Source organism: Bradyrhizobium sp. UFLA05-108 (assembly GCF_059803455.1).
In genome coordinates this window covers 56,976-114,416 of the sequence record NZ_JBANAZ010000024.1, presented here as the reverse complement: position 1 = coordinate 114,416, position 57,441 = coordinate 56,976, and the positions used below count along the sequence as shown (strand labels likewise).

Here is a 57,441-nt window from a genome sequence, read left to right as displayed (position 1 = left end):
CGTCATCACCTATTGGGCCGCAAAGCGGACCGCGTCGGCAGCAGATTTCTACTCGGCCGGCGGCGGCATTACGGGCTTCCAGAACGGGCTTGCGATCGCCGGCGACTACATGTCGGCGGCTTCCTTCCTCGGCATTTCCGGCCTCGTCTACACATCCGGCTACGACGGCTTGATCTACTCCGTCGGATGGCTCGTGGGTTGGCCGATCGTCACGTTTCTGATTGCCGAGCAGCTGCGCAATCTCGGCAAGTTCACTTTTGCCGACGTCACGTCGTTTCGGCTCGGGCAGACCGACATCCGGATCCTGGCGGCCTGCGGCTCGCTGGTGACCGTTGCGTTCTACCTGATCGCGCAGATGGTCGGGGCAGGCAAGCTGATCCAGCTGCTGTTCGGTCTCGACTACTGGATCGCGGTCGTCCTGGTCGGCGGCTTGATGATGATCTACGTGACCTTTGGTGGAATGAAGGCAACGACCTGGGTGCAGATCATCAAGGCGGTGCTGCTGCTCTCGGGCGCAACCTTCATGGCCGGAGCCGTCCTCTACAAGTTCGGGTTCAGTCCGGAAGCTCTGTTCGCCAAGGCAACCGAGGTGCATCCCAAGAAGCTCGCGATCATGGAGCCCGGCAGCCTGATTTCCAACCCGCTGTCGGCAATCTCGCTCGGCCTTGCGCTGATGTTCGGAACGGCGGGTCTACCGCATATCCTGATGCGCTTCTTCACGGTGAAGGATGCCCAGGCCGCGCGCAAATCGGTGTTCTATGCGACGGGCTTTATCGGCTACTTCTACATCCTGACCTTCATCATCGGCTTTGGCGCGATCACGCTGGTTTCGACCGATGCGATGTTCCTGGACGGGGCCATTCTTGAACGGACCAAGAGCGGAATCGCGGCGATCAAGGGCGGCTCCAACATGGCCGCGATCCATCTTGCGAACGCCGTCGGCGGCAACCTGTTCCTTGGGTTCATTTCGGCCGTCGCCTTTGCCACGATCCTGGCGGTGGTGTCGGGGTTAGCCCTGGCCGGGGCGTCATCCATCAGCCACGATCTCTACAGCATGGTCATCAAGGGCGGAAATGCCAACGAGCAGGACGAGATCCGCGTCTCGAAGATCGCGACATTGGTCCTCGGCGTGCTCGCGATCTTCCTCGGCATCGTGTTCGAGAACCAGAACGTCGCCTTCATGGTGGGCCTTGCCTTCGCCATCGCGGCCTCCTGCAACTTTCCCGTGCTCGTGATGTCGATCTTCTGGAGAGGCCTGACGACGCGGGGCGCGCTGATCGGCGGTTTCCTCGGTCTCATCAGCGCGGTCGTCGGCGTCGTTCTGTCGCCGGCCGTCTGGGAGGTGACGCTGGGCTTCGCCAAGGGATCTGCGCCGATCAAACTGGACAATCCGGCTCTGTTCTCGATGGCCATCGCATTTGCAGGCATCTGGCTTTTCTCCACTCTGGACCGCAGCAAGCGTGCCGCTATCGACCGTGACGGCTTTGATGCACAATATGTTCGGTCCCAGACTGGCATCGGAGCTGCCGCTGCCACGACGCACTGAACGAGGCCACAGGGCGGGCTCTTCGGCATCGGCCGGGTCACTGCACCGGCCGGTGCCGCGCTTCGAGGGTCAGTCGCCAGCGCCGGGATCGTCCGTGGCTTCGAGAGGCCGAAATGCCCAAGGCATTCGACATCAACAATCCACCGTTCGATCGTCTGACGCCGAACGAGGCCGAGACGTTACGAGGGGCGCTCGACATAGCGTACTTCCGTCCGGGCGAAGCAATCATCGCCGGGGACGCTCCCGCGGATGCCATCTATGTCGTCATCAAGGGCACGGTCGAGGAGCGGAGTGAAGCCGATCTGCTCGCGCTGCTTGGTCCAAAGGACACCTTCGATAGCCGCGCACTCGTTCACGACCAGAACGGTCACAAGTTTCTCGCCCGCGATGAAACGCTTTGCTACGTGATCCCCAGGAAAGTCGCCCTCAACCTGATCAAGGCCAATCCGCGATTTGCGGCATTCTTCTACCGCGAAATCTCGCAAAAGCTGGATGAGCTTGCCAACGACGAAGAGGCCAGGCGTTACGGCTCGCTGATGCATGCCAGGGTTGGCGAGCTATTCCTGCATCCTCCATCATTCGTGGCTGCGACCGACACGATTGAAGCCGCTGGTCACCTGATGCGCGAGATCAACAGCAACGCTCTGTTCGTACGCAATGGCGAGCGGATCGGCATTATCACGGGCATGAACCTGTCCAAAGCGGTGGTGTTGCGGCGTCTGCCTATCCAGACACCGGTGGGCGAGCTCGCGAACTTCGACATCGTGTCGATCCGCCCCGACGATTTCGTCTCCTCGGCTCTCCTGCTCATGACGAAGCACAACAAGCGGCGGCTCGCCGTGCACGACGGCGAACGGTTCGTCGGTATTCTCGAGGAAATCGATCTCCTGGGTTTCCTGGCAGGCAGTGCTCAGGTCGTCGCCGGTCGCATCGATCGAGGCTCCAGCCTGCAGGATCTCGCGGTTGCTGCAGGCGAGATCGAAGCACAAACGCGGGTGCTGCGGCGGCAAGGCGTCAAGGTCGAGGTCATCGCGGAGATCGTCTCGGACCTCAACCGGCGCCTGCTGTCTAGACTGTTCGAAATGGTCGCGCCGGCAGAGCTGCGGACCAGCGGTTGCCTGATCGTGATGGGTAGCGAGGGGCGTGGCGAGCAGACCATGCGCACTGACCAGGACAACGGTCTTATCCTCGATGGTCCAGTCGAGAGCAAATCCCTGGAGCATTTCCGCAACGAATTCTCCGGCGCGCTAGGAGGTTTCGGGTTTCCGCCTTGCCCCGGCAACATCATGGTGAGCAATCCGGCATGGTCGAAGCCGCTCACCGACTACCTGACGGATTTCCGTCGCTGGGTCGCGCTCCCCGACGAGGCCGCGCACATGAATGTAGCCATCGTGTATGATGCCCAGGCGATCGCCGGCAACGCGTCACTGCTGGATAGCGCCAAGTCGACGCTGATCGAGCTGATCCGGGGTGAACAGGCGTTCCTGGCCCACTTTGCGCGCGCAGTTGATGCCTTCGAAACGCCAATCGGTCTTTTCAACAACCTGATCACATCCGAGGGTAGCGGAGACGCGCTTGACCTGAAGAAAGGCGGAATCTTTCCCATCGTGCACGGCGTTCGCAGCCTGGCGCTCGAACAGGGCTTGCGCGAGACTTCCACCGACAAGCGAATCTCCCGGCTGTGTGACTTGGGAGTGTTGCGAGCAGATTTTGGACGCGACCTGAAACAGGCCTTCCGATTCTTGCTGATGCTCCGGCTCGACGGGCAGCTGGCCGCATCCGCCGGGACGTCGGGTACTCTGGTGAGACCTGCGCATTTGTCCAGCATGGAACGTCATCTGCTGCGGGACACGCTTCAGGTCGTGAAGCAGTTTCGAGAAATTGTTCGTCATCGTTTCAAGCTCGGTATGTTCTAAAGATGTTGCCACGCGCGATCAAACGGTTGCTTCACCAGGCGACCCTGAGCGATCAGTCGTATCGATTCATGTTCGATCGAGCTCCGGACGACGACTTTGTCGTCTTAGATTGCGAGACCACGGGTCTCAACGTGCGGACGGACGACATCGTCACCATTGCGGCCATCAGGATTCGCGGCAATCGGATTCTGACCAGCGAGCATTTCGAAGCCGTCGTCCACCCCGACAGGGAGATGGGAGCGGAAGCAATCAAGATCCACCGCTTGCGTCACTCCGATGTCGCGGCCGCGCCGATCGTCTGGAAGGTGCTGCCGAGCTTTCTCCGGTTCATCGGGGCGCGCCCCCTCATCGGCTACTACGTCGACTTCGACATCGCCATGCTGGACAAGTACATCCTTCCGTTGGTCGGGATCGAGCTGCCGAACGAGCGGATTGAAGTTTCACGGCTCTACTACGATCGCAAATACGGTGATGCGCCGCCCAACACGTCGATCGATCTCTCGTTCGCCGCGATCCTCCGCGACCTCCGTATTCCTCCTCTTGCACAGCACGATGCTTTCGACGACGCCTTGATGACTGCAATGATGTTCTTGCAGTTGCGCGACCTCGCCGAGCGCGGCGTACGGATCGAGCGCCAACGCACAAGCGCCGTTTTCAATCCGATCGGAGCGTAGCCAAGGCCCAGTGAGGCTTCCCGCTCGACCACCAGAAGCCGACGGCTTCCACTCCGCAGCGGTGACGTTCAAGACCGCTGAAAGCTCCCGTAGCTGCCCTTGTGAAACACGAGGGGGCTACACGCAGATTCGTCGCCCGACAGCACCTCACCGAGGATGATGTCGTGGTCGCCGGCCTTGTGGATGGTGGCCACGCGGCAGCAGAGCCGGGCTGCGGCGCCCTGCAGCAGCGGCAGTCCGTCGGCGCTGAATGCCACTGCCAGATCCTCGAACCTGTTCTTCGATTGCCCTGTGAAGCGGTGGGACAGGTCGGATTGATGCTGGCCCAGAATATTCACCGAAAACAGGCCGCGCTGCCGGATTGCCGCTCCGGTCGCGCTGCCCTCATTGGTGCAGAACAACAGCATGCAGGGATCGAGCGACACCGACGTCAGCGAGTTGATCGTCGCGCCGAACAGCTCGCCGTTCCATTCGGTCGCAATGACGGCGACGCCGGTCGGAAACGTTCCCATCACCGACCGGAAACGTTTGGAATCGATGGCGGTTCTGCTCAGCATCGATCTCACTTTCGCAGCATGTGGTAGCTGAGCTCGCCGGGATCTGTGAGGTCCGGGACCTTCCAGCCGTCGAGGTCGTACTCGGCCATGCAGTCCTCGGCAAAGCCCTTGAAGCGGTCGGCATTGCCCGAAGCCTGCGCGCCGAACAGGCAGTAGCGACGGATCTCCTCGGTCGAGCCGCCGTAGTTGATCTCGTAGAGCTCGTGGCGTCCGCCGAACTCGCTGCCGAGGCAATCCCACAACAGCTTAAGCAGCTTGACGCGCTCCTCCGCCTTGTAGCCGTTGGAGCCGCGCAAATAGCGATCGAGATAGGGGCGGATCTCGTCGTTCTTGAAATCGCTGGCGTGGCTGTTGAGATAGATCAGGCCCGAGGCGACCGTCTGCTCGATCAAATATTTCACCTTGGTGTAGGCCATGGTGGCGATGATCTGATAGGCGTTGCCGGGGTCCATGTTGGGCAGCACGTAATCGCCGATCCATGGTTTTGGATCGCGCACCATTGCATCCGACAGGCTCCAGAACAGATTGCGCCAGGCGATGACTTCGCCGACATTGGCCTGCACGCCGCGATAGTCCTTGGTGCCGGCGGCCTCCGTCGCCTTCAACAACAGTCCGCTGATGAAGTCGAGCTTGACCGCAAGCCGCGTGCAGCCATGCACGACGAAGCGCGGCAGGAATCCGGTGCGCGGGAAGAAATTGTTCGCCTTGTCGATGTCGCCGTAGACGAAGACGTTCTCCCAGGGCACCAGCACCTTGTCCATGATGAACACGGCGTCGTTCTCGTCGAGCCGGCTCGAGATCGGATAGTCGAACGGGCTGCCCATCACGCTCGCACTCATCTCGTAGGAGGTGCGGCAGATGAACTTCACGCCGGGCGCGTTGGTCGGCACCATGAACACGACGGCGAACTTCTTGTCTTGCAGCGGAATGAGCCCGTGATGCGCGACGAAGGTATAGTTCGTCAGCACGGATCCGGTCGCGACCACCTTGGCGCCGGAGACGATGATGCCGGCATCGGTCTCCTTCTCGACATGGCAGCAGACGTCGGCGACTTCGTTCGGCGGACGGTCGCGGTCGACCGGCGGATGGATGATGGCGTGGTTGATGAAGGGCACGCGCTCCTGGCTGAACTTGTACCAGCGCTTGGCATTGTCCTGGTACGGCTCGTAGAAATCCGCGTTGGCACCCAGCGTCGCGAGAAACGCGGCCTTGTAGTCCGGCGCCCGGCCCATCCAGCCATAGGTGATCTTCGCCCATTCGGCGATCGCGTTACGGCCGGCGAGAAGATCGTCCATCGTCTTCGGCGCCTTGAAGAACGCGTGCGTCACGCCGCCATTGCCGGTCTCGGTCGGCAGCAGGAGCCTGTCCTTGCGCTTGTCGTCGTGGAGCGCGTCGTAGAGACGCGCGACCATGCGTGCGGTGTTGCGGAAGGCCGGGTGCCTGGTGACGTCCTTCACCCGCTCGCCATAGATGTAGACGGTGCGATCGTCGCGCAGCGAGTCTAGATATTCCGCGCCTGTTTGCGGACGCGTGACTTTGACGTTGCCGGTGTGCTCCGGCGGAATTGCCACCGCTGCCTGCGCCTTGCCTGCCATCGCGCGATCTCCCCTTTAGGAATCGTTCGATAATCGAACTAGTGTCCGTATTTCGAACTTATCGCGACGATACGGCCGGCCCGCCTCGATGGCAAGAGCCGGACACGTCCCTCAGACGGTCATTGAGGAGACCTGCTCGCTGATGCGATTGAGCTCGGGCAGGAAATGCTCGCGCATTTCATTGCGCGTCGTTCGCGTCGAATGCGTCGACAGGTTGATGGCGCCGACGACCTGGCCGGCGCGATCGAACACCGGCACGGCGATCGCACGCAGGCCGCGCTCTAGCTCCTCGTCGACGATGGAGAATTTTTGGGCGCGGTCGGCGCGAATGCGGTCGAACAGCGCCTGAAGATCGGTGATGGTCTGCGGCGTGTAGGCCTCGATCCGCTGCGACTTCAGCCGCCGCCAGATCTCGGCCTCGTCGAGATAGCCGAACAGCACGCGGCCGAGCGCCGTGTGCAGCGCCGGCAGCCGGCTCCCGACCGACAACGCAGCCGACATGATGCGCCTTGCGGGCACGCGGGCGACATAGACGATGTCGTTGCCTTGCAAGATAGCGGCCGAGCAGGATTCGGCGAGACGCTCGCTGAGCTCGCGCATCAGGGGCAGGGCGCGATCGATCCAGCTCTGCGTCGACAGGTAAGCGAAGCCGAGATCCAGGATCTGCGGCGACAGCGCGAAGGTCCGGCCGTCCTGCACGACATAACCAAGCTGGGTGAGCGTACGCAGCACCCGCCGCGCGGTGGCACGCGAGAGATCGGCAACCACGGCTGCTTCCGACAGCGTCATGGTCGGCCGCTGACGACCGAACGCGCCGAGCACCGCCAGGCCCTTGGCGAGTGTCGTCATAAACTCCTTGTCGTCGGGCTCGCCCTTGCGATGCCCGGGGTCGGCCTTGTGGCGCTCGGATGCTTGCGTCATGACGCGGCCTGTTGACTCCATCTGGGCGCTGGCGGAAACTGGTCGAATTACGAACTACTGTTCGAATATCGAACGCCGGCCCGTGTGTCAATCGATCCACGATGAGAATCCGGCGCATCCAGAGGGGAGGACGCGCAGATGACCTGCCGCAAGATCAGCTCGACTCATCGTCATTCCGTCGATCGCCGCACGCTCCTGAAATACTCCGCTGCAACGGGCGCGGCCCTCTCGGTCGGATTGAAGTCGCCGGCGATCGCGCAAACGCGCGCGATCAAGCTCGGCTATGTCTCCCCGCTCACAGGCCCCCTCGCCGCCTTTGCCGAGGCCGACAATTTCATCCTCGCCAATTTCAAGGAGGCGACCAAGGCGGGCATCAAGGTCGGCAATGCCACCGTGCCGGTCGAAGTGGTGGTCAAGGACAGCCAGTCCAATCCGAACCGCGCCGCCGAGGTCGCCAAGGATCTCATCGTCCAGGACAAGATCGATCTGATGCTGGTGGCATCGACACCGGAGACCACCAATCCGGTCTCGACCCAATGCGAGATCGAGGAGGTGCCGTGCATCTCCACGGTTGCGCCGTGGCAGCCCTGGTTCATTGGCCGCCAGGCCAATCCCGGCGGCGGACCGCCGGCGTGGAAGGGCTTCAACTACACCTATCATTTCTTCTGGGGGCTCGAAGACGTCATCGCCGTCTTCACCAACATGTGGAGCCAGGTCGCGACCAACAAATCGGTCGGCGGTCTCTTTCCCAATGACGGCGACGGCAACGCATGGGGCGACAAGGTCGTCGGCTTCCCGCCAGTGCTCGAGAAGGACGGCTACAAGCTCACCGATCCGGGCCGCTACCAGAATCTCACCGACAATTTCTCGGCACAGATCGGCGCGTTCAAAGCGGCGAATTGCGAGATCATCACCGGCGTGGTGCTGCCGCCGGACTTCACCACCTTCTGGAAACAAGCGCTCCAGCAAGGTTTCAAGCCCAAGGTCGCCTCGGTCGGCAAGGCGATCCTGTTCCCCGTCGCGGTCGAGGCGCTCGGCAAGGACGGTCACAACTTGTCCTCGGAGGTGTGGTGGACGCCAAACCATCCGTTCAAATCTTCGCTCACGGGCATGAGCGCGAAGGATCTCGCCACGGCCTATGAGGGCGCGACCAAGAGGCAATGGACGCAGCCGATCGGCTTCGTCCACGCGCTGTTCGAGGTCGCGGTCGATGTCTTGAAGCGCGCGCCCGATCGCGACGGCAAGGCGATCGCCACGACGATCGCCGCGACCGATCTCGACACCGTCGTCGGCAAGGTGCAGTGGGGATCTGCGAACCTGCCGCCGTTTGCCGCCAAGAACGTCGCCAAGACGCCGCTCGTCGGCGGACAGTGGCGGTTCAAGGACGGCAAATACGACATCGTCGTCACCGACAACCGGACGGCGCCGGCCATTCCGGTCGGCGGCAAGATGGAGCCGATTGCCTGATCGGGCGGCGCGTTGAAAAACCATGCTGCTGGAAGTCGCCGGCCTTAAGAAGAGCTTCGGGTCGATCGTCGTCGCCGACGATCTCGACCTGACGATCGCGCCTTCCGAGGCCGTCGGCATCATCGGTCCGAACGGCGCGGGCAAGACCACATTGTTCAACCTGATCGCCGGCGGCCTGTCGCCGAGCGCAGGCCACATCCGCTTCGACGGCAGCGACCTCGCCGGGTTGCCGCCGCAGGGCCGTTGCCACGCCGGCATCGGCCGCACCCACCAGATCCCGCAGCCGTTCGAAAATCTCACGGTATTCGAAAACCTGCTCGTCGGCGCGGTCCATGGCCAGCGCAAGACCGAACGTGAGGTCGCGCAATCCTGCGGCGAGATTCTCGACCAGCTTGGGCTGCTCAAGCGTGCCAACACGCTCGCGGGTTCTCTCACATTGCTCGAGCGCAAGCGTCTGGAAATGGCTCGCGCGCTTGCGACGGCGCCAAAGCTTCTGCTGCTCGACGAGATTGCCGGCGGCTTGACCGAGGGCGAATGCGCCGAGCTCGTCGCGACCATCGGTGAAATCCGCAAGACCGGCGTCGCGATCCTGTGGATCGAGCACGTCGTCCATGCTTTGTTTGCCGTGATCGACCGACTGGTCGTGCTCAATTTCGGACGCAAGATCGCGGAAGGCGCGCCGAAGGAGGTGATGCAACGGCCCGACGTGCATCAGATCTATATCGGCATCGAGGCGTGAGGCATGCCGCTGCTCAGGACACAGAAGCTCACGGCCTTCTATGGCGACTTCCAGGCGCTGTATGGCGTCGATACAAGCCTCGAGGCGAGCGAGACCATCGCGATCATCGGCGCAAACGGCGCAGGCAAGTCGACCTTCCTGAAAGCAATCGCGGGCCTGATTCCCGGTGCGGCCGACAGCGTGTTGCTCGACGGCCTGCGGATCGGCGCAAAGCGTGCTGCCGACATCGTCAAGCTTGGCGTCGCGCTGGTGCCGGAAGGACGACGGCTATTTCCCTCGCTCACCGTGGAGGAGAATCTCCTGATCGGCGGCTACGGCCGCAAGCTCGCTGGCCCCTGGACGCTCGATCGCGTCTACGCCCTCTTCCCTATGCTGAAGGAGCGGCGGACGTCGCCCGCGCCCATCCTGTCGGGCGGCCAGCAGCAGATGGCCGCGATCGGCCGCGCCCTGATGTCCAATCCCCGCGTGCTCTTGTGCGACGAGATCAGCCTCGGGCTTGCGCCGATCGTCATTGCCGACATCTACGCGGCCCTGCCGCGGATCAAGGCCGAAGGCACCAGCGTCGTGCTGGTCGAACAGGACATCGTGCAGGCGATGAAGGCCGCCGATCGCGTCTACTGCTTCCAGGAAGGTCGCGTCTCCCTGGAGGGCCGTCCCGGCGCGCTCTCGCGCGACCAGATCCACCGCGCTTATTTTGGTTGAATGCGATGACCGGCTTTCTCGACGCGATCATCCAGGGCATCCTGCTCGGCGGCCTCTATGCCCTGTTCGCCACCGGGCTCTCGCTGATGTTCGGCGTGATGCGGCTCGTCAATCTCGCCCATGGCGACTTCATCGTGCTCGCAGCCTTTGCCATTTTCGTGGTGACGGAGAAGCTTGGGCTCGATCCCTTCGTTGCGGTCGCTGTCGCAGCTCCGATCCTGTTTGTGCTCGGCTTTGCGCTTCAGCACGTATTGTTGAACCGTACGCTCGGACGCGACCTCCTGCCACCGCTGCTCGTTACCTTCGGCCTCTCGATCATCATCCAGAACGGGCTGTTGCAGACATTCTCCGCCGACAGCCGTCGCCTGCGCTCCGGCGCGATCGAGACGGCCTCGGTGTCGCTCGGTGGCGATATCGCGGTGGGCGTTGTGCCGCTGCTGACGCTCGCGTCTGCCATCGCGGTGATCGTGCTCCTCAACATCATCTTCTATCGCACCGCGATCGGCCGAGTGTTCCGCGCTACTTCTGACGATCTCGACGTCGCGCAGCTCATGGGGATCGACGTCAACCGCACCTTTGCGATTGCGATGGGCCTTGCCTTCGTCGTAATCGCGATCGCGGCGCTCTATTTGGGCCTGCGGGCCAATTTCGATCCCACCATCGGTCCGGCGCGACTGCTCTATGCCTTCGAGGCCGTGATCATCGGCGGGCTCGGCAGCTTCTGGGGCACGCTGGCGGGCGGCATCGTGCTCGGCCTCGCCCAGACCATCGGCGCGCGAATCGACCCGGAATGGCAGATCCTGTCCGGCCATCTCGCCTTCCTCGTGGTGCTGGCGATCAGGCCGCGCGGCCTGTTTCCGCGCGCGGTCGATTGAGGAGCCGCGATGATGGATACGGGCGCAGCGAGGCCGACGCGGGTGTTTCACATCGAGACCGCCGATCGACTTTCGCGCTCCTCGGCAATTGTCGCCTGTATCGTCCTGCTCATGCTGGTAATGCTCCCGGTCTTCGCCGGCCGCAATCTCATCCAGGATCTGATCTTCCTGTTCTACATGCTGGCCCTGGCGCAATGCTGGAACCTGCTTGCGGGCTACGCCGGCCTGATCTCGGTCGGCCAGCAGGCTTTCGTCGGACTGGGTGGTTATGTGCTCTTCACGCTGACGCTCATCGGCGGCGTCAATCCGTTACTCGCAATCCCCGTTGCGGGCATCGTGTCGGCGACACTGGCTTTGCCGACCGCGCTGATCGTCTTCCGCCTGCGCGGCGCCTATTTCGCGATCGGCACCTGGGTCGTGGCCGAAGTCTACCGTCTGGCTTTCGCGCAGGTGAAGGCGGTCGGCGGCGGCACGGGAACCTCGCTCTCCCCATCCGTCACCTCCTCCGTGCCCGGCATCGAGTGGATCAAGGCGCTGCTCGATGTGCGCACGCCGGCGGCGCGCGACATCGCCTCCTACTGGCTTGCGCTGGCCTTGATGGCCGGCACGCTCGCCTTCGTCTATCTCGTGCTGCGCTCACGCCGCGGCCTTGCCTTGGGCGCGATCCACGACCGCGAGGCCGCGGCTGCGAGCCTCGGCGTCGACATCGAGCGCATCAAGCTCACCGTCTATGTCGCGACCGCCGCGATGACCGGCATGGTCGGCGCGCTGATCTACCTTCAGAAGGCGCGCATCTCGCCGGACGCCGCCTTCTCGGTGCTCGACTGGACCGCCTACGTCGTCTTCATCGTCGTCATCGGCGGCATCGGCACGATGGAAGGCCCTGTCATCGGCGCGATCATCTTCTATCTGATGCAGCGCTATCTCGCCGATTTCGGCGCCTGGTATCTCATCCTGCTGGGCACGCTTGGCATCCTCGTCATGCTGTTCGCGCCGCGCGGCCTCTGGGGCCTCGTCTCCGAACATTACGACCTGACGCTATTCCCGACGCGGCGCCGGCTGGTGGTGGACGAGGATAACGGTCGGGGATGAGGCCGGCACCGTGAATGCCCCTCCCCACTCCCGGGCTCCCATCTTGTTCGCTGCGTCTTCGGCAGCGTGATCCGGACCCGAAAGGCCGCGTTAGCGCAAGGTGTGAGGCGGTTTTCCCTCGCGACAAACGCGGAACGCGTTTGCGCGGAGATCATGCCCAAACAGCAACCTAAAGCGCGATGACGATTCATCCTAATCCCATCACGCTTTGGGGGAAGCCGCAGCCTGGTCGCCTTGGCTATTTCTGCCGGAGATCAGTCGTCAGTGGGCGTGTCAGACCCTCAGGTTTTCCGCGCTGCTTTTGCCACGCTTGGGGTCGACTTTGACTTCGTAAGAGATCTTTTGGCCTTCTGCCAAGCCAGAAAGACCCGCGCGTTGGACCGCGCTGATGTGAACGAAGATATCGTTGCCGCCATCGTCCGGAGCGATGAATCCAAACCCTTTTTGACCATTAAACCACTTCACCGTACCCGTCGCCATACTATCACTTCCTTCTGCTTCACTGCTGCATCTGCTCACTGTCCGAGAAAGGACCGCGATTTCTTGCTTACCCTGCCAAAGCTCAACGTCATGAGCGCCAACCCCGTAGCTTCAACCAGGGCCGAGCCGACTTCATTGGAGATGTTATGGCGAGAGATGAATTTGCCGCCGGTGCTTAAAATGTTACGCCTCGATCATCGCCGCGCTTTCCGTGAGAGCGCTTTCCGTTTTGGGTACGTCTTTCGGCTGCTCCAACGCCAGAAATCCGAGTGGGCATCCGCCGCTGTTCGTCCGTGATGGTCGGATCGGCAAGCCGTCCCGATCCGCACCAACGGTCCCGCAACGGGCGGCCGCTACGGGACCATTGGTGCGACGCGTATCGGGTTGCCGATACGCCCCCCAATAAAATGCGACGGAAATGAAGCATGCAATTGTCCCTAAAGACAATTGTCCGTCGGAGGCGGCCGTCCCAACTGCCTTGAGCGCGCAAGGTCAGAAGAATTCCTCCAGGCGCCGGAGCAACCGTTCGGCCACTGCAGGCCGGCGTTCACGATGACGCCACTGGATGTGCGGCAGTTTAGCAGTGCCGGCCAGACGATCCGCCGCCGGGCTCCCAACAAAGCCAGCAAAAAATCTGAGATGTCGCGTCGGGCCGGCTACCTCCCGTTCGTCCTCGGGTTATGAATGGGCAACGGACGTCCGCGTCGGACCCATCACTTCAAGGAGGATTAACGAGCATGCCTAGCACTGTACGCCTGCACCGCGTCCTGGCGACCAGCCCCGAGAAGATCTATCGCGCCTTCCTCGAGGCGGACGCACTGGCGAAATGGCTTCCGCCCAACGGCTTTACCTGCACCGTGCATCACCTGGAGCCGAAGGTCGGCGGCACATTCAGAATGTCCTTTCGGAACTTCACGACCGGCAACGGCCACGCCTTTGGTGGCGAATATGTCGAGCTCGTTCCGGGCGAGCGGCTGCGCTACACCGACAAATTCGACGATCCCAATTTGCCGGGCGAAATCCAGGTGACCGTGATCCTGAAGAAAGTATCGGTCGGCACCGAGCTGGATATCACGCAGGCAGGCATACCGGACGCCATTCCGCCTGAGGCCTGCTATCTCGGCTGGCAGGAGTCGCTGCGGAACCTGGCAAGGCTCGTCGAGCCTGAGATCAATCAGTAGGCCGCGGAGTGAGCTGAACCGCTTTGACGTCAGACGAAAGGGCCGCCTGTTGAGGCGGCCCTTTTTGTGTGACAGACGCATCGCCGTGGGTTCGCCCGGCTCGTCCAATGCCGAGATCATCGCGACCGGCGTTTCACTCGCGCGGGAGCAGCACTCGATCCATAGCGAGGAGCGCTCTTTTCTGGTAAGTACACAACACTCCGGAATCTCCTTCGATGATCAGCAGCGGCGCCTCGAGCTTCCCATGATCACCGCGCGGCATTGGCCCCAATGTCATTTCCAAAGTGTTCGCATTGCGTGCCGGGTCCATGACCGGGCAAAGCGGCCACGACGCGCAGTAGCATCGGCAGAATGGAGGGCCCGATGACCAGAAGGATCAAATGGTGGGGTGTGATCGGCGTCGCGGCGTTCATCATCGGCGCGCTGATCGTGATCCATTACTCACTGCGGATCGCCGCCCTGATGGGGGTCGCTCACTAACGTAGCGAGACGCGGACGGCGACGATCGGGCTATACAAGTAAGCGCCACTCAAAATGTTCGACGAGCAAGGGAGCCCCCAATGTACGCCAATATTCTCTTGAGCACGGATGGATCGGATGTCGCGAGAAAAGGCCTTGAGCATGGAATTGCCCTGGCAAAGGCCTTGAACGCCAAAGTGACGGTGATCACCGTAACGGAACCGCTGCCAGTCGACTATGGGGGCGGACACGCCGGGGGTTGGATTCCCTCGCAGGAAGAGTTTGATCACTTCGACGCAGCCTGCAAGGAACGCGCGGACAAGTTGCTCGGCGAAGCTCGAGCTATGGCGGAGCAGGTCGGAATATCTGCAGAGCTCTTGCATGTTCCGAATGCGCACCCAGCCACTACGATCATAGAAACAGCAAAGTCGGGGGGCTGCGACTTGATCGTCATGGGCTCTCATGGGCGTCGCGGCCTCAGGAAGCTATTCCTGGGAAGTCAAACATCGGAGGTCCTGGCCGACGGAAGCGTGCCGGTATTGGTCGTGCACTAAAACGGATCAAGCTTGCGGCGAGTTAATCTGCCTTACCGAAAAGATATTTGCAGCGGCGCGTGATCTGCGGTTGCTACATCTTGGTGTTTCCATGGAAGCGTAGCCTCCTCGCCGCACGAGGGGGTCTTTAGTGGAGGAAACGCTCGGCCCGGAAGTCTCCCCGACCCTCCGGGCCGCTTTCTCGCCCGGACCGATCGGAAATATTCTGCGCCAGGACGTGGCAGGGGCACACTTCCTTCGTGGCAACAATCAAGCCTAATCCGATCGCGCTCTACGCGCTCGCTCTCGACGTGAGCCCGCCGCTAGCGGCCCAGCGGTCCGGATCGGGGCTGTGTCCGATCAGGGCGAGGCCGTAAGCGATCGACTCGAACTGGTCGCCCGACATCAGCCGTTCGTTGCCGAACCGCTCGGCGAATAGCCGCCGCACCGCGGGCACGAAGGAGGTCCCGCCGGTCAAGAACACCTTTTCTACTTCGCGCGCGGTGATGCCGGCCTCGCCCAGCACCTTGTCGATGGTCGCCCCTAACCTCGCGATATCGTCGGCAATCCAGGCTTCGAAATTTTTCCGGGTGATGGTCGAGCCAATGTCGACCCCGCCGCGATTGAAGCGGAAGTCCACCTGATCCTGGGTCGACAACGCGACCTTGGCATCGGATACCGCGCGGTACAGCGAAAAGCCCAGGTCGAGATCGACGATGGTGATGAAATCCTGAAGCAGAGCCGGCTTCAGCGCGGTGCGCGAAAGCTCCCGGAGCTCGCGCAGATCGCCGTTGCTCTTCATCATCGCGAGCTGATGCCAGCGCGCGAGGTTGGTGTAGTGGCTGTTGGGGATCGGCAGCACCTTGTCGAATGATCGGAAGCTGGTGCCTTTGCCCAGCCGCGGCGAGACGACGTGATCGACGATGCGGTAATCGAACGTGTCGCCCGCAATCCCGATGCCGGCATGGCCGAGCGGCTCGGAGCGCAAAGCCCCGCCTGTTCGCGAAAAACGCATCACGGAGAAATCGCTGGTGCCGCCGCCGAAATCCGCAACCAGCACGGTGGCATCGCGCTCCAGCCGGCGGGCGAAGGAGAACGCTGCTCCCACCGGCTCGTAGACATAGCGCGCGTGGCCGGCGCCCAGGCGTTCGAACGCGGCCCGATAGCGCTGCATCGCCAGCGCCTCGTCGGGATTGCCACCGGCAAAGCGCACCGGCCGTCCGACCGTGATGCTTGCCGCCTCGAAGCCGAACCTGTCTCCGCCATGGCGCGCCAGCGTGCGCAGGAACGCCGCCAAAATATCCTCGAACTTGTAGCGCTGCCGGAACACCTGGGTGGAATTGAAGCTGCTGCTGGCCGCGAAGGTCTTGAACGACTGCAGGAAGCGGTAGACGTGGCGTCCTTCGAGAAACTGTTCGATCGCCCACGGGCCGCCTTCAGCCTGCGCTCCCCCTCCCGGCCGATCCTCCCAGAAGCACAGGGCCGACACAAAGACGCTGTGGCGTTGTCCGCCATGATCGAAGCGGATGGCCTCGACCCTACGGTCGTCCGTCGCGAGCGCGACGACCGTATTGCTGGTCCCAAAATCGATGCCGATCGAGACGGCGGGCGAGGCGCTCGACATAAACCACTCTGACAGATGCTTGGAAAAGGGGGCAGACCATTAGCGGCTTTGAACTGCCCTGCCAAGTCCCCGATCCACCACTGAAATGCCGTCATCCGTCAGCCAAAACCAGAACTCCGCCGTGGCGAGGCGAAATCACATAGAGCTGGTCGGGCGCGACCAACGCGGTTGTGTGTGCCCCCTCCCCGGTCGTGGTCCGTGATCTCGCACCCGTCTTCGGATCGATCGTCTCGATCACACCGGGCTCGCCGATCGCCACATGGACGCGACCGGTGGCCGGATTGAAGAAGGTCACGTCGGGCGCGCCCGCGATCGGCCAGACGTTGGTCACCTTTCCGGACGTGCTGTCGACCTCCACCAGCTCGCCGTCATCGCAGGCGGCGTAGAGCCGGTGGCTGATATGATCGATGTCGAGACCATGCGCACCGCCTGATGGCAATGGCCAATGCACGACGTCGCCGAGATCGGGCAGCCGGGCCGACAAAATCATCGAGGGCTCGCGGATGCAGAGAAACACCCGCTCGGCGGCGGCATTCGTGACGCACCAGCGCGGCCGACCCGGCAGATCGATCGTGCGCTGCGTGACGTCCTTCAGATCGATGCATTGCAACGTCGGCCCTTGCTGCGCATCGCCGATGCAGGCGGCGATGCCGATCCCCTTGCGCCTGACGATCGCTGCACCGTTCGGACGTGGCCCCGACGGGAGGACACCTTTGATGTCGTAAGTCGCGGCGTCCAGCCAGGAGACCGTGGCCGCCCCGCGATTGGTGGTGAGAATTTCGCCGTCATCGGCTACGGCACCTGCCACCCCCGGAAAGCCCGGAAGCGTCGCGATGTGCTTGTGCGTGTCGTGATCGATCACCTCGATGCAGTCGCGCGCGGTGTGGGCGATGAAGACGCGGCGGGTTCTGGGATCGAAGGCGGCATGGTCGAAGTCGCTGTTCGATCCGTCGGGTATGGCGATGACGCCAAGAGTTCTGAGTGACATGATGACCTCGTGAAGTCAGCGAAAGGCAACCGGCAGCACCGAGACGATCAGCGACAGTCCCGCGAACAGCAGCAGCACCAGCACCATCTTGCGAAAAGTCTCGTCGTCGATCTTTCCAAACAGCCTGAAACCCGACCAAAGACCGGCGACCATGAACGGCACGCCCAGCGCGTACAGCACCAGCGTATCCCTGGTGATGGTGCCAGCGGCGGCCTGGGACAGCGAGATGACGACGAAGGCCACGAACAGGACCGGCTGAAACACGGCGCGCTGCACGTCCTTGGGCCATCCGCGCCATTGACAGGAGATCGTCGAGATGATGCCGCCGAGCCCGGTCAGGCCGCCGAGCAGGCCGTTGGAGATTCCGATCGCGATGTCGGCCCCGGTGCCGATCTTCATCGGAGCGAACACGGGTCGAGTCAGCCCGTAGATCGCATAGAGCATCAGCAAGATGCCGACGCCGAAGCGCAGGTGCGTCGGATTGAGATAGGCGAGAATGCTGACGCCGATCGGGATGCCGATGACGGTGCCCAGCGCTAGCGGCCAGGCCTTCCTGAGGTCGAGCACATGCCGCAGCTTGAAGATGCCGTAGCCCTGCGTGAGCAGGCCATAGCCGGCGATCAGCGTGGCGGTCTGCATCGGCGTGATGATGTGCAGCCAGATGCCGGATACGACGAGGCCCATGGCAAAGCCGGAGAAGCCACTGACGAAGCCGCCGCCGAGCGCGGCCAATGCAAACAGCGCGAAGGCAAGTCCATCCACAGGGTCACTCCCCCCGAACGAGGTCGCGAGCTCTTGGATGGATGTCCATCTGACGGGGAGGCCTGCATGTCCCCAACGTCGTCGAGCTAGTGTGGCGGAGCGCTTTGCATGTCGAATTCCGTCTGTGCCGTACGTCAGCTCTTCGTGCTTGCGGTCTTGTCGATCGCGGCGCGCAGGCCCTTGGCGAGCTTGATCGCATCGTCGTTGGCCCAGAAATGCATGAAGAACAGCCGCGGCTGCTCGTCCAGCATGTGGCTGTGCAGCGCCGTCACCTCGATGCCGTTCGCCCTGAGCGCCGCAATCACCGGGTTCACCTCCTCGCCCGTCAGGACGAAATCGCCGGTGATGGCGGCCTTGCCGCCGCCGGTCGGCTGGAAGTTGATGCCGGTCGCAACCCCCAGCGGTCCCACCGGATTGAGCGGCATGCCGCCTTCGCTGATGGGATCGCGACGCGGCACGGTGAACGCGTAGACGCCGCCATTAGCCTGTCCCTTGGCGCCGATGATCTGATCGAGCTGCGCCGTATCGAGATCGACCGCAGGCGGCGGGCCGGCCGGCGCGGCGATGGTAAGCGGCGTCTTGCTCTCGGCGAGCGCATCGTGGATGGCCGCGGCGAGTCTGCTGGGATCGCCATGCCCGGCGACATGTATGTAGAACGTCGCCGGGCTCGCGCGCAGGAGATGATTATGCACGGCTGATATCTCGAGCCCGCTTTCGATCATCTTCGCCATCACCGGATTGATCTCGGATTCGAGCAGCACCAGATCGCCCATGATCATCGCGCCGCCATGCGCGGGCTTGAACGCGATCCAGCCGCCGAGCGCGAGCGCCGGCTTGATGGTCACGCCATCGAGCGTCACGGCAAGATCGCTGCGCGGAAAGCCGTAACGATGCACGTCGCCGGCAACCGTCGGCTTTCGGCCCAGCGTGTCATCGATCCTCTGCCAGTCGACGTCCTGCGCCCACGCAAGTGAAAGGCTGCCCACGACCGCCAGCAGCAGGGTGTTCTCCTGGTTGTGTCCTGCCCCAGGGCAACAGGCGCGGCTCCGCGGAGACAGCGCGCCTCAACGTGTGCCGGCGCGCTCGAGCTGCCGGCAAGTCGGGATCGTTTGTCAGGTGAAGTCGGGATGTAAGCTGACATGCGGCGTCCTCGAGAAGTCAGGACGCGATTCTTGGGCATGTCGCCTCACGGGGAGATCGCACATCCCCGTTAGGCGAATAAAGACCCTCGCGCCCACCGCGTCAACATGGTGGTGCCGATCGGGCTCGAGATGATCAGAGCAACGGAAACCGCCCCGCTTTGCTCCATTTCCGCATCCTTATGCCCGAAACGGCCGCTTTAAGGGAAAGTTATGCTGCAATGCAGGATGACAAATGCTGCTATGCAAACAAATCGATTGTTTCTGGCATCTGGCATACATAAGTTGCCCTTCGAAGATGAGACGGCACACTGGCCGCCTTGAGAAAGGGAACTTCCGATGTCCAAGTCCGCCGCCGTTGCGCTCCAGCCCTCCAGCTCTCTGATCAGCCGCCTCGTGGCCGCGATCGACCGCCTGTTGATGGCGAGCGCCGAGATCTCCATTCGCAATGGCGACCAGCCGCGCTTTGGCCTTTAAGACCTTCAGCGCGTCGTATTGTCGCGCCGAGTTTAAATCTCCCGAATTGCGACTTTCGATGAATGGCCCCTCTCCGCGGGGCCATTTCTATTTGTGCCCACGGCTCGTTGCGCGACCTCGATTCAAGACGGTTGCGGCATAAGCGCACGGCGAGCCGTCGGGCGCTTGAAGCTTGGCATAATGAATACAAGAATGCCTCTACAGCGCTCGCAACAAAGAGAAGCGCCTCTGGAGGATTCATGACGGACATGGTGCACGCAACAACGGCCCCAGCGGCCGCTCGCGTCAGCGACACCTTTCGCTGGGCTCAACTCGCGATCGGCGTAGCCGCGATGGTGATGATCGCGAACTACCAATACGGATGGACGTTCTTCGTCCCCGACATCCAGAAAACGTTCGGCTGGGATCGCGCCTCGATCCAATGGGCCTTTACGTTGTTCGTGCTGTTCGAGACCTGGCTCGTGCCGGTCGAGGGATGGTTCGTCGACAAATACGGCCCGCGCATCGTCGTGCTCGTCGGCGGCGTGCTATGCGCGATCGGCTGGGTGATCAACGCCAAGGCCACCACGCTGAACGGTTACTATCTCGGCATGATCGTCGCGGGCATCGGCGCCGGCGCCGTCTACGGCACCTGCGTCGGCAACGCGCTGAAATGGTTTCCGGACAAGCGCGGCCTTGCCGCCGGCCTCACCGCGGCCGGCTTCGGCGCAGGCTCCGCGCTCACGGTCGCGCCGATCCAGGCGATGATCAAGGACTCAGGATTCCAGTCCACCTTCCTCTATTTCGGCCTCGGCCAAGGCATCATCATCTGCATTCTCGCCTTCTTCCTGCTCGCGCCGAAGCCGGGCCAGGTGCCAAACGTGGTGCAGAATGCAGCGCTGGTGCAGAGCCGCCGCAACTATCAGCCGACCGAAGTGCTGCGACAGCCGATCTTCTGGCTGATGTACTTCATGTTCATGATCGTCGGCGCCGGCGGCCTGATGGTGACGGCGAACCTGAAGCCGATCGCGGTCGACTGGAAGGTCGACGCCATTCCGGTCACGCTCGTCGGCATGACCATGACGGCGGTGACCTTCGCGGCGACCATCGACCGCGTGCTCAATGGCCTGACGCGTCCGTTCTTCGGCTGGATCTCCGACATGATCGGCCGCGAGAACACGATGTTCATCGCCTTCGGCATGGAGGGCATCGGCATCTGGATGCTCTACCTCTGGGGCCACGATCCCGTCTGGTTCGTGCTGCTGTCGGGCTTCGTGTTTTTCGCCTGGGGTGAGATCTACTCGCTGTTCCCCTCGACCTGCACCGACACGTTCGGCGCAAAGTTCGCGACCACCAATGCGGGCCTGCTCTACACTGCGAAGGGCACAGCCGCACTTCTTGTTCCGCTCGCGAACTACGTGCAGCAGACCTCGGGCCATTGGGACAACGTCTTCATCATCGCGGCCGGCGCCAACATCCTTGCCTCACTGCTTGCGATCCTGGTGCTGAAACCCTGGCGCAAGACTGTGGTCGCGCAGGCGACTGCGTAAGACTTTACCTCTTCCATCTGCGTGTTGCGCCCGGCCCCCTGGGGCCGGGCGTTTTCGTTTTTTGGAGACCGGTTCCGATTTCACATAATCCGAAGGCGCCAATGCATTTTGCTGCGACGCATGACAAGATAGGGCTTGCATTCTGGGATGTGGTATACCAAGGTGCGCGCCGCGCTTGCGACGATACGCCACAAGATTTGCGACACTCCGCCGTCTTGCCGGCGTGGATAACAACAGACAGGCGCCTTGGGAGGTTGTTGATGATTTCCAGCACGGACGGCGCCGTCACGGCCGCGCCTCTTCGAAGTGGTTTCCGTTGGCTCCAGCTCGTGATGGGCATCGTCTGCATGGCGATGATCGCCAACCTGCAATATGGATGGACGCTGTTCGTCGATCCGATCGACGCCAAGCATCACTGGGGTCGCGCCGCGATCCAGCTCGCTTTCACGATTTTCGTGGTGACCGAAACCTGGCTGGTGCCGATCGAAGCCTGGTTCGTCGACAAATACGGCCCACGCATCGTGATCATGTTCGGCGGCGTGATGATCGCGCTGTCCTGGGTGCTCAACTCCTACGCTGAATCGCTCACCTTCCTGTATGCCGCTGCGGTCGTCGGCGGCATGGGTGCGGGCGCGGTGTACGGCACCTGCGTCGGCAACGCGCTGAAATGGTTCCCCGACCGCCGCGGTCTTGCTGCCGGCGCGACCGCCGCAGGCTTCGGCGCAGGCGCCGCGATCACCGTCGTGCCGATCGCCAGCATGATCGCCTCGAGCGGCTACCAGAGCGCATTCTTCACCTTCGGCATCGGCCAGGGGCTGATCGTTTTCCTGCTCGCCTTCTTCATCCAGCCGCCGTCGATCTTCGTGCCGCCGAAGAAGAAGAAGCTCAACCTGCCGCAGACCAAGATCGACTTCACCCCGCCGCAGGTGCTGCGCAGCCCGATTTTCTGGGTGATGTACGTGGTGTTCGTGATGGTTGCCTCCGGCGGCCTGATGACTGCGGCCCAGATCGCGCCGATCGCACACGACTTCAACATCGCCAACACGCCGGTCACGCTCGCCGGCTTCCAGATGGCGGCGCTGACCTTCGCGATCTCGCTCGACCGCATCTTCGACGGTTTCGGCCGGCCGTTCTTCGGCTGGGTCTCCGACAATATCGGCCGTGAGCACACCATGTTCATCGCCTTCGGCACGGCCGCCCTGATGCTGCTGACGCTGTCGGCCTATGGCCACGTGCCGATCGTGTTCGTGCTCGCGACGGCGGTGTACTTCGGCGTGTTCGGTGAGATCTACTCGCTGTTCCCCGCAACCTGCGGCGACACCTTTGGTTCGAAGTTCGCAACCACCAACAACGGCATGCTCTACACCGCGAAGGGCACCGCCTCGCTGCTGGTACCGCTCGCAAGCGTGATCTCGGCGACCTATGGCTGGAAGTCGGTGTTCGTCGTGGCAGTTGCGCTGAACGCGACAGCGGCGTTGATGGCCGTGTTCGTGATCAAGCCGCTGCGGCGCTCCTTCATCCTCGGCAAGGAAGCCGAGATGACCGAGGCGGCGACGGGCAACGCAAAGACGGCATAGCCGTCCACCACATCGACATTCAATCGAAAGGGGCGCAGCATTGCGCCCCTTTCTTTTTGTCAATTCCTCTCGCCGGACAAACGTCAGCATGGCTGCCGCAAGATTTTTCGTATGTGCCAAATCCAGCGCTTGACGATTGGCATAATGTATACCAGACTATTTCCAGATCGTTCACCCAGGGAGGTTGCAATGCTGGTCGGAGACATTCTGCGCAAGAAGACATCGCGCGTCGTGACCGTGCGTATGAACGAAACGGTGGGTATTGCCGCGAAGCTGATGCGGGCCAACAACATCAGCGCACTGGTGGTCAAGGACGTCGTCCGCTCCGAGGGCAACACCGCGGTCGGCATGTTCACCGAGCGCGACGTGGTGCGTGCCGTTGCCGAGCACGGCGCGAACGGCGTCAACGTCAAGGTCTCCCAGCTCGTCTCGGTGCAGCAGCTCGTCTCCTGCACCTCCTCCGACACGATCGAGCACGTACGGCATCTGATGAACCGGCACCACATTCGGCACCTGCCCGTCATCGACGACTACAGCCTCATCTCCGTCATCAGCATGCGCGACATCGCCGCTGCCGTCGACCAAATCACCGACAGCACGCCGCACGCGGCCTGACGGACGAGCAACTTCCACCCGTGACTTCCACCCCTGCTCGGACCATCCGAGCCGGCCTGGACCTTTCGTGCCCAAAATCCGATTCAGCTTCCCCGCGAGGATTTTATGAAGATCTGCATCTACGGCGCCGGCGCGATCGGCGGATATCTTGGTGTGCAGCTTAAGCGCGCTGGTGCCGACGTCAGCCTCGTTGCGCGCGGCCCTCACCTCGCCGCCATGCGCGAGCGTGGCCTCACGCTGCTGATGGACGGCGAGGAGCACGTGGTGCATCCGCGCTGCACTGACAACGCGGCCGAACTCGGCGTGCAGGACTATATCATCGTCACGCTGAAGGCGCACTCGATCACCGGCGTGATCGAGAAGATGCAGCCGCTGCTCGGGCCGCGCACCCGCATCGTCACCGCGGTCAACGGCATCCCCTATTGGTACTTCTACAGGCATGGCGGAACTTACGAGAACTCGACGCTCGAGAGCATCGATGCCGGCGGCCGGCAGTGGCGCGAGCTGGGCGCGGAGCGCGCCATCGGCTGCATCGTCTATCCCGCCACCGAGATCGAGGCGCCCGGCGTGATCCGTCACGTCTACGGCAACAACTTTCCGCTCGGCGAACCCTCGGGCGAGATCACGGGCGACGTCCAGCGCTTGGCCGATCTCTTCGTCGCCGCCGGCATGAAGGCGCCGGTGCTCGACCGCATCCGCGACGAAATCTGGCTGAAACTGTGGGGCAACGTCTGCTTCAACCCGATCAGTGCGCTGACCCACGCAACCCTCGACGTGATCTGCACCGATCCTGCGACGCGTGCGCTGTCGCGCGCGGTCATGCTGGAGACGCAGGCGATCGCCGAGACCTTTGGCGTCAAGTTCCGCGTCGACGTCGAGCGCCGCATCGAGGGCGCCCGCAAGGTCGGCGCGCACAAGACCTCGATGCTCCAGGATCTCGAGCGCGGCCGCCCGATGGAGATCGATCCGCTCGTCACTGTGGTCCAGGAAATGGGCCGCATGACCGGCATCGCAACGCCCGCGCTCGATTCCGTGCTCGCCATGGTCAGCCAGCGCGCCCGGATCGCCGGCCTCTATGACGGCGTCAGGGTGCCGGCCGAAACCAAGGCGGTGGCGTGATGAGCGCGGCCGGCCCGAGCAAATGGCTCCGCTTCCGCAATAATGGCGCGACGGGATTCGGGACGCTCACGCCGAGCGGCATCGCCGTTCATGACGGCGAGATGTTCGGTCGCAACGCGCCGAATGGCAAAGTGCTGGCGCTCGACGAAGTGGAGCTGCTCGCGCCATGCGCGCCGAGCAAGATCGTCGCGCTCTGGAACAACTTTCACGCACTCGCCGCAAAGCTCAATCAACCCGAGCCGCCGGAGCCGCTGTATCTGTTGAAAGCAACCAGCAGCATCACGACGCCCGGCGCCGTGATCCGCCGCCCGTCCTCCTATGACGGCAAGACCACCTATGAAGGCGAGCTCGGCATCGTCATCGGCAAGACCTGCAGCCGCGTTTCCAAAGCCGAGGCCGACGCCTTCATCTTCGGCTACACCTGCGTCAACGACATCACCGCCAACGACATCCTCACCCGCGATCCCACTTTCGCGCAATGGGCCCGCGCCAAGGGCATCGACGACTACGGCCCGTTCGGCCCGGTGATCGTCACCGGCCTCGATCCCGCGAAGCTCGTCGTGCGCACCATCCTCAACGGCGCCGAACGGCAGAACTATCCGATCTCCGACATGATCTTCAGCGCGCAAGAGCTGGTCAGCTTCGCACGACATGACCCTGCTTCCGGGCGACCTCATTGCCGTGGGCACCTCCGTCGGCGTCGGCGTGATGAAGGAGCCCGTCAACATCGTGACCGTCGCAATCGACGGCATCGGCGAGCTCACGAACGAGTTTCGGCTGTAGCTGAACCGTCGTAGCCCGTATCGAGCGCAGCGGAATGCGGGAGAGCGCGGCCCCGGACTGACGATCGCTTCGAGTTGCCGCGATCCCTGCGTCATTTTCATCACACAAAACATATACCTCCAACGCGCCGCGCGTTCGCCGCACTGTGGACGCATTCCGACGTCCATCTTCGACTTGCTTGGGAAGCGCGGCAGGCTACGGTCGTGCTTTGTCTGATCTCAAAGGGGAACTACCAGTGAAGAAAATCGTGATTGCTATGGGTGCAACGCTTGCCCTGGTGACGGCCGCGAGCGCCGCGGATCTGCCGCACCGGCAGCCCGTTCCCGTCTATCCTCAGGGGCCGGCTCCGATCGGCAAGATGCCGATCGGCAAATCACCGATTGGAAAGGCTCCGATCGGCAAGGCGCCCGGCCCCATCGTGTCGCGCTACTAAAGCCTCACGCATCTCCAAATCTGCTTTTATCGACGGCTGAAAGGCGAAGCGTGGCAATCACACGTCAGAGATCGGCATTGCGCCTCCTTGCGGGATGCGCAGTCCTCTCGCTCGTTTGTGCGATCCAGTCGGCTTCCGCCCACGAGACGCGCAAGCGCATCGCTGATGCGAATGCGCTTGCGTCCCGTGACGCACCTGCCCGCTCGAAGCCGGGTCAGGCAAAAGGCCCGTACTACGTGGACTTCAGGGCAAGGACCGCGGCAAGCTGGGGACATGCCTTCGTCTGGTACGGCAAGACCAGCGAGCGCGCCGTCGAAGTCGCAGGCCTGACGCCCGTGGGCGACACGCTCACCTACGCCCTCGGCCACGTCATCCCGGTCCCATCGGAGACCGGCGCGAGCTATGGCGACCTCGATCCGGAATATCTGACCGCGAGCTACCGCGTCTATCTGAACGAGGCCGACGCCAAGCGGGTGTTCGCTTACATCAGGAAGTTGCAGGACTCCTCGCCGCTCTGGAACGCCGAGACGATGAACTGCACGGGCTTCATCGGCAACATCGCCGATTTCATGGGACTGAAAGTCCCGATGCGCTGGCAGCGCCCCGAGGAGTACGTCAACAAACTCAAGGAAATGAACGCCGGCCGCCAGATGGTCCAGCTCGCGCCGGAGCAGTAGCGCGCATTTTCAATGCCCAATGGGTAGGATGGGTAGAGCGAAGCGAAACCCATCTCGCTCGTGAGAGGAAACGATGGGTTTCGCTTCGCTCTACCCATCCTACGCAATCCTCCCGCGCTACCGCCCTTCGCGATTCGTTATGCACGGCCTATTGCCAGCACTGAACGGCCGAACCAACATGGGGCATGACAGCATTCACTACGCCCCAGCTGCTGGTGCTCAGCGGCCTGCCTGGCACCGGAAAGACGACGCTAGCCCGGGAGCTGACGAGACAAACCGGCGCGACCTACCTTCGCATTGACGCTATCGAACAGAGCCTGCGGGCGGGCGGCGTCGAGCCTGGCGCGTACGGCTACGTCGTCGCGAACGCGCTCGCGTTCGAGAATCTTAGACTCGGCCGCGTTGTCATTGCCGATTGCGCCAATCCCGTCCTTGCCAGTCGGCGCGGCTGGCGTGCAACGGCCCAGCGAGCCTCTGCCCGGATTGTCGAAATCGAACTGATCTGCAGTGACCTCGCCGCTCACCGTGGCCGGATCGAAGCCCGCGTGTCCGATATCGAAGGCCACATCCTCCCGACCTGGGACGAGGTCGTGAACAGGTCCTACGAAGCCTGGGACCGGGACCACCTCATCCTGGACACGGCGGATGGTTCGACAGACTCCCTGATCGCTCGCATTCTGCAGCACATCGGGGCGAACCGCCGGGACGAGTGACTCGAACCCGAGTGTCGCAGAGCGCGACAAACAAGGCACTGCCACCGGTAAAGACATCGTCACCCCCGCAGATCGCCATCATGTCCTTCATACTCGGCCTCCTCTCCGGTCTTCTCGGCGCACTCGCCGGCTGGTCGGGCCTTGCCGCGCTGGTGGTCATGCTCGGCGGGCCGGACCGCGACGGCGGCATCGCGATGGGCGCGTTCTTCAAGATCGGACCATTTGGCGGCCTCGCCGGCTTCATCGTTGGCGTCTGGCTGTTCACGAGGTTCGGCCTCGTCCGCGAGAGCGTACCGTCGGACGATGCGGCGGTACCGGGCGCGGTGAGCCGGGCGCGCATCTCCTACCCCGTTGCCGTGACTGTCGTGACGATCGTCGCGGGCCTCGCCTATTGGGGCTGGTACGAGCTGATCCGCTCGCCCTACCTCACGCACGGCTTCATGATGCTCGAGCTGCAATTCCGCCTGCCGCCCGGCATGGCCTTGCCGCCTGACAGGACCGACGTGCAGATCTATGTCGACGAAGGCCACGGCTACGCGCCGGTGACGGTGGGCGAGCTCTGGCACGGCCACGACGGCGACCGCCAGGTCATCCTCGCGACCGCCGCGCTGTCGTACAAGACGAGCCGGCGCGAGGTCAGCCTGACTCTGCCCGATGCGGCCACCGAGACATGGCGGCTCGATCTCTCCCGCGATCCCGATCCCACGCCGGGCTATTCGCCCTGGCGTCCCGGGATCGGCGGTTCGCCTGCGAAGATCGAGATGAATTTCCGCTTGAGTGCCGACAGGTGAAGGCGCGTGTAGATGGAGGGAACGCCCAGGCGGGCCCACCTCATTGATCGCTCACCGCGTCAAGCGGAACCGTGCCTTCGCATCCAGCGGCGCTGCCATCGACGACGCGAACGAATGCCGTCCGATAGCCGCTACCGAGAACTTCAATCTTGCTGCCTTGCGGGGTTTTGCACATTAGTAGCGGCAAGAGAGGACTCTCATCGGTAGACCCGGTATTCGTCAGGCTGTTGAAGCGGCTGAGTGCCTCCGCGTCCTTGAACACAAAAACCATCGGCGAGTTTGTGTTGTTGCGTAGCACCTTCGCTTCGCTGTCGGTCATCACGACGACCGCAATGACAATAGCGAGGAAGCAAGCTGGTTTAGAAAGCCTGAGCATCGCCAGTCCTCGGATGATATCAGCTTGCTTCTTTCACGATTGGAGAGTCCCCTGGTTCGCAATTCCAGAATTGGCACATGTTCGAGAGCTCTGTCTTACGACCTTTGATTCAGATCAAGCAGCAGCCAGTTTCAGCGGTATCGCCACTGCAGTCCGGCTAAGCGTTTCGTGCAACAAAAAAGCCCCGGCTGTACCGGGGCTCAAGTGGCGGGTAACCAGCGATCGATCAAAGCGCGATGAGATTGGGATGAATCGTCATCGCGCTTTGGATTATCGCTTGAGCATGATCTCCGCGTTTGTCGCGAGGGGAAACCGCTTCACGCATTGCGCTAACGCGGCCCTTCGGGTCCGGATCATGCTTTAGTAGCGCGCGGTGACCGGTGCACCGTAACCGCCGAAGCGGTAGTTGAAGCGCACGGTGACCATATCAACGTCCTGGCTGATCCGGTCGCCGAGAAGGACGACGCCACCGGGCGTGACCACACCTCCGGCTGCGAAGGTGCGGTCGTCATGCCCCATCCAGAGATGGTCGTATTCAAGACCGACCGACCAGTTCGGCGCGAACCCATACTCCCAGCCGACGCCCAAGGCCCCACCCCAGCGCGTGTGACTTGCCGAGTCCAGACCGACCCCGGTGAAGTTGTTGAAGACATCAAGTCGATTGTGGGTCACGGCTGCACCACCCTTCACGTAGAACAGTGATGCGTTCCACGCCCAACCGAGTTGGGCCGTGAAGAGGCCAATGCCGTCGGTTTTCCCTGTGGTCGAAAGCAGCGGATCGATCAGGCTGACGCGCGTATTCTTGATGTCGGCCCAGTCGCCCTGAGCTTCCAATCCGAACACGAACTGATTGGTTTGCCAGCGATACCCGATCTGTCCGCCGACAAGGCCACCGGAGCGAGAAGCGCAACCGCCTGCGACCGTTCCTGCGAGCGTCACGAAGTCCACGCAACCGCGGCTTTGACCCCATCCACCATTGGCACCGATGTAGAAGCCGCTCCAACTGTAGATCGCCACCACCGGCGCAGGTGGCGGTGCCTTGACGGCCATGTCGGCCGCCGATGCGGGAGCAACCAAGCCCAAGCCGGCGAAGCCGACAGCCGCCAACAACAGTTTCTTCATGTGATTATCTCCTTGTCCCCGAATGCCAACGGCGTCGACCGTTATGCACGTTCACGTGCATATCTGTTTCGATTCCAGCCTGAAGTTTAATGATGAGCGTCTCAAGGCCCCGTAACAGAATGGCAACACTCAAGAGCAATCGAAAGCGCAGTGCTGAACGTCGGGTACAACGCTCAATCGAAGTCGAGACGTCGCGAAGGTTCAGCCGTACCGTCGGGTTCTTCTGCAAGCCACATGTGCACGTCGGCGGACGGGACATGCCGCCTCGGCAGATATGGATTTATTGTACCCGCGAAAACGACCAGCCCTTCGTCCAGCTTTGCGCGCGCGAAAACTTTGGCCTCGGCTTCGGTCGCAAATGTCCTGGTTTCGCGCGGGCTTCGTCTTTTGGAGAGAAGAAGCCCCTGTTTGCGGGTTTCAAAGGTGACGTACCAGGTTAGCGTCATCTCACTCGACTGCCAAACGTCTCAGTTGTGTGGAGGCAGTTCAGTCGTGGAGCTGCGCGCAGCCTTGATTTAGGTCAATCGATTGCGAGCGCGCACCGGCGGATCGGACTGCGAAGGCCTGCCCGCATAGGATTATCCGCCGCGCGGAATCATCCCCGGCCCTCGCATGATCGCCCTGTCCTGGGCGCACTTCCTGCGAATGGACTTTCGCCGGACCGGGCGGCATCCTGCCGGCGAAATCAATCGATAACAGGGCCGTCACGCGCCCGAGCAAACAGAGGGCGCCCATGCTGAAGACACGTTTCACCGAGCTGGTCGGCGTCGAGCACCCGATCGTCCAGGGCGGCATGCAGTGGGTCGGGCGCGCCGAGCTCGTGGCGGCGGTGGCGAACGCCGGCGCGCTCGGCTTCATCACGGCACTGACCCAGCCGACGCCCGAGGACCTCACCAAGGAGATCGCGCGCTGCCGCGAACTCACCGACAAGCCGTTCGGCGTCAACCTCACCATTTTGCCCGCGATCAAGCCGCCGCCCTATGCCGAATACCGCGCCGCGATCATCGAGGCGGGCATCAAGGTGGTCGAGACCGCCGGCAACAAGCCGCAGGATCATGTCGACGAGTTCAGGAAGCACGGCGTCAAGGTCGTGCACAAATGCACCAGTGTCCGCCATGCCCTCTCGGCCGAGCGGATGGGCGTCGACGCCATCTCGATCGACGGTTTTGAGTGCGCCGGCCACCCCGGCGAGGACGACACGCCCGGCCTGATCCTGATCCCGGCCGCCGCCAACAAGGTCAAGATCCCGATAATCGCCTCGGGCGGCTTTGCCGACGCGCGGGGCCTCGTGGCCGCGCTGGCGCTCGGGGCCGACGGCATCAACATGGGCACGCGCTTCATGGCAACCAGGGAGAGCCCGATCCACCAGCTCATCAAGGAGAAGATCGTCGCCAATGACGAGCGCGAGACCGAGCTGATCTTCCGCACCATGCGCAACACCTCGCGCGTTGCCAGGAACGCGATCTCGACCAAGGTCGTCGCCATGGAGAAGGAAGGCGCCAGGTTCGAGGACATCCGCGAGCTCGTCGCCGGCGCCCGCGGCAAGATGGTCTATGCGTCAGGCAATTCGGACGAGGGCATCTGGTCGGCCGGCCAGGTGCAGGGCCTGATCCACGACATCCCGAGTTGCGCCGAGCTCATCTCCCGCATTGTGCGTGAGGCCGAAACCATCATCAGGAACCGGCTCGAAGGAATGATCGTTCACCCGAAAGCGGAGGCTGCGGAATGATCACCTGTGCACCCCTTCGCGTTGCGATTCAGGTTTAGGATGAACCAGAGGTGACGCATGAAGGCCTACGTCTATGGCCCTAACGGGGCTGCGATTTCCGACTTCGCTCAACCATCACCCAAGGGCACGCAGGTGCTGGTCCGCGTCCGCGCCTGCGCACTCAACCGCGCCGACATCGGCATGCGCAAGGGACACGCCCATGGCGCGGCCGGCGGGGTCGGCACCGTGCTCGGCATGGAATGGGCCGGCGAAGTCGCAGCCCTCGGGCCCGACGCCAAGGGCGTGAAAGTCGGCGACCGCATCATGGGCTCGGGCGCCGCGGCATTTGCGGAGTACACACTCGCCGATCACGGCCGTCTGTTCCATGCGCCCTCGAACATGAACTTCGAAGAAGCTGCGACCCTGCCAGTCGCGCTCGCGACCATGCACAACGCCGTCGTCACCGTCGGCGGGATTCAGCCGGGCCAATCAGTCCTGATCCAGGGCGCAAGCTCCGGCGTCGGCCTGATGGCGATGCAGATCGCCAAGCTCAAGGGTGCAAAGCTCGTGATCGGTTCGTCGACGGATGCCCATCGCCGCAGCCGGCTCACCGACTACGGCGCCGATCTCGCGATCGACTCCTCCGATCCCGGCTGGGTCGATCAGGTGGTGACGGCCACCGGCGGCGATGGTGTCGACCTCATCGTCGACCAGGTCTCGGGCAAGGTCGCGAACCAGAACCTTGCCGCCACCAAGGTGAAGGGGCGCATCGTCAATGTCGGCCGTCTCGGCGGCACGCATGCCGACTTCAATTTCGACCTGCACGCGGCGCGCCGCATCGACTATGTCGGCGTCACCTTCCGCACCCGTACCATCGAGGAGATCCGCGAGATTTTCGAGGAGGTTCGCAAGGACATCTGGAGTGCGGTGGAGGCGCGGAAGCTGCGACTGCCGATCGACAAGGTATTTGCCTTCGGCGACATCGACGAGGCCTTCGCGCACATGGAGGCCAACAGGCATCTCGGCAAGATCGTCGTGACGCTACCGTAGGAGCCGCTCCAGTCTCGGTCTCTCGTGGGCAAAGCGAAGCGTGCCCACCATGCATCAGCGGGCGCGGAATTGATGGTGGGCACGGCGCTACCGCGCCTTTGCCCACCCTACGAGATCAAGCAAGATGTAGATCGCTCTTGCAACTCACTTGCGACTACGCCTGTGGATCATCGCTTGATGTTGGGCGATGGGCTGCTAAATCCCCGGCCATGACAGCACAGCACAGCAAAACCTCGGTCGCCGCGATCTCGATCTTCGCCAGCGGCGGCATGGCCGCCGCCAAGTTCGTGGTCGGAATCACGATCGGCTCGCTAGCGCTGATCTCGGAAGCCCTGCATTCCTCGATCGACCTGGTCGCGACCATCATCACCTGGGCGGTGGTGCGGGTGTCCGACAAGCCGGCCGACGACGAGCATCATTACGGCCACGGCAAGCTCGAGAGCATCTCCGCGCTCGGCGTCACCGCCCTGCTCTACGTGCTGGCCGGCGGCATCCTGGTCGAGGCCTATAGCCGCATCCGCGAGGGCTCGCCGCCGCCGACCATCTCGGCCGTGCCCTTCGTCGTGCTGGTGATCGACATCCTCGTCAATCTCTGGCGGGCGCGAGCGCTGCATCGCGCCGCGCGGGAGACGCGGAGCCAGGCACTCGCCGCCGACGCGCTGCATTTCGCCTCCGACGTGATGGGCTCATTTGCCGTCATCGCCGGCCTCATCCTCGCCGCCTTCGGCTTCTGGTGGGGCGACGCCGCGGCGGCCGTCGCCGTCGCCGTGATGATCGCGGCTCTTGGCCTGCGCATGGCCGGCTCCACGGTGCAGACGCTGGTCGACCGCGCGCCGGAGGGCGCGTTGGAGCAAGCCACGGCCGTGATCAAGAGCGTGCCCGGCGTGCTCGACGTCGAGCGCCTGCGCGTGCGCATGGTCGGCGCGACCTATTTCATCGACACCATCGCAAAGGTGCCGCGGACCTATCCGATCGACCGCGTCGAGGACATCAAGCGCAACGCGCAAGCCGCCGTCGGCAAGGCGTTCGGCGATGCCGACCTCACCTTCACCGCGGTCCCCGTGGCGCGCGACAACGAGACCGTGCGCGACCGCATCATGGTGATCGCACGCAATTCGGGCCTTGCCATCCATCACGTCACCGTGCACGACCTCGGCGCCAAGCTGATCGTCGGTATCGATCTCGAGGTCGACGCCGAGATGCCGCTGGTCGCGGCCCACGACGTCGCCAACACGCTGGAGCGCAACATCCAGGAGGAGTTCGGCGAGGATGTGGAGGTCGACGTCCATATCGAGCCGCTCCAGCCGGAGCTGCCGTTCGGCGTCGACGCGCCGGCGGAACGGGTGCAGGCCATTGCAGCCGCGCTCACCGGCTTCGCCGCTGATAGCGAGATCCACGACATCCATAATGTGCGCGTGCGCAACACCGATGCCGGCGAGATCGTCAACTTTCACTGTCGCGCCACGCCGTCGATGAGCGTGATCAAGGTGCACGAGCAGGTCGACGAGATCGAGCGCGCACTGCGGCGCGCCTTCCCGAGCGTGAAGCGCGTGATCAGTCACGCCGAGCCGCCGCGCGCCTGACCGATCACGCGAAGAGTCACACGTTCCCGTTTCGGACTCACCGCGCACGTCATATTGAGGACGCTCGCGGTGCACACTCTCCATTGGATAAGAATTATTTCGCGTTAACGATTCGTTGACTCTCGACAGCCCGCGAAAACTGGATTCAAATCGCTGTGATTCGGAAGCGAGCGGGGGCTTCATTCCGAATTGTGGTGCAGCAATATCTCTGGGGGCCGAAGGCATGCCGCGCGCAGACGCCGCGAGCGCGTGCGTCCAATCCGATTCGATCAAGGGATTGGCGCAATCGATCGCGAAACCGGCCTACCACCGGCTCCTGATCGCCGAGCCGGCGCTCCGGCGCGCTGTGCCTACCCTCATCATCGCCTTCCTCATCACCATCTGTCTCGGCGCCTTCGTCCAGGTCGTTGACCAGACCCGGCAGAAGCGTCTGGTGATCAAGCACGACATTCAGGCGCTCGCCGACCTCCTCGCCGAGCGCATCGACCGCGTCGCTGCGGTGCGCGTGGATCGGCAGAAGAACATCGAGCGTCTGCCGACGCTGTTGCCCGAGCTCATTCCCTCCTGGGGCACGGCTACGGGCCGCCACGTCATCGTCACCTCCGTTGGCACCGACCGCCGCATCCTCGCACGCATTCCCGTGGACACCGATCCGGCCGGCAACGACCGCCTGCTCGATGCGATCACCACCGCGCAGCTGGTTGCGACGCCGCCGCAACAGAACGACGTCTCCGATCTCACACTACCGAGCGGCAACAGCGCGATGGCAATCTCGCGTCCGATCAAGTCACTGCCCGGTCAGGTCACCGTGATCCAGGAGCGCAACGAGCCGATCTGGGGCTCGGATGCGGCGCTCTCGGTGACGCTGTCGGCGACCACCGGCTTCGTCGTCCTGATTCTCGGATTCGCCTTCCACTGGCAGTCGACCCGCGCCCGCGAGGGCGACCTGATCAACGACGCCGTGCGCGGCCGAATCGACACCGCGCTCAACCGCGGGCGCTGCGGCCTTTGGGACTGGGATCTTTCGCGCGGCAAGATCTTCTGGTCGCAGTCGATGTTTTCGATGCTGGGCCTCGACGGCCGCAACGAGCTCCTCACCTTCGGTGAGGTCAACGCGCTGGTGAAGTCGGACGACATCGACCTGTTCGCGATCGCCGACCAGCTGATCTCGGGCCAGATCGACCACATCGACCAGAGTTTCCGCATGCAGCATGTCGACGGCCACTGGATCTGGCTCCGGGTGCGCTGCGAGCGCACCCGCGCCACGGGCGATTCCGCCATGCACCTGATTGGCATCGCTGTCGACATCACCGAGCAGAAGAGCCTTGCCGAAAAGACGGTGGAAGCCGACCTGCGGCTGCGTGACGCCATCGAGACGATCCCGGAAGCCTTCGTGCTGTGGGACAACAGCGACCGTCTGGTGCTCTGCAACTCGCACTTCCAGCGCCTGCACAGACTGCCAGACTCGGCCGTCATCCCCGGGACCTCCTACGAAACCGTGCTCGAGGTCGGCCGCATGCCGGAGGTGCGCACCCGCCACAACGAGACCGCCAACCAGGGACCGGGCGCCCGCACCTTCGAGGCGCAGCTCGACGACGGCAGCTGGCTGCACATCAGCGAGCGCCGCACCAAGGACGGCGGCTACGTCTCGGTCGGCACCGACATCACGCGCATCAAGGAGCACGAGCAGAAGCTGGTCGACAACGATCTGCGCCTGCGCGCCACCGTCATCGACCTGAAGCGCTCGCAGGCGGCGCTGGAGCGCCAGACCAACGAGCTCGCCGATCTCGCCGAAAAATACCAGCGTGAAAAGACCCGCGCCGAGGAAGCCAACCAGACCAAGTCGAAATTCCTCGCCAATATGAGCCACGAGCTGCGCACGCCCTTGAACGCGATCATCGGCTTCTCGGAGGTCATGGGAAGCGGCATGTTCGGCGAGCTCGGAAACGAGAAGTACCAGGAATACTGCCAGGACATCCTCACCAGCGGCCACTATCTGCTGGAGGTCATCAACGACATCCTCGACATGTCCAAGATCGAGGCCGGCCGCATGAAGCTCGACATGGAGGAGCTGGACCTGTCGCGCACGCTCGCCGAATCGCTGCGGGTGGTCTCAGGCCGTGCCGAGGACAAGAACCTGACGCTCGATGCCGACATCGAAAACATCATCTCTGTCGTCGCCGACCGCCGCGCCACCAAGCAGATCATCGTCAACCTCCTGTCCAACGCCGTGAAGTTCACGCCCGACGGCGGCCGCATCGTGGTGCGCAGCCGGCAGCTCGAGGACAAGGTCGTGCTGATGATCGCCGACACCGGCATCGGCATCGCCCCGCATTCGCTGACGCGGCTCGGCCGGCCCTTCGAGCAGGTCGAGAGCCAGCTCACCAAGACCTATCATGGCTCGGGCCTGGGGCTTGCGATCGCCCGCTCGCTCGCGCAACTGCATGGCGGCACGATGCGGCTGCGCTCGAAGATCGACGTCGGCACCGTCGTGCGCGTCACGCTGCCGCGCGATGCCAACAAGGTCTCAGCCGGGATCTCCGCGGCCGCCTGACCCCGATCAGGATTGCAGGGTCGGCGCCACCTCGCGTGCGACGTTGACGAGCGCGGCGATCAGCGGCGTCATCGGGTCGCGCTGCGGGATCACGAGGCCAATGCTGTAGTTGACCTCGGGATCGATGATCGGAATCGAGCGGACGGTGTCCGCAAGACCGAGCGTCTCGGCAAGCTTCGCCGGCATCACGCTCGCCCAGCGCCCCGTCTTCACATGGGTGAACAGCACCAGCAGCGAGTTCGACGTCAGCGTCGGCGTCGCCTCGGCGTTCACCGAGCGCAGCGCGCGGTCGATGATGCGGCGGTTCTGCATGTCCGGCGTCAGAAGGCACAGCGGCACCTTGCCGACCTCGGCCCAGGTCACCGTCTCGCGGTCGCCGAACATCGCATCCGGCGCGGTCAGGAGGCGATAGCTCTCGTTGTAGAGCGGGATGGTGCGCACCTTGCCGATCGGCTCGTTCTCGATATAGGTCAGCCCCGCATCGACCTCGAGATTTTCGAGAAGTCCCAGCACCTCGGACGAGGTAGTCGACTGGATGCGGAAACGCACCTCCGGATGTTTGGCGCGGAACGGCGTCGTCAGCGAGGCCACCATGCCGAGCGCGGTCGGGATCGCCGCGATGCGGATCTCGCCGGAGAGCTTGTGCTTCAGGCCGTTGATCTCGTCGCGCATGGCGCGGGCGTCGCCGACGATGCGCCGCGCCCAGTCGAGCGCCCGCTCGCCTTCCGGCGTAAAGCCCTGGAAGCGCGAGCCGCGCTGGACCAGCATGACGCCGAGGATCTCCTCGAGCTGCTTGAGCCCGGTCGACATGGTCGGCTGGGTGACGCCGCAGGCCTCTGCCGCGCGTCCGAAATGCCGCTCCTTGGCGAGCGCCAGCAGAAGTTCAAGCTTGTCGAGCAACCGCTATTCCCCTGGAATTCTGTCGTGGCATGCAAGCTATCACGGCCGGCTCCCTCCAACACGCGAAAACGGGCCGCGGCAGGAACAATCATTCGATTTTCATATCAGCCAATTGCAACGACCGATCGATGCGAATTCCCGATCGCAGCATGAGACAGCTTTATTGATTCTCGAACGATTCCAAATACTCATGGAGGGGTCGGTCACCCTCTGATTGAGAATGAAGAATGACGGGGATTCACGAGCCTTGGGACGAAACGCGCGGCGCTGAGATCATCGCCGAACATGCCGGACAGGAGGGCGCGACGCTGGTCATCCTCCATGCCCTGCAAGAGGCCTTCGGCTATGTCCCGGAAGCCGCCATCCCGATGGTCGCGCAGGCGCTCAACCTGTCGCGCGCCGAGGTTCATGGTGTGTTTACCTTCTACCACGATTTTCGCCACAAGCCTGCCGGCCACCACGTCCTCAAACTCTGTCGCGCGGAAGCCTGCCAGGCTGCCGGCGGCGATGCGCTGGCCGCGCGCGCCGAAGCGAAGCTTGGCGTCTCCCTGGGCAACACCACTGCCGATGACCGGGTGACGCTGGAGCCGATCTACTGCCTCGGCCTGTGTGCCACCGCGCCTTCGGCGATGCTCGATGGCCGCCTCGTTGGCCGCCTCGACGAGAAGCGCCTCGATGCGCTGGTTGCGGAGGCGCAACGATGAAAATGCGCATATTCGTTCCCCGCGATGCGGCTGCCGTCGCTGTCGGCGCCGACGATGTGGCCGCAGCGCTCGAGCAGGCTGCGGAGAAGCGCGGCCTTCCAGTTGAGATCGTCAGGACCGGCTCACGCGGACTGTGCTGGCTGGAGCCGATGGTCGAGGTGGCGACCCCGCAGGGTCGTGTCGCGTACGGCCCTGTCAGCCCGGAAGATGTCTCCTCCGTGCTCGACGCCATGGCGAACAACGGACAGCATCCCCTGCGGCTCTGCGTCGCCGACGAGCTTCCCTGGCTGAAGCGCCAGACCCGCCTCACCTTCGCGCGCTGCGGCGTGATCGATCCGCGCTCGCTCGAGGACTATCGCGCCCATGACGGCTACAAGGGCCTCGAGCGCGCGCTGTCGCTCGGCCCGGATTCGATCCTCGCTGAGGTCACCGCGTCCGGCCTGCGCGGCCGCGGCGGTGCAGGCTTTCCGACCGGCATCAAGTGGAAAACAGTCGCCCAGGCGAAAGCCGATCGCAAATTCATCGTCTGCAATGCCGACGAAGGCGACAGCGGCACGTTCGCCGACCGCATGATCATGGAGGGCGATCCCTTCCTGGTCATCGAGGGCATGACCATCGCGGCGATCACGGTCGGCGCCACCAAAGGCTACATCTACATCCGCAGCGAATATCCGCACGCCGTCGAGGCGATGAACGCGGCGATTACGGCGGCACAGCGCGGCGGCTATCTCGGCACGAATATCGGTGGGTCCAGGCACAGCTTCGATCTCGAAGTGCGCGTCGGCGCCGGCGCCTATGTCTGCGGCGAGGAGACCTCGCTGCTGGAGAGCCTCGAAGGTCGCCGCGGCATCGTGCGCGCAAAGCCGCCGTTGCCGGCGCATCATGGTTTGTTTGGCAAGCCGACCGTCATCAACAACGTGCTGTCGTTCGCCGCCATCCCCTTCATCCTCGCCGAGGGGGCCAAGGCCTATGCCGATTTCGGCATGGGCCGTTCGCGCGGCACGATGCCGATCCAGCTCGCCGGCAACATCCGCCATGGCGGACTGTTCGAAACCGCGTTCGGCGTGACGCTCGGCGAGCTCGTCGATGACATCGGCGGTGGCACGTTTACGGGCCGACCGGTCCGCGCGGTGCAGGTCGGAGGGCCGCTCGGAGCCTACTTCCCCCGTGCGCTGTTCGACACGCCGTTCGACTATGAAGCCTTCGCCGCCCGCGACGGCCTGATAGGCCATGGCGGCATCGTCGTGTTCGACGACAGCGTCGACATGCGCAAACAGGCGCGCTTCGCGATGGAGTTCTGCGCCATCGAATCCTGCGGCAAGTGCACGCCGTGCCGGATCGGCTCGACCCGCGGCGTCGAGACCATCGAGAAAATCATGCGCGGCGAGCGCGTGAGCGAAAACCTCGCCCTCGTCGAGGACCTCTGCAACACCATGAAATTCGGCTCGCTCTGCGCGCTCGGCGGCTTCACGCCCTACCCCGTGCTGAGTGCCCTGAAACATTTCCGGGAAGATTTTGGCCCGGCACCGGCCACGCTTCAGGCCGCGGAATAGGAGAACAACGATGTCTCTGATCGAGGAAATCGACTTCGGCACGCCGCGCTCGAAATCGGAAACGATGGTCACGCTGACCATCGACGGCAAGCAAATCTCGGTGCCCGAGGGCACCTCGATCATGCGCGCGGCGATGGAAGCGGGCCACCAGATCCCGAAGCTGTGCGCGACCGACATGGTGGATGCATTCGGCTCCTGCCGCCTCTGCCTGGTCGAGATCGAAGGCCGTGCGGGCACGCCGGCCTCCTGCACCACGCCCGCGATGAACGGCCTCGTCGTGCACACCCAGACCGAGCGGCTGAAGAAGCTGCGCAAGGGCGTGATGGAGCTCTATATCTCCGACCATCCGCTCGACTGCCTCACCTGCGGCGCGAATGGCGATTGCGAGTTGCAGGACATGGCCGGCGCCGTCGGCCTGCGCGACGTGCGCTACGGCTACGAGGGCGAGAACCACGTCTTCGCCAAGTCCAATGGCGATGTGAACCCCGCCTGGATGCCGAAGGACGAGTCCAACCCCTACTTCACCTATGATCCCTCCAAGTGCATCGTCTGCTCGCGCTGCGTCCGCGCCTGCGAGGAAGTGCAAGGCACCTTCGCGCTGACGATCTCGGGCCGTGGCTTCGACAGCCGCGTCTCGCCCGGCATGAGCGAAAGCTTCCTCGGCTCCGAATGCGTCTCCTGCGGCGCCTGCGTGCAGGCCTGCCCGACCGCGACCCTGACGGAAAAGTCGGTGATCGAGATCGGCCAGCCCGAGCATTCCGTCGTCACCACCTGCGCCTATTGCGGCGTCGGCTGCGCCTTCAAGGCCGAGATGCGCGGCGAGGAAGTCGTGCGCATGGTGCCCTACAAGGACGGCAAGGCCAATCGCGGCCATTCCTGCGTCAAGGGCCGCTTCGCCTGGGGTTATACCAACCACAAGGAACGCATTCTCAAGCCGATGATCCGCGAGCGGATCGAGGATCCCTGGCGCGAAGTGTCCTGGGATGAAGCGTTTTCCTTCGCCGCCGCCAGGATGCGCGGCATCCAGAAGAAATACGGCCGCGACGCGATCGGCGGCATCACCTCGTCCCGCTGCACCAATGAAGAGACCTATCTGGTGCAGAAGCTGATTCGCGCCGGCTTCGGCAACAACAATGTCGACACCTGCGCCCGCGTCTGCCACTCGCCAACCGGCTACGGCCTCGCCACCACCTTCGGCACCTCCGCCGGCACGCAGGGTTTCGACTCGGTCGAGGACACCGACGTCGTCGTCGTCATCGGCGCCAACCCGGCCTCCGCCCACCCCGTGTTCGCCTCACGCCTGAAGAAGCGGCTCCGGCAGGGCGCAAAACTGATCGTGATCGATCCGCGCCGCACCGAGATGGTGGAATCGCCTCACGTGAAGGCGCTGCACCTACCGCTGATGCCCGGCACCAACGTCGCTGTCATGACGGCGCTGGCGCATGTCATCGTCACCGATGGCCTCGTCAACGAAGACTTCGTGCGAGAGCGCTGCGACTGGAGCGAGTTCGAGGAATGGGCGGCGTTCGTCGCACAGCCGAAGAACAGCCCGGAGGCGACCGCCATCCTCACCGGCGTCGATCCCAAGGTGCTGCGCGAAGCGGCGCGCACCTACGCCACCGGCGGCAATGGCGCGATCTACTACGGGCTCGGCGTCACCGAGCACAGCCAGGGCTCGACCACGGTGATCGCGATCGCCAACCTCGCGATGGCGACCGGCAATATCGGCCGCCCCGGCGTCGGCGTGAACCCGCTGCGCGGCCAGAACAACGTGCAGGGCTCCTGCGACATGGGCTCGTTCCCGCATGAGCTGCCCGGCTATCGCCACATCTCCGGCGATGCCGTGCGCGACCAGTTCGAGGCGATGTGGAACGTCAAGCTCAATCCCGAGCCGGGCCTGCGCATTCCCAACATGTTCGATGCTGCGGTCGAAGGCACGTTCATGGGGATCTACGTGCAGGGCGAGGACATCCTGCAGTCCGATCCCAACACCTCGCACGTTGTGGCGGCGCTCTCGGCGATGGAATGCGTCATCGTCCACGACCTCTTCCTCAACGAGACCGCCAACTATGCCCATGTCTTCCTGCCCGGATCGAGCTTCCTCGAGAAGGACGGCACCTTCACCAACGCCGAGCGCCGCATCCAGCGCGTCCGCAAGGTGATGACGCCGAAGAACGGTCTGGCTGATTGGGAGGTCACCATCGGGCTTGCGAAGGCGATGGGCTTCGAGATGAACTATAGCCATCCATCCGAGATCATGGACGAGATCGCGGCGCTGACGCCGACCTTTGCCGGTGTCTCCTACGCCAAGCTCGACGAGCTTGGCTCGGTGCAGTGGCCCTGCAACGCGAAGGCGCCCGAGGGCACTCCGGTGATGCATATCGACGGCTTCGTCCGCGGCAAGGGCAAGTTCGTCGTCACCGAATATGTGGCGACCGACGAGCGTACCGGACCGCGCTATCCGCTGCTGCTGACCACCGGACGCATCCTCAGCCAGTACAATGTCGGCGCGCAGACCCGCCGAACCGACAACGTGGTCTGGCACGCAGAAGACCGGCTCGAAATCCATCCGCACGACGCCGAGCAGCGCGGGGTGCGCGACGGCGACTGGGTGCGGCTGATGAGCCGCGCCGGCGAGACCACGCTGCGCGCGGAGATCACCGACCGCGTCGCACCGGGCGTAGTCTACACCACCTTCCACCACCCGGACACGCAGGCCAACGTCATCACAACGGACTATTCGGACTGGGCGACCAACTGTCCGGAGTACAAGGTCACCGCCGTGCAGGTGTCGCCGTCCAACGGACCGTCCGACTGGCAGAAGGCCTATGACGCGCAGGCGCGGCACTCGCGCCGCATAACGCCCGCTGAAGCCGCGGAGTAAGCGCATGCATGTGGCGGTCCAGGCCATCGATCGGGATATCTGGCGCGACGGTGCGACCTCAGGCGGGACGCGGCTGATCCCGGAGGAGACACCGCTCGCGCTGACCTATAATGGCGGCACCTATGCCGTCATGATGGGAACGCCGCAGAATCTCGAAGACTTCGCCGTCGGCTTCAGCGTGAGCGAAGGCATCGTGAAATCCGCCGACGACATCCAGACGCTCGAGGTGGTTCGCCTCGATGACGGCATCGAGCTCCGGATGTGGCTGGCCTCGGAAGATGCCGGACGCATGAGCGAACGGCGGCGCCACATCGCTGGGCCGACCGGCTGCGGCATCTGCGGCATCGAGTCGATTGCGGAGGCCGTGCGGCCCGCCGCGGTCGTGCCGCAGGGGCAAACCTTCACGCCGGAGCAGATCATGACGGCGATGCAGGGCATTGCTTCCCTACAAGCGATCAACATGCAGACCCGCGCCGTGCATGCCGCTGCGTTCTGGTCCCCTGCCCGCGGCATCGTCGCGCTGCGCGAGGATGTCGGCCGCCACAACGCGCTCGACAAGCTTGCCGGCGCGCTGGCGCGCAGCCGCACGGATGCAAGCGGCGGCATGGTGCTGCTGACGAGCCGTGTCTCGGTGGAGATGGTGCAAAAGACGGCGGCGATCGGCGCGCCGGTGATGGTCGCAGTCTCGGCGCCCACTGCGCTTGCCGTGCGCACCGCGGAGGCCGCCGGCATCACGCTGATTGCCATAGCCCGGCAGGACGGATTTGAAGTGTTCACGCATGGGGGCCGCGTGGCCTGCCGTGCCACGGAGGTTGCCGATGTCGCCTGACCGCCTGATCTACATGGCCAACCAGATCGGCAAATTTTTCCAAAGCCAGGGCCATGACAAGGCCGTGCCGGGGATCGCCGAGCACATCAAGAAGTTCTGGGACCCCCGGATGAAGCGCGCGATCTTCGCGCATCTCGACGGTGGCGGCGCCGGGCTGGAGCCTCACGTCCGCGAGGCCATCGTATCGCTGAAAGAGGCTACTGCCCTTCCAACAGCGCCTTGAATACGCGTCGCACCTCGCTCTGCGTCTCCTTCACGCGAGCTTCCAGCGATGAGAAGTCCGGCGTATCACCGGCACGTGCCATCACACGCTGCAAATCGACACCGGCAGTTTCCGGCTTGAAGCGGTCGCTGACGCAGAGGCGCAGGATCTGGGTCAGATCGTGGTAAAGTCGCGCTGCCGCGCGCAGGATCTCGGTCTCCGAGTGCGCCAGCACGCCGAGTCTTGCGGCGTTCTCCAGCACCTGCATGGTCGAGACATCGAGAATCCCCGGCTTGTCATACGCGTGGACGAGCTGGAGATATTGCGCGATGAAGTCGATATCGACCATGCCGCCGGCGGCATATTTGAGGTCCCAATAGTCGGTCTCGCCCTTCTCCTGCGCGATCGCACGGCGCATGTCGGCGACGTCGTTGGCGATAGTGACGGGATCACGGCGCCGCGTCAGCACCTCGCGGATGACGGTCTCGATCCGCGCGCGGAACGCCGGCGAAGCCGACACGACGCGGGCGCGCGTCAGCGCCATGTGCTCCCAGGTCCAGGCTTCGTGGGCCTGATAGTCGGCGAAGGAAGCGATGCTGGAGGCCACCGGGCCTGCGCGGCCCGACGGTCGCAGTCGCATGTCGATCTCGTAGAGCACGCCGTAGTTGGTCCGCGTCGTGAAGGCGCTGATCAGGCGCTGGGTGAAGCGCGCGAAGTAGTGCGCCCCCTGGAGCGACTTTGGTCCGTCTGAATCTGGATTTTCGCTGTCGAAATCATAGAGCAGGATCAGGTCGAGATCGGACGCCGCCGTCATCTCGCGACTGCCGAGCCGGCCCATGGCGATGATCGCGGTCTCCTGCCCCTTGATCCGACCATGCTGGGCGGCGAAGCGATCGGCGACGAGTCCGTGCACGGTGTGCACGATGCCCTCCGCAACGTCCGCGAATGCCGTGCTCGCGTGCTGGGCGGAGACCGTGCCCGAGAGAATGCGCGTTCCGATCAGGAACAGGCTCTCCTGGCCGAACAGGCGCAGGCGGTCGAGGAACTCCTCGTAGGAATCCGCATCGCGCACTGTGGCCGCAAGCCGTGCCGATAACTCCCGCTGGTCCGGCATGGCGCCGAAGAAGCGCGGATCAATCAGGCCGTCCATCAATTGCGGCTGCCGCGCCAGCATCTCGCCGAGCCGGGGAGCAGCGCCCAGAACCAGCGCCACGAGGGCAACGAGATCGCGGTTCTGGCTGAGCAGCGTGATCAGCCGCCCGCCGCGCTGTAGGGCCTGGAGGAAATGATCGAACGCCGCGACAGCGCGGTCCGGGTCCTCGGCATGGGCAAGGCCGTCGATCAGGGCCGGCACGAATTCGACGAAGGCGCCGCGGGTCGCTTCGTTACGGAAGACACGGTAATCGCCGGTGATCCAGCCGCGTACCGTCTGTCCGACGGCGGCCGGCTTGTTGAATCCGAGCGTCGCCAGGTGCTGCAACAGGCGCGGATCGTCGGGACCTGCACCATAGTCGATCGCAGGCAGCTTGGCCGTACCGGTCGGATCGCCCTCGAACAGTTTTTCGTAGTGCCCCTGGACGATCTCGAGCTGGCGCAGGAGGTCGCGCGCAAAGGCCTCGCGACTTTCATAGCCGAAGAACCACGCCAGGCGCTCCACGGCCTCCTTGTCGTCGGGCAAGGCGTGGGTCTGCTCATCGGCGATCATCTGAAGGCGATGCTCGACCCGGCGCAGAAACTGGTAGGCGGCAGTCAGCTCGTCGCGCGCCTCAAAGGTGATCCAGTTGCTGCTGGCGAGCACGTCGAGGGCGGTCAGTGTCGGTCGCACCCGCAATTTCGGATGACGGCCACCCGCGATCAACTGCTGGGTCTGGGCGAAGAATTCGATCTCGCGGATACCGCCGCGCCCGACCTTCACGTTGTGGCCCTCGACCGCGACCTCACTCTGGCCGCGATAGGTCTGCATCTGCCGCTTCATGTCGTGAACGTCGGCGAGCGCGGCGAAGTCGAGATGCTTGCGCCAGACGAACGGCGCGATGTCGGCGAGCAGCGCCTCGCCGGCCTTCAGGTCGCCGGCGCAGGGCCGGGCCTTGATCATGGCCGCGCGCTCCCAGGTGCGCCCTTCCCGCTCGTAGTAGTGCAGCGCGGCGTCGCGTGAGATCGCAACTTGCGTCGAGGACGGATCGGGACGCAGCCGCAGATCGACGCGGAACACATAGCCGTCATAGGTGCGCTGTTGCAGCAGGCGCGCGAGCCCCTGCGTCACCCGCACGAAGAAAGGCTGCGGCTCGATGTCGGGCGCAAGCGTCGTTGCGTCGGGATCGAAGAACACGATCAGGTCGATGTCGCTGGAATAGTTCAGCTCACCCGCGCCCATCTTGCCCATCGCCAGCACGATCAGGCCGCAGCCCTCTTCCGGAGCTTCCGGATTGGCCGGCAACAGCTTGCCGCGTGCGACGTCCTGCCGCAGCAGGAACCGGAGCGCCATCTGGACCGACGACACAGCGACCTCGGTCAATGCCGCCGTCACCCGCATCACCGGCCAGACCCCGCCGATGTCGCAGAGCGCGATCAAGAGCGCCGCCTCCGATTTCATGCGGCGGAGCAGCCGCGTCACCTCGGCTTCCTCGGTGGCGGCGAGCACGGCGCGCCTGGCGTCGTCGATCAGCGACGCCAGATGCGCATCGGGATCGCACGCAAGCAGCCGGATCAGTCGCGCCGGATCGCTGCGGATCAGGTCGAACAGATAGGGCGAGAATTCTGCGATGCCGGCCAGGATTGGACGAACGAAGGGACGATCAAGCAGCGCCGCGATCGCAGCCGCATTCTGCGGCTCGAGTTCGGCGAGCCAGTCACGAAGGCGTTGTTCGGCGGTATTGGAAGCGGCAACATGGGGGCCTTCCGCGAAGCGTGCGGCCAGACTTCCACCATGCTTGTCCGCGTTTCCCGGCGCGGAGAGATTCATGCCACCTTCTGTGGCACATCCGGTATTGCAGGAGCAACCCTGTCGCCGGCCCCGGCGCGGGCGGGCAGGACCAGCGTGGCGACGAGGCCCGGATGGGCATCGCCCAACTTCAACTCACCGCCATGCAGTGTTGCAACCGCGGCGGCAAGGCTGAGACCCAGGCCCGAGCCCGGCAGCGTCCGGCTCGCCTCGAGCCGCACGAAACGTTCCACGGCATGCTTGCGATCACCTTCCGGGATACCAGGGCCGCGATCGGTGACGCTGAGCAGCACGTGATCGCCTTCGCGCCTGGCCTCGATGAGGATCTGGCGACTATCCATGCTGACCACGGTTCCCGCGGACTGCGCGGCCGGCTTGCCATACTTGATCGCGTTCTCGACGAGATTGGCGAGCGCCTGGCTGATCAGCTCGCGGTTGCCATGAACCGGCGTCGGCTCGGCCTTCACCTTCAACGTCATGCCGTCGTCCTCGGCGAGCGGCTCGTAGAGCTCATGGATGCCGCTGGCGACGTCGGAGGCGTCGAAATCGTCCATGTTGCCGCGGGCCTGGCCGGACTCGGCGCGGGCGATCATCAACAGCGCGTTGAAGGTGCGGATCAGCCCGTCGGATTCCTCGATGGTCCGCTCCAACGCCGCACGATAGTCGGCCTCGCAGCCGGACTTGGCCAGCGCCTCCTCGGCGCGGTTGCGCAGGCGCGTCAGCGGCGTCTTGAGATCATGGGCGATATTGTCGGAGACCTCCTTCAAGCCCACCATCAGCGCCTCGATGCGCTCCAGCATGGCGTTGAGATTTTCCGCGAGCCGGTCGAGCTCGTCGCCACTGCGCCCCACCGGCAGGCGCTCGCTGAGATCGCCGGTCATGATGCGATGCGCCGTGCCGCTCATCGCGTCGATACGCGTGAGCACGCGGCGTGCGACGAAGATGCCGCCGCCGAGGCCGAGCACCACGACGATCAGGATCGACCATTGCGCGGCCTTGGCGACGATGCCGAACAGGCGCCGCCGCTCGGCGAGGTCGCGGCCGATCAGAAGGCGGAAGCCGTTTTCCAGTTCAGTGACGCGCACGAGTGCGCGATGGTCGCGGTCATCAGCATCCTCAATGCGCCGGTAGGCGGTCTCCGACCAGCCGCGCGTCGCCATCACGCCCGGTGCCAGCGAGCCGACATTGCCGGCAATCGCCTGCCCAGTCGGCGTGGTCACGAGATAGAGGTTGGCGCCCGGACGCAGCGCCCGATACTCGATCGTGCGCACGAGGCCGAACATTCCGCGGCGGCCGTAGATCGCGTTGATCTCCGAGGTCTCGGCATTCACCGTCTGCGTGATCTCTTCGGTGATCAGCCGCCGCGTGTTCCAGGCGAAATAGCCGAGCAGCGATGCGGCAAACACCGCAAACAGAAACAGGTAGACCAGCGTCAGCCGGAACGCGGTCGTTCGTATCAGCTTACCGAATGCCGTCACGAATCATGTACCCCGCGCCGCGGATCGTGTGCAGCAGCGGCCGATCGAACCCCTTGTCGATCTTGGAGCGCAGCCGCGAGATGTGCACGTCGATCACGTTGGTTTGCGGATCGAAATGATAGTCCCAGACGTTCTCCAGCAGCATGGTGCGCGTCACCACCTGCCCTGCATGCTTCATGAGATATTCGAGCAGCCGGAACTCGCGCGGCTGGAGCGTCAGCTCGTCCTTGCCGCGGGCGACGCGGTGGGAGAGCCGGTCGAGCTCGAGATCGCCGACGCGATAGACCGTGTCCTCGGCTGGACCGCCGCGGCGGCGCGACAGCACCTCGACCCGCGCGAGCAGCTCGGCGAACGAGTACGGCTTCGGCAGATAGTCGTCGCCGCCGGCACGCAGGCCCTTGATGCGGTCGTCGACCTGCCCGAGCGCGGAGAGAATCAGCACCGGCGATGAATCGCCCTTGTCGCGCAGGGCGCCGATCAGCGACAGGCCGTCGCGCTTGGGCAGCATGCGGTCGACCACCAGCACGTCGTAATCGCCGCTCTCGGCCATGGCGAGGCCTTCCTCGCCGTCAGAGGCGTGGTCGGCGATGTGACCGACTTCGCGAAACGCCTTGACGAGATAATCGGCGGATTCGCGGTCGTCTTCGATGATGAGGAGGCGCATCGTGCGGTCGGCAGCGGTCAAGGAGGTCAGCCCTTCTGTCAACATGGCGCGGTCGGCAATCGCATGCAAGCGGAGCGGAAGATTCTCGAACCGGGAAAAGAGCGGGCGGTGAAGCTGGGGGACCTCACCGCCCTTAGGCCCTTCCGACGGAGGGGGGCGTATTCCACCGGAAGGTAGGATGGGGAAGCGGAGTTGCTCCGCTCCCCGGAAGGAAGCCCGCGGCGGGGGCGACTAATGCCGACGGCTCCCTTCATCTCTTGAGGCCTCCCGACCCTCAGCCCTTGGCAAGGGGGACTGCGACGAAGCGCGACTGGCCGCCGCTCTTCACGCGCATCAGGACGCTGTTCTTGTTGTCGGTGCGCGCCGCGTTGATCGCTTCGCGCACGTCGCCGGCGGTGCTCACGCTCTTGCCGGCGACCTCGAGAATCACGTCGCCTTCCTTGAAGCCGCGCTCGGCCGCGGCGCTCTTCGGATCGACCTCGGTGACCACGACGCCGTCCTTGCCGGCGCCGGCCACGCTGTTGGCGGGGGCAACCGTCATGCCGAGCTTCGGCACGTCGGTGCCGCGGGTCGGCGCCTTGCTGTTGTCGTTGTCGGTGTCGGCCTTGGCCTCGACCGTGTTCGGCAACTGGCCGAGCGTGAGGTTCAGGACCTTGTCCTGGCCCTTGTGCAGCACGTTGAGCTTCACGGTCGCACCGGGCGCCATGCCGCCGATGGTGCGGGCGAGCTCACGGGCGTCCTTGACGGACTCGCCGTTGACCGAGGTGATGACGTCGCCGGACTCGATGCCGGCCTTCGCCGCCGGGCCATTGGCCTGCGGCTCCGCCACCAGGGCGCCTTCGGCCTTCTTCATGCCGAGGCTGTCGGCGATGTCGGAGGTCACGGGTTGGATCTGCACGCCAATCCAGCCGCGGCTGACCGAGCCCTTGTCCTTGAGCTGGGCGACCACGCTCTTCACGGTCGCGGCCGGAATCGAGAACGCGATGCCGACGCTGCCGCCGGACGGCGAATAGATCGCGGTGTTGACGCCCATCACCTCGCCGTCGGTGTTGAAGGCCGGACCGCCGGAGTTGCCCTTGTTCACGGGCGCGTCGATCTGGATGAAATCGTCATACGGACCGTTGCCGATGTCGCGGCCGCTGGCCGAGACGATGCCGGCGGTCACGGTGCCGCCGAGGCCGAAGGGATTGCCGACCGCGAGCACCCAGTCGCCGATCCGCGGCTTGCCGTCGGACAGCTTTGCGAAGGAGAAGTTCGAGCCGCCCTCGACCTTGATCAAGGCGAGGTCGGTGCGCTGGTCGGTGCCGATTACCTTGGCGCTGTAGGTCTTGCCGTCGTCGGTCGTGACCTCGACCTTGTCGGCGCCGTCGACCACGTGGTTGTTGGTCACGGCAAAGCCGTCGGCCGAGATGAAGAAGCCCGAGCCCTGGCCGGTGACGGCACGCCCGCCGCCGCGCGGTCCGCGCAAGCCGGGGATCCCGTCCTGCCCGCCGAAGCGGCGGAAGAAGCGCTCCATCGGCGAGCCCGGCTGGAACGGCGAATCATCACCGTCATCGTTGCTCGCGGTCTTCTCCTTGATGTTGACCTTCACCGAGATCACCGAGGGTTTGACCCGCTCGACGATATCGGCAAATCCGATCGGACGTTCGACCTTCTTGACCTCGTTATTGACCTGCGCATGCGCCGGACTCGAGAACAGGTCGGACGGCGACGTCGACGGGCTGAAGCCGTAGGCGGCGACGCCCAGGCCGGCGACCACCGAGGCCATCAGCGCGAGCTTGCGGGCAACGAGCAGCGACCGGCGCGGCTGCCGGTACGACGGGAGGGACGAAAGATCGGGACGTTCGGTCATGCAGGGGATCTCCAGGGCCTTGAATTCCTTTTGGCGCTGCTTGGACAGCGCCTTACGGCCCTGAAGATGGTGATTGGCGCCTTACAGCGCGCTGGCGGCGGGGTTAAACTTTTGTAATGATGGGCAAATACCGGTGCGGCAGAATGGCGCAGGCCGAAAATGATGATTTTGCAGGAACTTAACGGAGGTTCCTTCAGCTCGATTTCGCCTCGTCGGACATCAGTGCCGCCAGCTTCGCTTCCTCGTCAGGGGTGAGCGGCGGCGCCACATTTGCAGCGCCTTGCGGCCGGCGCCGAATCTGAAGCCAGAGCGCGATACCGCCCGCGCCCAGCGCGAGCGGCGTGAGCAGCCATAGCAGCAAGGTCTGCCGTTCGAAGCGCGGCTTCAGCAGGACGAACTCGCCATAGCGTGCCACCAGGAAATCGATCACCTGGGAGTTGCTGTCGCCGGCCGCGATCCGTTCGCGCACCAACAGGCGCAGGTCGCGCGCGAGTGGCGCCTCGGAGTCGTCGATCGACTGATTCTGGCAGACCATGCAGCGCAACTCGCGCGACAATTCGCGCGCACGCGCCTCCTTCGCGGGGTCGGCCATGATCTCGTCGGGCTGCACGGCGTAGGCTACGGGCAGCCCCAAAAATGCAAGCGCAAGGATCGCTGCGATCGTCCGGCGCATCGGATCACTCCGCCGGCTGCAAGCGCTGCTGCGCGCGCGCCGGTTTTGGCGCGCCAACGCGCAAGCGGCGGTCAGATAGCGACAGCACGCCGCCGAACGCCATCAGCACCGGCCCCCACCAGATCAGCAGCACGAAGGGCTTGTGATAGATGCGCACCGCGATCGCGCCTTCGGCGGTAACGTCGCCGAGCGAGATGTAGAGCTGGCTCGCGCCGCGGGTCAGAAGCGCAGCTTCCGTGGTCGAGGAGCCGCGCGTGGTAAAGCTCCGCTTCGACGGTGTCATGACGCTGAGCACCTCGCCATCGCGGCTGACGTCGAACCGCGCGATCATCTCGCCGAAATTCGGGCCCTGCCGCTGGAACAGCCCATCGAGCTTCAGCTCGTAGCCGGCGACCTTGGCGACGTCGTTGGGCTTCATGGTGCCGATATATTCGCTGTTCCAGGTGGTCTCGCAGACGATGCCGATCAGCGCGATGCCAAGGCCGGCATGCGCGAAGGCCGTGCCCCAGACCGAGCGCGGCAATCCGCGCGCACGCCGCACCGCCGTTCCGAACGGCGCGCGGAACAGGCCGACGCGTTCGACGAGATCGGTCACCGCGCCGAGGATGACAAATACCGCGAGCGCGATGGCCGGAGGCGCAAGCGCGCTGCCGCCATGCGCCCAGGCCCACACCAGTGCCAGCGCCAGCAGCGCGAGGAGGCCGGCGGCCAGCAGACGCTGCGCGGCCCCAAGCAGATCGCCGCGCTTCCACGCCAGCATCGGGCCAAAGGGAACGGCAATCAGCAGCGGCACGAACAGCGGCCCGAAGGTGAGATTGAAGAACGGCGCGCCGACCGAGATCTTTTCGCCGGTCAAGACTTCCAGCCCGAGCGGATAGAGGGTTCCGACCAGCACCGTCGCGCAGGCCGTGGTGAGGAAGAGGTTGTTCAGCACCAGCGCGCCCTCGCGCGAGATCGGCGCGAACAGCCCGCCCTGCTTCAGCGACGACACGCGCGCCGCATACAGGCTCAGACTGCCGCCGATGAAAACGCAGAGGATCAGCAGGATGAAGACGCCGCGCGTGGGATCGCTGGCAAAGGCATGTACGGAGGTGAGCACGCCCGAGCGCACCAGGAAGGTACCGAGCAGCGACAGCGAGAACGTCAGGATCGACAACAGGATTGTCCAGACCTTCAGCGCATTGCGCTTCTCCATCACCAGCGCCGAATGCAATAGCGCGGTGCCAGCGAGCCACGGCATCAGTGAGGCGTTTTCGACGGGATCCCAGAACCACCAGCCGCCCCAGCCGAGCTCGTAGTAGGCCCAGTAGGAGCCCATCGCGATGCCGAGTGTCAGGAATATCCAGGCAACGAGCGTCCACGGCCGCACCCACCGCGCCCAGGCGGCATCGATGCGACCTTCGATCAGCGCTGCGATCGCAAACGAGAACGAGATCGAGAAGCCGACATAGCCGAGATAGAGCATCGGCGGATGCACCGCGAGGCCGACGTCCTGGAGCACCGGATTGAGGTCGCGCCCCTCGATCGGTGGGTTGGCGATGCGCAGGAACGGATTCGAGGTGATCAGGATGAAGAGATAGAAGGCGCTCGCGACCCACGCCTGCACGGCGAGCACATGGGCGCGCAGCGACAGCGGCAGGTTGTTGCCGAAGGCAGCGACGAGGCCGCCGAACAGCGCCAGGATCGACACCCACAGCAGCATCGAGCCTTCATGGTTTCCCCACACACCGGTGATCTTGTAGATCAGCGGCTTCATCGAGTGGGAATTCTCGTAGACGTTGGCGACGGAGAAATCCGAGGTGACGTGCAAGGTGACGAGCGCGACGAAGGACGCGCCGACGAACAGTAATTGCGCAAGCGCCGTGGAGCGCGCGACGTTCATCAATGCGGGGTCGCGCAGCCGTGCGCCGATCAGCGGCACGAAGGACTGGATCAGCGCAAGGCCCAGAGCGAGCACCAGGGCGTAGTGTCCGGATTCCGCGATCACCGTACGGCTCCCTGCGGATTGCCTTGCGCAGTCGTTGCTGCCGGCCTGGCGCCGTAATCATCTTTCCAGTGCCCCTGCTTCTTCAGTGCATCGGCAACGTCCTTGGGCATGTAGGTCTCGTCATGCTTGGCAAGCACTGTGTCGGCCTTGAACACGCCGCTGGCGTCAAGCGCGCCTTCGGCGACGACGCCCTGCCCTTCGCGGAACAGATCGGGCAGGATGCCCTTGTAGGCGACCGGTAGTTTTGCGCTGCCGTCGGCGACTTCGAAGGTCACCGCGAGATTGTCGCCACGCTGCAGCGAGCCCGGCTGCACCAGGCCGCCGAGGCGAAACCGCTTGCCCGGCGCGATGTGCTTCTCGGCGACCATCGTCGGGGTCGAGAAGAACACGATGGAGTCGCGCAGCGCGTTCAGCACCAGTGCTGCGGCGAGCGCGAGCACGGCGAGTGATCCGCCGATGATGGTCATACGTCGCTGCTTGCGCGTCATGGCTGGTTTCTTTCCGCCCTTCCTGCGATCGTCATCCGTCGAGCCCGAGATTCTTCAGGCCTTCATTGAGCTGGCGCAGCCGGTCGGCGTCGTTGGCTACCGCCTCGCGGGCATCGCTGAGCGCGCCCTTCGCCTTGTCGCGCTCGCCCATCACGACGTAGGCACGCACCAGGCGCAGCCAGCCGTCGACGTCATCGCCGTTCTGCTTGAGCCGGTTGGCGAGCCGCTCGACCATGCCGCGGATCATCGCGCCGCGGTCGCCTTCGCTCATGTCCTTGGCCGCTGCGATCGTGTCGTCCGAGAGCGCCGGCGCGGCGCTGCCGCCGCCGACCCGTGCCAGCGAGGATTGCACGAGCGCACGCCAGGGCGCGTCCGGCGGCGCTTTCGCAAGCACCCCGCGCCAGATCGCGGCCGCATCATCCTTGCGGCCATCCTGCTCAGCGGCGAGACCGAGAAAATAGTTTGCCTTCGGCTCCTCAGCATTGAGCGCGTGCGCGCGCTCGAATTCCGCCTTGGCTTCGGCCGTCACGACACCGCCGGCGGCGGCCAAAAGCGCCTCGCCGAGATCGGACCTTCGCTCCGCGCTTTCGCCATTATAGGTGAGCGAATTGCGATAAGCGCGCACCGCTTCATCATAGCGGCCGAGCCGCTCCAAAACCGGCGCAAGCACGTTCCAGCCGCGACCGTCGGTCGGATTCTTCTCAAGGTGCTGCTCGACCTGCGCCACCATGGTCTCGAGCGACTGCTGCATGCCGGGGGCGCGATCGCGTTGCGCCAGCGGAAAGTCGTGCAGCCTCGGCGAGCCAAGCGGAACGTAGACCAGGATCGCGACCAGCGGCAGGCCGAGCAGCGCCAGCACGGCCGCCGCGCGGCGCCATTTCAGGTTCGACCGGCCGTCCGACGCAGGCTCGCTGCTGGCCGCGGCCAGCAACCGGCGACTGATCTCGATCCGCGCAGCCTCCGCCTCCGGCGCCGCAATCAGGCCTGCGGCAAGATCGTGCTCGACTTCGGCAAGCTGGTCCTTGTAGACGGCGACCTCGCTGCCTCCGCTCTGCGCGCGGCCGGCACGGCCGAGCGGCCAGAGCACAGCGAAAATCGCCGCGACCGTCATCAGCGCGAACACGAACCATAGCGTCATCGGGCAAGCTTCCGGCAGCGCGTCATCCCGCGCCTCTCACGTGGCTTTACACCACGCTCAAGCGGGGCGGCAATTGACAATTGTCAATTTGGCGCGACCGAGGATGGGGCCGAAACGGAGACAATCCAACGGCTTAGGCGATCTCGAATTCCGCGCTCTGCGCCGCGTCCTCGCCGTGCCCGTTCAGCGCCTTCAGGAAATAGGTTCCCGGCCCGACCGTTTCCGGCAGCCTGATCCGCAACGCGCCGACCGGAACGGGAGAGGCGATCGTCGTGACCGGATCCGGCAATTGCCGGCCACTCGCCTTCTCGACCAGCACCACCTTCGCCCTGACCATCATTCTGCGATAGGTCGCCGAAATCACGCGGTTCTCGATTTCCACGAAGCTGATGACGGGTTTCATGCGCCTACGAACAGGGATTCCGACGACTTGAGCGTGGACCGTACGTTCCGTCACCGGCCTCGTCAACCACAAATTGCAGGTAAGCTGCGATACGCTTAAATTTACCCGGCGCGCGAGGATTTGCGCTCGCCGGTCAGCGCGCTTTCGGCCGCCCGGCTCATCAACGAGGCGTAGTCGTCGCCGAACAGCACTTCGCAGAAACGGATGGCAGCGGCCATCTGCTGCTGGCGATAGGCCCGGACCTTGTGGTCGGCGGCGCGCAGCGACTGCACCAGAGACTCCGTTGACCGTTCCACATATTGCTGGAGGTCCGAATAGGTGCGCAGCGTCACCTCGTTGATCGCAAGCTCGCTGGCATAGTTGCGACAGGTCGCGACGAAATCGATCAGCGCGGCTGTTTCCTCGACCTCGGTGCTGTCGACGCGGGCGCCCGGCGGAATGTCCTTCTCCGCGCGCTGGCGCAGGATGCGGCGGACACGGCCCGGCACGCTGTCGATCTCCGATTGCAGGGCGTTGGAGATATCGGCACGGATCGAAGTGAGCTGCTTGCCCCACGTGGAATCGTTGCGCAGATCGAGCTCGGTGCGCAATCCGCGCACGCCGTCATGCAGCGCCTTGAGATTCTCGGCGATGTTGTCAAAGCGGCCGCGCTTGATGTCCAGCCGCAGCATGGCGGCGAGACAGGACAGGTCATGCAGGGCCATTGTGACCGCCACGCCGAACGGCGTCGCGGCGACGCGGATCTCGTCGTCGGAGGCCGCCATCTTGATGGCGAGGCGGATGATCTGCCAGGGCGCCGTCAGCCGCTGGATCACCATCGACAGCGCAAACGGCAGCATCTGCGGCGTCTGCAGGACGGGAACGTTGAGCGCGGCCGTCACCGAGCCGATATGGGAATCGCCGAAAGCACGCAGGAACCGCGGCAGCTTCTCATTGAGGCTCGCGATAGCCTCCCGAACCGCGAGCACGGCACCGACCGAGTAGAGGTCCTCGATGACATTGGGCGGGCCAACGCGGGCAAGCGCGCGTGACTTGTCGCCGCCGCCAGGCCCCGTCAACTCGAAGATCGCGTCGGCCGCGACCGCCTGGATCTTCAGGGCCAGAGCCTCTCCGCCGTCGCCGGTAGGCAGCCGGGAAAGCGCGGCGTCGATCTCACTCACCTTGGCAGGGGCACCATCGCGGCCAAGCCATTGCCAGATCGGGAGCAGCGAGGAGCGGCGGATTTGTCCAAGGCGGATCGGAATGCCGGCCTCGACGAGGAACGGTTCCAGCGGCTGGTAAAGCAGGCGCGACAGATCCTCCGTGCGCGGCGCGGCGTCTTCATCGGCCTCGGTCTTGCGCACGATCTTACGCAGCTGCTCGAGCACGAGGGTGGCCACCGCCGTGTCCTGGCCGCGCTCCAGCGCGCGCTCGAACTCCCGCATCAGCAGCGCCTGCGACTGCGGCGGGAGCTGCGCGAGATAGTCTCTCAGCCGCTCGATCGATGTCTGGCTCATGCGCCTGGTAATGCACGGTCACGTGGCGGACGAGGGATGCGTCCGGGCGCGATCATAGGAGCCGGCGCGTTAAGAAGCCGTTTAGGAAGTTACCCAGCGGGGTGGCGTTTTGTGTCGAAACCTGCCTTTCCGGAACGGAGAAAGGCGCGCGGGAACAAAGGCTAAATGCCGGGGAGCACCAGTTCCGCCCGCAAGCCCCCGATCGGCGCGCTGCCGAGGGTCAGACTGCCGCCGTAGAGCGCGGCGAGGTCGACGACGATCGACAGGCCGAGACCAGATCCCGGCTTGGACTCGTCGAGCCGCTGCCCCCTGCGCGAGACCTGCGCCCGCTCGGCCTCGGACAGGCCACGGCCATCATCGTCGACGATGATCCGCAGGCGTGGTCCGGCATCGGGCTTGCCGGACGCGTCCACCAGCACCTCGATGAAGACACGCGAGGCCGCCCATTTGCAGGCATTGTCGACGAGATTGCCGACCATCTCCTCCAGATCCTGCCGCTCGCCGCGAAATTTCGCGACGGGATCCGCCTTGGCCTCGACGGCGATGCCGCGCTCGCGATGGATCTTCTCCATGGTCCGACGCAGCGCCTCGATGGCCGGTGCAACCTCCGTCACGGTGCCAACGATCGAGACCCTGGCCGCGATGCGGGCGCGCTCCAGGTGATGGGCGAGCTGGTCGCGCATGACGTCGGCCTGCTCCATGACCTTCTCCGCGAACGGATCGGCAGCGTGGGCGGTGGCCTCGTTGACGATCACCGAGAGCGGCGTCTTGATCGCGTGCGCGAGATTGCCGACATGGGTGCGCGCGCGCTCGACGATCTCGCGATTGGCCTCGATCAGCGCATTGGTCTCGCGCGCGAGCGGCGCGATCTCGACGGGGAATTCACCTTCCA

At 64.1% G+C, this 57,441-nt stretch carries 51 protein-coding genes and 2 pseudogenes (2 of these 53 running past the window's edge); 30 read left to right on the top strand and 23 right to left on the bottom strand.

What is annotated here, in order from left to right:
- The 4 genes and pseudogenes from SO140_RS19355 to SO140_RS19340 all read left to right on the top strand — a co-directional run.
- A protein-coding gene (locus SO140_RS19355) for a cation acetate symporter (RefSeq protein WP_449378289.1) crosses the window boundary here: on the top strand, positions 1–1,546 show its 3' portion. It extends 146 nt beyond the left edge of the window; only the last 1,546 of its 1,692 coding nucleotides appear in the window; the start codon falls outside the window, past its left edge; its stop codon occupies positions 1,544–1,546.
- Between the two features lie 113 nt (positions 1,547–1,659).
- Positions 1,660–1,932 (top strand): annotated as a pseudogene (locus tag SO140_RS19350) (cyclic nucleotide-binding domain-containing protein); the annotation flags it as partial.
- Between the two features lie 195 nt (positions 1,933–2,127).
- On the top strand, positions 2,128–3,462 hold the full coding sequence (locus SO140_RS19345) for a putative nucleotidyltransferase substrate binding domain-containing protein (protein ID WP_498542950.1): 1,335 nt from the start codon (positions 2,128–2,130) through the stop codon (positions 3,460–3,462).
- Positions 3,463–3,464: 2 nt separating this feature from the next.
- Positions 3,465–4,136 carry a 3'-5' exonuclease gene (locus SO140_RS19340; protein WP_498542946.1) on the top strand — a complete coding sequence of 224 codons (672 nt, stop codon included), beginning with the start codon at positions 3,465–3,467 and terminating at the stop codon, positions 4,134–4,136.
- 68 nt (positions 4,137–4,204) lie between these two features.
- On the opposite strand, the gene SO140_RS19335 is transcribed toward SO140_RS19340, so the two are convergent.
- The 3 genes from SO140_RS19335 to SO140_RS19325 form a co-directional block, all read right to left on the bottom strand.
- Positions 4,205–4,693: a flavin reductase family protein gene (locus tag SO140_RS19335; RefSeq protein ID WP_498542945.1), complete on the bottom strand. Its 489-nt coding sequence runs from the start codon at positions 4,691–4,693 to the stop codon at positions 4,205–4,207.
- Positions 4,694–4,698: 5 nt separating this feature from the next.
- Positions 4,699–6,288 (bottom strand): 4-hydroxyphenylacetate 3-hydroxylase N-terminal domain-containing protein, encoded by a 1,590-nt coding sequence (locus SO140_RS19330; RefSeq protein ID WP_449378285.1) that lies wholly within the window; start codon positions 6,286–6,288, stop codon positions 4,699–4,701.
- A gap of 111 nt (positions 6,289–6,399) precedes the next feature.
- Positions 6,400–7,209 (bottom strand): IclR family transcriptional regulator domain-containing protein, encoded by an 810-nt coding sequence (locus tag SO140_RS19325; RefSeq protein ID WP_449378284.1) that lies wholly within the window; start codon positions 7,207–7,209, stop codon positions 6,400–6,402.
- Positions 7,210–7,347: 138 nt separating this feature from the next.
- Here SO140_RS19325 and SO140_RS19320 point away from each other — a divergent pair, with 138 nt between their 5' ends.
- The 5 genes from SO140_RS19320 to SO140_RS19300 are packed head-to-tail and all read left to right on the top strand — an operon-like array spanning position 7,348 to position 12,084.
- Positions 7,348–8,676: an ABC transporter substrate-binding protein gene (locus SO140_RS19320; RefSeq protein WP_449378283.1), complete on the top strand. Its 1,329-nt coding sequence runs from the start codon at positions 7,348–7,350 to the stop codon at positions 8,674–8,676.
- A 22-nt stretch (positions 8,677–8,698) separates the two neighbouring features.
- Positions 8,699–9,415 carry an ABC transporter ATP-binding protein gene (locus SO140_RS19315; protein ID WP_449378282.1) on the top strand — a complete coding sequence of 239 codons (717 nt, stop codon included), beginning with the start codon at positions 8,699–8,701 and terminating at the stop codon, positions 9,413–9,415.
- 3 nt (positions 9,416–9,418) lie between these two features.
- Positions 9,419–10,117 carry an ABC transporter ATP-binding protein gene (locus tag SO140_RS19310; RefSeq protein WP_449378281.1) on the top strand — a complete coding sequence of 233 codons (699 nt, stop codon included), beginning with the start codon at positions 9,419–9,421 and terminating at the stop codon, positions 10,115–10,117.
- Positions 10,118–10,122: 5 nt separating this feature from the next.
- Positions 10,123–10,992: a branched-chain amino acid ABC transporter permease gene (locus SO140_RS19305; RefSeq protein ID WP_449378280.1), complete on the top strand. Its 870-nt coding sequence runs from the start codon at positions 10,123–10,125 to the stop codon at positions 10,990–10,992.
- Positions 10,993–11,001: 9 nt separating this feature from the next.
- Positions 11,002–12,084 carry a branched-chain amino acid ABC transporter permease gene (locus SO140_RS19300; RefSeq protein ID WP_449378279.1) on the top strand — a complete coding sequence of 361 codons (1,083 nt, stop codon included), beginning with the start codon at positions 11,002–11,004 and terminating at the stop codon, positions 12,082–12,084.
- Positions 12,085–12,357: 273 nt separating this feature from the next.
- Here SO140_RS19300 and SO140_RS19295 read toward each other — a convergent pair whose 3' ends face one another.
- The gene (locus tag SO140_RS19295; RefSeq protein WP_449378278.1) at positions 12,358–12,564 is read right to left on the bottom strand and encodes a cold-shock protein; all 207 of its coding nucleotides are present in this window, start codon (positions 12,562–12,564) and stop codon (positions 12,358–12,360) included.
- A 737-nt stretch (positions 12,565–13,301) separates the two neighbouring features.
- Between SO140_RS19295 and SO140_RS19290 the strand changes: the two genes are divergently transcribed.
- The gene (locus tag SO140_RS19290; protein WP_449378277.1) at positions 13,302–13,745 is read left to right on the top strand and encodes an SRPBCC family protein; all 444 of its coding nucleotides are present in this window, start codon (positions 13,302–13,304) and stop codon (positions 13,743–13,745) included.
- Between the two features lie 560 nt (positions 13,746–14,305).
- Positions 14,306–14,758, top strand: a complete 453-nt coding sequence (locus SO140_RS19285) for a universal stress protein (protein WP_449378276.1) — start codon at positions 14,306–14,308, stop codon at positions 14,756–14,758.
- Between the two features lie 271 nt (positions 14,759–15,029).
- Here SO140_RS19285 and SO140_RS19280 read toward each other — a convergent pair whose 3' ends face one another.
- The 4 genes from SO140_RS19280 to SO140_RS19265 form a co-directional block, all read right to left on the bottom strand.
- Positions 15,030–16,361, bottom strand: a complete 1,332-nt coding sequence (locus SO140_RS19280) for an Hsp70 family protein (RefSeq protein ID WP_498542944.1) — start codon at positions 16,359–16,361, stop codon at positions 15,030–15,032.
- Between the two features lie 91 nt (positions 16,362–16,452).
- Entirely contained in the window at positions 16,453–17,349 is an 897-nt protein-coding gene (locus tag SO140_RS19275; RefSeq protein WP_449378274.1) for a YncE family protein, read from the bottom strand.
- 15 nt (positions 17,350–17,364) lie between these two features.
- On the bottom strand, positions 17,365–18,111 hold the full coding sequence (locus SO140_RS19270) for a sulfite exporter TauE/SafE family protein (protein WP_449378273.1): 747 nt from the start codon (positions 18,109–18,111) through the stop codon (positions 17,365–17,367).
- 134 nt (positions 18,112–18,245) lie between these two features.
- Positions 18,246–19,097 carry a DUF1259 domain-containing protein gene (locus SO140_RS19265; RefSeq protein ID WP_498542943.1) on the bottom strand — a complete coding sequence of 284 codons (852 nt, stop codon included), beginning with the start codon at positions 19,095–19,097 and terminating at the stop codon, positions 18,246–18,248.
- A 492-nt stretch (positions 19,098–19,589) separates the two neighbouring features.
- On the opposite strand from SO140_RS19265, the gene SO140_RS19260 reads away from it, so the two are divergent.
- From SO140_RS19260 to SO140_RS19215, 10 genes and pseudogenes are all read left to right on the top strand, one after another.
- Complete coding sequence (locus SO140_RS19260; protein WP_198031694.1) at positions 19,590–19,727, top strand: hypothetical protein; 138 nt, start codon at positions 19,590–19,592, stop codon at positions 19,725–19,727.
- A gap of 239 nt (positions 19,728–19,966) precedes the next feature.
- Positions 19,967–21,256, top strand: a complete 1,290-nt coding sequence (gene oxlT / locus SO140_RS19255; RefSeq protein ID WP_449378271.1) for an oxalate/formate MFS antiporter — start codon at positions 19,967–19,969, stop codon at positions 21,254–21,256.
- Positions 21,257–21,516: 260 nt separating this feature from the next.
- The gene (oxlT, locus tag SO140_RS19250; protein WP_474797082.1) at positions 21,517–22,833 is read left to right on the top strand and encodes an oxalate/formate MFS antiporter; all 1,317 of its coding nucleotides are present in this window, start codon (positions 21,517–21,519) and stop codon (positions 22,831–22,833) included.
- A gap of 189 nt (positions 22,834–23,022) precedes the next feature.
- Positions 23,023–23,448, top strand: a complete 426-nt coding sequence (locus tag SO140_RS19245; RefSeq protein ID WP_449381505.1) for a CBS domain-containing protein — start codon at positions 23,023–23,025, stop codon at positions 23,446–23,448.
- Between the two features lie 105 nt (positions 23,449–23,553).
- Entirely contained in the window at positions 23,554–24,567 is a 1,014-nt protein-coding gene (locus SO140_RS19240; RefSeq protein ID WP_449381504.1) for a 2-dehydropantoate 2-reductase, read from the top strand.
- Positions 24,567–25,350 (top strand): annotated as a pseudogene (locus SO140_RS19235) (fumarylacetoacetate hydrolase family protein). The gene SO140_RS19240 and the pseudogene SO140_RS19235 overlap by 1 nt, the downstream one beginning before the upstream one ends.
- Before the next feature lie 235 nt (positions 25,351–25,585).
- A complete protein-coding gene (locus tag SO140_RS19230; protein ID WP_449381502.1) occupies positions 25,586–25,783 on the top strand; it encodes a hypothetical protein in 198 nt (65 codons plus the stop codon).
- Between the two features lie 77 nt (positions 25,784–25,860).
- Entirely contained in the window at positions 25,861–26,460 is a 600-nt protein-coding gene (locus SO140_RS19225) for a hypothetical protein (protein WP_449381501.1), read from the top strand.
- Between the two features lie 185 nt (positions 26,461–26,645).
- Positions 26,646–27,173 (top strand): P-loop nucleotide/nucleoside kinase family protein, encoded by a 528-nt coding sequence (locus SO140_RS19220; RefSeq protein WP_449381500.1) that lies wholly within the window; start codon positions 26,646–26,648, stop codon positions 27,171–27,173.
- 80 nt (positions 27,174–27,253) lie between these two features.
- A complete protein-coding gene (locus SO140_RS19215) occupies positions 27,254–27,964 on the top strand; it encodes a hypothetical protein (RefSeq protein ID WP_449381499.1) in 711 nt (236 codons plus the stop codon).
- 40 nt (positions 27,965–28,004) lie between these two features.
- Here SO140_RS19215 and SO140_RS19210 read toward each other — a convergent pair whose 3' ends face one another.
- The 3 genes from SO140_RS19210 to SO140_RS19200 all read right to left on the bottom strand — a co-directional run bounded on the left by SO140_RS19210 (position 28,005) and on the right by SO140_RS19200 (position 29,908).
- Positions 28,005–28,340 carry a hypothetical protein gene (locus SO140_RS19210; protein WP_449381498.1) on the bottom strand — a complete coding sequence of 112 codons (336 nt, stop codon included), beginning with the start codon at positions 28,338–28,340 and terminating at the stop codon, positions 28,005–28,007.
- Positions 28,341–28,700: 360 nt separating this feature from the next.
- Positions 28,701–29,462, bottom strand: coding sequence for an outer membrane protein (locus SO140_RS19205; protein ID WP_449381497.1), 762 nt, complete (start codon positions 29,460–29,462; stop codon positions 28,701–28,703).
- 173 nt (positions 29,463–29,635) lie between these two features.
- Positions 29,636–29,908 carry a hypothetical protein gene (locus SO140_RS19200; RefSeq protein WP_449381496.1) on the bottom strand — a complete coding sequence of 91 codons (273 nt, stop codon included), beginning with the start codon at positions 29,906–29,908 and terminating at the stop codon, positions 29,636–29,638.
- A gap of 287 nt (positions 29,909–30,195) precedes the next feature.
- On the opposite strand from SO140_RS19200, the gene SO140_RS19195 reads away from it, so the two are divergent.
- The 4 genes from SO140_RS19195 (at position 30,196) to SO140_RS19180 (ending at position 36,357) form a co-directional block, all read left to right on the top strand.
- On the top strand, positions 30,196–31,191 hold the full coding sequence (locus SO140_RS19195; RefSeq protein ID WP_449381495.1) for an NAD(P)H-dependent flavin oxidoreductase: 996 nt from the start codon (positions 30,196–30,198) through the stop codon (positions 31,189–31,191).
- Positions 31,192–31,248: 57 nt separating this feature from the next.
- A complete protein-coding gene (locus tag SO140_RS19190) occupies positions 31,249–32,220 on the top strand; it encodes a quinone oxidoreductase family protein (protein ID WP_449381494.1) in 972 nt (323 codons plus the stop codon).
- Positions 32,221–32,429: 209 nt separating this feature from the next.
- Complete coding sequence (locus SO140_RS19185) at positions 32,430–33,803, top strand: cation-efflux pump (RefSeq protein WP_449381493.1); 1,374 nt, start codon at positions 32,430–32,432, stop codon at positions 33,801–33,803.
- A gap of 223 nt (positions 33,804–34,026) precedes the next feature.
- Positions 34,027–36,357, top strand: a complete 2,331-nt coding sequence (locus SO140_RS19180) for a PAS domain-containing sensor histidine kinase (protein ID WP_449381492.1) — start codon at positions 34,027–34,029, stop codon at positions 36,355–36,357.
- Between the two features lie 6 nt (positions 36,358–36,363).
- On the opposite strand, the gene SO140_RS19175 is transcribed toward SO140_RS19180, so the two are convergent.
- Positions 36,364–37,257: a LysR family transcriptional regulator gene (locus SO140_RS19175; protein WP_284261668.1), complete on the bottom strand. Its 894-nt coding sequence runs from the start codon at positions 37,255–37,257 to the stop codon at positions 36,364–36,366.
- A gap of 227 nt (positions 37,258–37,484) precedes the next feature.
- Between SO140_RS19175 and SO140_RS19170 the strand changes: the two genes are divergently transcribed.
- The 5 genes from SO140_RS19170 to SO140_RS19150 are packed head-to-tail and all read left to right on the top strand — an operon-like array spanning position 37,485 to position 43,450.
- On the top strand, positions 37,485–37,961 hold the full coding sequence (locus tag SO140_RS19170; RefSeq protein ID WP_474797081.1) for a formate dehydrogenase subunit gamma: 477 nt from the start codon (positions 37,485–37,487) through the stop codon (positions 37,959–37,961).
- Positions 37,958–39,514 (top strand): formate dehydrogenase beta subunit, encoded by a 1,557-nt coding sequence (locus tag SO140_RS19165; protein WP_449381490.1) that lies wholly within the window; start codon positions 37,958–37,960, stop codon positions 39,512–39,514. Before SO140_RS19170 ends, SO140_RS19165 begins: the two co-directional genes overlap by 4 nt.
- A gap of 10 nt (positions 39,515–39,524) precedes the next feature.
- Positions 39,525–42,398 carry a formate dehydrogenase subunit alpha gene (fdhF, locus tag SO140_RS19160; protein ID WP_498542942.1) on the top strand — a complete coding sequence of 958 codons (2,874 nt, stop codon included), beginning with the start codon at positions 39,525–39,527 and terminating at the stop codon, positions 42,396–42,398.
- Between the two features lie 4 nt (positions 42,399–42,402).
- Positions 42,403–43,227, top strand: a complete 825-nt coding sequence (gene fdhD, locus SO140_RS19155) for a formate dehydrogenase accessory sulfurtransferase FdhD (RefSeq protein WP_449381488.1) — start codon at positions 42,403–42,405, stop codon at positions 43,225–43,227.
- Positions 43,217–43,450: a formate dehydrogenase subunit delta gene (locus tag SO140_RS19150; protein WP_449381487.1), complete on the top strand. Its 234-nt coding sequence runs from the start codon at positions 43,217–43,219 to the stop codon at positions 43,448–43,450. The genes fdhD and SO140_RS19150 overlap by 11 nt, the downstream gene beginning before the upstream one ends.
- Here the strand turns inward: SO140_RS19150 and SO140_RS19145 are convergent.
- The 11 genes from SO140_RS19145 to SO140_RS19095 all read right to left on the bottom strand — a co-directional run.
- Entirely contained in the window at positions 43,425–46,391 is a 2,967-nt protein-coding gene (locus SO140_RS19145) for a bifunctional [glutamine synthetase] adenylyltransferase/[glutamine synthetase]-adenylyl-L-tyrosine phosphorylase (protein ID WP_498542941.1), read from the bottom strand. The two genes, SO140_RS19150 and SO140_RS19145, sit on opposite strands and share 26 nt — an antisense overlap.
- Positions 46,388–47,848 carry a sensor histidine kinase gene (locus SO140_RS19140; RefSeq protein ID WP_449381485.1) on the bottom strand — a complete coding sequence of 487 codons (1,461 nt, stop codon included), beginning with the start codon at positions 47,846–47,848 and terminating at the stop codon, positions 46,388–46,390. The genes SO140_RS19145 and SO140_RS19140 overlap by 4 nt, the downstream gene beginning before the upstream one ends.
- A complete protein-coding gene (locus tag SO140_RS19135; RefSeq protein WP_449381507.1) occupies positions 47,832–48,512 on the bottom strand; it encodes a response regulator transcription factor in 681 nt (226 codons plus the stop codon). The genes SO140_RS19140 and SO140_RS19135 overlap by 17 nt, the downstream gene beginning before the upstream one ends.
- A gap of 274 nt (positions 48,513–48,786) precedes the next feature.
- Positions 48,787–50,364: a Do family serine endopeptidase gene (locus SO140_RS19130; RefSeq protein WP_498542940.1), complete on the bottom strand. Its 1,578-nt coding sequence runs from the start codon at positions 50,362–50,364 to the stop codon at positions 48,787–48,789.
- A gap of 193 nt (positions 50,365–50,557) precedes the next feature.
- Entirely contained in the window at positions 50,558–51,037 is a 480-nt protein-coding gene (locus SO140_RS19125; protein ID WP_449381483.1) for a cytochrome c-type biogenesis protein, read from the bottom strand.
- 4 nt (positions 51,038–51,041) lie between these two features.
- The gene (locus SO140_RS19120; protein ID WP_449381482.1) at positions 51,042–53,024 is read right to left on the bottom strand and encodes a heme lyase CcmF/NrfE family subunit; all 1,983 of its coding nucleotides are present in this window, start codon (positions 53,022–53,024) and stop codon (positions 51,042–51,044) included.
- Positions 53,021–53,512, bottom strand: a complete 492-nt coding sequence (gene ccmE / locus SO140_RS19115) for a cytochrome c maturation protein CcmE (protein ID WP_498542939.1) — start codon at positions 53,510–53,512, stop codon at positions 53,021–53,023. Before ccmE ends, SO140_RS19120 begins: the two co-directional genes overlap by 4 nt.
- Before the next feature lie 31 nt (positions 53,513–53,543).
- A complete protein-coding gene (gene ccmI, locus SO140_RS19110; RefSeq protein ID WP_498542938.1) occupies positions 53,544–54,650 on the bottom strand; it encodes a c-type cytochrome biogenesis protein CcmI in 1,107 nt (368 codons plus the stop codon).
- A 133-nt stretch (positions 54,651–54,783) separates the two neighbouring features.
- Positions 54,784–55,053 carry a hypothetical protein gene (locus tag SO140_RS19105; protein WP_449381479.1) on the bottom strand — a complete coding sequence of 90 codons (270 nt, stop codon included), beginning with the start codon at positions 55,051–55,053 and terminating at the stop codon, positions 54,784–54,786.
- A gap of 101 nt (positions 55,054–55,154) precedes the next feature.
- Complete coding sequence (locus SO140_RS19100) at positions 55,155–56,549, bottom strand: hypothetical protein (protein WP_498542937.1); 1,395 nt, start codon at positions 56,547–56,549, stop codon at positions 55,155–55,157.
- A gap of 161 nt (positions 56,550–56,710) precedes the next feature.
- Positions 56,711–57,441, bottom strand: the 3' portion of a protein-coding gene (locus tag SO140_RS19095) for an ATP-binding protein (RefSeq protein ID WP_449381477.1). The gene runs 646 nt beyond the window's last position; 731 of the gene's 1,377 nt are visible here — the last part of the coding sequence; its start codon lies off the right edge, out of view — the gene reads right to left on this strand; it ends in the stop codon at positions 56,711–56,713.

Bases quoted from the DNA above. Each gene is read 5' to 3' on its own strand.
- ccmI (WP_498542938.1), bottom strand. From the start codon at position 54,650: ATGACGCTATGGTTCGTGTTCGCGCTGATGACGGTCGCGGCGATTTTC.
- SO140_RS19295 (WP_449378278.1), bottom strand. From the start codon at position 12,564: ATGGCGACGGGTACGGTGAAGTGGTTTAATGGTCAAAAAGGGTTTGGA.
- SO140_RS19245 (WP_449381505.1), top strand. From the start codon at position 23,023: ATGCTGGTCGGAGACATTCTGCGCAAGAAGACATCGCGCGTCGTGACC.
- oxlT (WP_474797082.1), top strand. From the start codon at position 21,517: ATGATTTCCAGCACGGACGGCGCCGTCACGGCCGCGCCTCTTCGAAGT.
- SO140_RS19335 (WP_498542945.1), bottom strand. From the start codon at position 4,693: ATGCTGAGCAGAACCGCCATCGATTCCAAACGTTTCCGGTCGGTGATG.
- SO140_RS19125 (WP_449381483.1), bottom strand. From the start codon at position 51,037: ATGCGCCGGACGATCGCAGCGATCCTTGCGCTTGCATTTTTGGGGCTG.
- SO140_RS19275 (WP_449378274.1), bottom strand. From the start codon at position 17,349: ATGTCACTCAGAACTCTTGGCGTCATCGCCATACCCGACGGATCGAAC.
- fdhD (WP_449381488.1), top strand. From the start codon at position 42,403: ATGCATGTGGCGGTCCAGGCCATCGATCGGGATATCTGGCGCGACGGT.
- SO140_RS19300 (WP_449378279.1), top strand. From the start codon at position 11,002: ATGATGGATACGGGCGCAGCGAGGCCGACGCGGGTGTTTCACATCGAG.
- SO140_RS19320 (WP_449378283.1), top strand. From the start codon at position 7,348: ATGACCTGCCGCAAGATCAGCTCGACTCATCGTCATTCCGTCGATCGC.
- SO140_RS19145 (WP_498542941.1), bottom strand. From the start codon at position 46,391: ATGAATCTCTCCGCGCCGGGAAACGCGGACAAGCATGGTGGAAGTCTG.
- SO140_RS19285 (WP_449378276.1), top strand. From the start codon at position 14,306: ATGTACGCCAATATTCTCTTGAGCACGGATGGATCGGATGTCGCGAGA.
- SO140_RS19260 (WP_198031694.1), top strand. From the start codon at position 19,590: ATGTCCAAGTCCGCCGCCGTTGCGCTCCAGCCCTCCAGCTCTCTGATC.
- oxlT (WP_449378271.1), top strand. From the start codon at position 19,967: ATGACGGACATGGTGCACGCAACAACGGCCCCAGCGGCCGCTCGCGTC.
- SO140_RS19180 (WP_449381492.1), top strand. From the start codon at position 34,027: ATGCCGCGCGCAGACGCCGCGAGCGCGTGCGTCCAATCCGATTCGATC.
- SO140_RS19190 (WP_449381494.1), top strand. From the start codon at position 31,249: ATGAAGGCCTACGTCTATGGCCCTAACGGGGCTGCGATTTCCGACTTC.
- SO140_RS19215 (WP_449381499.1), top strand. From the start codon at position 27,254: ATGTCCTTCATACTCGGCCTCCTCTCCGGTCTTCTCGGCGCACTCGCC.
- SO140_RS19310 (WP_449378281.1), top strand. From the start codon at position 9,419: ATGCCGCTGCTCAGGACACAGAAGCTCACGGCCTTCTATGGCGACTTC.
- SO140_RS19185 (WP_449381493.1), top strand. From the start codon at position 32,430: ATGACAGCACAGCACAGCAAAACCTCGGTCGCCGCGATCTCGATCTTC.
- SO140_RS19100 (WP_498542937.1), bottom strand. From the start codon at position 56,549: ATGAGCCAGACATCGATCGAGCGGCTGAGAGACTATCTCGCGCAGCTC.
- SO140_RS19200 (WP_449381496.1), bottom strand. From the start codon at position 29,908: ATGACGCTAACCTGGTACGTCACCTTTGAAACCCGCAAACAGGGGCTT.
- SO140_RS19105 (WP_449381479.1), bottom strand. From the start codon at position 55,053: ATGAAACCCGTCATCAGCTTCGTGGAAATCGAGAACCGCGTGATTTCG.
- SO140_RS19330 (WP_449378285.1), bottom strand. From the start codon at position 6,288: ATGGCAGGCAAGGCGCAGGCAGCGGTGGCAATTCCGCCGGAGCACACC.
- SO140_RS19325 (WP_449378284.1), bottom strand. From the start codon at position 7,209: ATGACGCAAGCATCCGAGCGCCACAAGGCCGACCCCGGGCATCGCAAG.
- SO140_RS19130 (WP_498542940.1), bottom strand. From the start codon at position 50,364: ATGACCGAACGTCCCGATCTTTCGTCCCTCCCGTCGTACCGGCAGCCG.
- SO140_RS19165 (WP_449381490.1), top strand. From the start codon at position 37,958: ATGAAAATGCGCATATTCGTTCCCCGCGATGCGGCTGCCGTCGCTGTC.
- SO140_RS19315 (WP_449378282.1), top strand. From the start codon at position 8,699: ATGCTGCTGGAAGTCGCCGGCCTTAAGAAGAGCTTCGGGTCGATCGTC.
- SO140_RS19290 (WP_449378277.1), top strand. From the start codon at position 13,302: ATGCCTAGCACTGTACGCCTGCACCGCGTCCTGGCGACCAGCCCCGAG.
- SO140_RS19135 (WP_449381507.1), bottom strand. From the start codon at position 48,512: ATGCGCCTCCTCATCATCGAAGACGACCGCGAATCCGCCGATTATCTC.
- SO140_RS19280 (WP_498542944.1), bottom strand. From the start codon at position 16,361: ATGTCGAGCGCCTCGCCCGCCGTCTCGATCGGCATCGATTTTGGGACC.
- SO140_RS19150 (WP_449381487.1), top strand. From the start codon at position 43,217: ATGTCGCCTGACCGCCTGATCTACATGGCCAACCAGATCGGCAAATTT.
- SO140_RS19220 (WP_449381500.1), top strand. From the start codon at position 26,646: ATGACAGCATTCACTACGCCCCAGCTGCTGGTGCTCAGCGGCCTGCCT.
- SO140_RS19240 (WP_449381504.1), top strand. From the start codon at position 23,554: ATGAAGATCTGCATCTACGGCGCCGGCGCGATCGGCGGATATCTTGGT.
- SO140_RS19340 (WP_498542946.1), top strand. From the start codon at position 3,465: ATGTTGCCACGCGCGATCAAACGGTTGCTTCACCAGGCGACCCTGAGC.
- SO140_RS19205 (WP_449381497.1), bottom strand. From the start codon at position 29,462: ATGAAGAAACTGTTGTTGGCGGCTGTCGGCTTCGCCGGCTTGGGCTTG.
- SO140_RS19195 (WP_449381495.1), top strand. From the start codon at position 30,196: ATGCTGAAGACACGTTTCACCGAGCTGGTCGGCGTCGAGCACCCGATC.
- SO140_RS19170 (WP_474797081.1), top strand. From the start codon at position 37,485: ATGACGGGGATTCACGAGCCTTGGGACGAAACGCGCGGCGCTGAGATC.
- SO140_RS19305 (WP_449378280.1), top strand. From the start codon at position 10,123: ATGACCGGCTTTCTCGACGCGATCATCCAGGGCATCCTGCTCGGCGGC.
- ccmE (WP_498542939.1), bottom strand. From the start codon at position 53,512: ATGACGCGCAAGCAGCGACGTATGACCATCATCGGCGGATCACTCGCC.
- SO140_RS19210 (WP_449381498.1), bottom strand. From the start codon at position 28,340: ATGCTCAGGCTTTCTAAACCAGCTTGCTTCCTCGCTATTGTCATTGCG.
- fdhF (WP_498542942.1), top strand. From the start codon at position 39,525: ATGTCTCTGATCGAGGAAATCGACTTCGGCACGCCGCGCTCGAAATCG.